Source organism: Caulobacter sp. GW821-FHT10A10, assembly GCF_059415745.1.
The window spans coordinates 108312-165982 of record NZ_JBWKNV010000010.1 but is presented as its reverse complement, the minus strand read 5'-3'; the positions used below and the strand labels follow the sequence as shown (position 1 = coordinate 165982).

Annotated in this window: 49 protein-coding genes (2 of these 49 cut by a window edge); 33 read left to right on the top strand and 16 right to left on the bottom strand. The window is 67.1% G+C overall.

What is annotated here, in order from left to right; genetic code table 11:
* A protein-coding gene (gene uvrA, locus AC07NS_RS23785) for an excinuclease ABC subunit UvrA (protein ID WP_494607302.1) crosses the window boundary here: on the bottom strand, positions 1 to 1329 show its beginning. 1581 nt of this gene lie to the left of the window's left edge; the window shows 1329 of its 2910 coding nt (coding positions 1-1329); its start codon is at positions 1327 to 1329; the stop codon falls past the left edge of the window.
* Between the two features lie 259 nt (positions 1330 to 1588).
* On the opposite strand from uvrA, the gene AC07NS_RS23780 reads away from it, so the two are divergent.
* Positions 1589 to 2260 (top strand): hypothetical protein, encoded by a 672-nt coding sequence (locus AC07NS_RS23780; protein WP_494607300.1) that lies wholly within the window; start codon positions 1589 to 1591, stop codon positions 2258 to 2260.
* 129 nt (positions 2261 to 2389) lie between these two features.
* The gene (locus AC07NS_RS23775; RefSeq protein WP_494607298.1) at positions 2390 to 3982 is read left to right on the top strand and encodes an ABC-F family ATP-binding cassette domain-containing protein; all 1593 of its coding nucleotides are present in this window, start codon (positions 2390 to 2392) and stop codon (positions 3980 to 3982) included.
* Positions 3983 to 4115: 133 nt separating this feature from the next.
* Here the strand turns inward: AC07NS_RS23775 and AC07NS_RS23770 are convergent, their stop codons facing one another.
* A complete protein-coding gene (locus tag AC07NS_RS23770) occupies positions 4116 to 4604 on the bottom strand; it encodes a nucleoside 2-deoxyribosyltransferase domain-containing protein (protein ID WP_494607296.1) in 489 nt (162 codons plus the stop codon).
* 89 nt (positions 4605 to 4693) lie between these two features.
* Positions 4694 to 5407, bottom strand: coding sequence for an esterase/lipase family protein (locus AC07NS_RS23765; protein WP_494607294.1), 714 nt, complete (start codon positions 5405 to 5407; stop codon positions 4694 to 4696).
* Between the two features lie 241 nt (positions 5408 to 5648).
* On the opposite strand from AC07NS_RS23765, the gene AC07NS_RS23760 reads away from it, so the two are divergent.
* Entirely contained in the window at positions 5649 to 6845 is a 1197-nt protein-coding gene (locus tag AC07NS_RS23760) for a tyrosine-type recombinase/integrase (protein ID WP_494607292.1), read from the top strand.
* A gap of 63 nt (positions 6846 to 6908) precedes the next feature.
* Here AC07NS_RS23760 and AC07NS_RS23755 read toward each other — a convergent pair whose 3' ends face one another.
* The 5 genes from AC07NS_RS23755 to AC07NS_RS23735 form a co-directional block, all read right to left on the bottom strand.
* Positions 6909 to 8393 carry a sensor histidine kinase gene (locus AC07NS_RS23755; protein ID WP_494607290.1) on the bottom strand — a complete coding sequence of 495 codons (1485 nt, stop codon included), beginning with the start codon at positions 8391 to 8393 and terminating at the stop codon, positions 6909 to 6911.
* Between the two features lie 478 nt (positions 8394 to 8871).
* Positions 8872 to 9645, bottom strand: coding sequence for a hypothetical protein (locus tag AC07NS_RS23750; RefSeq protein WP_494607289.1), 774 nt, complete (start codon positions 9643 to 9645; stop codon positions 8872 to 8874).
* The gene (locus AC07NS_RS23745) at positions 9642 to 10724 is read right to left on the bottom strand and encodes a hypothetical protein (protein ID WP_494607287.1); all 1083 of its coding nucleotides are present in this window, start codon (positions 10722 to 10724) and stop codon (positions 9642 to 9644) included. The genes AC07NS_RS23750 and AC07NS_RS23745 overlap by 4 nt, the downstream gene beginning before the upstream one ends.
* 217 nt (positions 10725 to 10941) lie before the next feature.
* A complete protein-coding gene (locus tag AC07NS_RS23740; RefSeq protein WP_494607285.1) occupies positions 10942 to 12051 on the bottom strand; it encodes an SAVED domain-containing protein in 1110 nt (369 codons plus the stop codon).
* 14 nt (positions 12052 to 12065) lie between these two features.
* Positions 12066 to 13607 carry a nucleotidyltransferase gene (locus tag AC07NS_RS23735; protein WP_494607283.1) on the bottom strand — a complete coding sequence of 514 codons (1542 nt, stop codon included), beginning with the start codon at positions 13605 to 13607 and terminating at the stop codon, positions 12066 to 12068.
* Positions 13608 to 13763: 156 nt separating this feature from the next.
* On the opposite strand from AC07NS_RS23735, the gene AC07NS_RS23730 reads away from it, so the two are divergent.
* Entirely contained in the window at positions 13764 to 14822 is a 1059-nt protein-coding gene (locus tag AC07NS_RS23730; RefSeq protein ID WP_494607281.1) for an ImmA/IrrE family metallo-endopeptidase, read from the top strand.
* The gene (locus AC07NS_RS23725; protein ID WP_494607279.1) at positions 14822 to 15313 is read left to right on the top strand and encodes a PIN domain-containing protein; all 492 of its coding nucleotides are present in this window, start codon (positions 14822 to 14824) and stop codon (positions 15311 to 15313) included. Before AC07NS_RS23730 ends, AC07NS_RS23725 begins: the two co-directional genes overlap by 1 nt.
* 47 nt (positions 15314 to 15360) lie before the next feature.
* Here AC07NS_RS23725 and AC07NS_RS23720 read toward each other — a convergent pair whose 3' ends face one another.
* Both AC07NS_RS23720 and AC07NS_RS23715 read right to left on the bottom strand, forming a co-directional pair.
* The gene (locus tag AC07NS_RS23720; protein WP_494607277.1) at positions 15361 to 15960 is read right to left on the bottom strand and encodes an ATPase; all 600 of its coding nucleotides are present in this window, start codon (positions 15958 to 15960) and stop codon (positions 15361 to 15363) included.
* Positions 15953 to 16459 (bottom strand): GcrA family cell cycle regulator, encoded by a 507-nt coding sequence (locus AC07NS_RS23715; RefSeq protein ID WP_494607421.1) that lies wholly within the window; start codon positions 16457 to 16459, stop codon positions 15953 to 15955. Before AC07NS_RS23715 ends, AC07NS_RS23720 begins: the two co-directional genes overlap by 8 nt.
* 101 nt (positions 16460 to 16560) lie before the next feature.
* Here AC07NS_RS23715 and AC07NS_RS23710 point away from each other — a divergent pair, with 101 nt between their 5' ends.
* The 7 genes from AC07NS_RS23710 (at position 16561) to AC07NS_RS23680 (ending at position 29417) form a co-directional block, all read left to right on the top strand.
* A complete protein-coding gene (locus AC07NS_RS23710) occupies positions 16561 to 17265 on the top strand; it encodes a hypothetical protein (RefSeq protein WP_494607275.1) in 705 nt (234 codons plus the stop codon).
* A 161-nt stretch (positions 17266 to 17426) separates the two neighbouring features.
* Complete coding sequence (locus tag AC07NS_RS23705; RefSeq protein WP_494607273.1) at positions 17427 to 18929, top strand: hypothetical protein; 1503 nt, start codon at positions 17427 to 17429, stop codon at positions 18927 to 18929.
* A gap of 136 nt (positions 18930 to 19065) precedes the next feature.
* Complete coding sequence (locus tag AC07NS_RS23700; protein WP_494607272.1) at positions 19066 to 19548, top strand: protein-tyrosine phosphatase family protein; 483 nt, start codon at positions 19066 to 19068, stop codon at positions 19546 to 19548.
* 45 nt (positions 19549 to 19593) lie between these two features.
* The gene (locus AC07NS_RS23695; protein ID WP_494607270.1) at positions 19594 to 22254 is read left to right on the top strand and encodes a PD-(D/E)XK nuclease family protein; all 2661 of its coding nucleotides are present in this window, start codon (positions 19594 to 19596) and stop codon (positions 22252 to 22254) included.
* Positions 22254 to 25655: a UvrD-helicase domain-containing protein gene (locus AC07NS_RS23690; RefSeq protein WP_494607269.1), complete on the top strand. Its 3402-nt coding sequence runs from the start codon at positions 22254 to 22256 to the stop codon at positions 25653 to 25655. Before AC07NS_RS23695 ends, AC07NS_RS23690 begins: the two co-directional genes overlap by 1 nt.
* Positions 25656 to 25815: 160 nt before the next feature.
* Entirely contained in the window at positions 25816 to 27750 is a 1935-nt protein-coding gene (locus AC07NS_RS23685) for an ATP-dependent nuclease (RefSeq protein ID WP_494607267.1), read from the top strand.
* On the top strand, positions 27747 to 29417 hold the full coding sequence (locus tag AC07NS_RS23680) for a UvrD-helicase domain-containing protein (protein ID WP_494607265.1): 1671 nt from the start codon (positions 27747 to 27749) through the stop codon (positions 29415 to 29417). The genes AC07NS_RS23685 and AC07NS_RS23680 overlap by 4 nt, the downstream gene beginning before the upstream one ends.
* A 27-nt stretch (positions 29418 to 29444) precedes the next feature.
* On the opposite strand, the gene AC07NS_RS23675 is transcribed toward AC07NS_RS23680, so the two are convergent.
* The 3 genes from AC07NS_RS23675 to AC07NS_RS23665 all read right to left on the bottom strand — a co-directional run bounded on the left by AC07NS_RS23675 (position 29445) and on the right by AC07NS_RS23665 (position 31348).
* On the bottom strand, positions 29445 to 30356 hold the full coding sequence (locus AC07NS_RS23675; protein WP_494607263.1) for a 3'-5' exonuclease: 912 nt from the start codon (positions 30354 to 30356) through the stop codon (positions 29445 to 29447).
* A 344-nt stretch (positions 30357 to 30700) separates the two neighbouring features.
* Positions 30701 to 30913 carry a helix-turn-helix transcriptional regulator gene (locus tag AC07NS_RS23670; protein ID WP_494607261.1) on the bottom strand — a complete coding sequence of 71 codons (213 nt, stop codon included), beginning with the start codon at positions 30911 to 30913 and terminating at the stop codon, positions 30701 to 30703.
* A 198-nt stretch (positions 30914 to 31111) separates the two neighbouring features.
* Positions 31112 to 31348, bottom strand: a complete 237-nt coding sequence (locus AC07NS_RS23665; protein ID WP_494607259.1) for a helix-turn-helix domain-containing protein — start codon at positions 31346 to 31348, stop codon at positions 31112 to 31114.
* A 97-nt stretch (positions 31349 to 31445) separates the two neighbouring features.
* Here AC07NS_RS23665 and AC07NS_RS23660 point away from each other — a divergent pair, with 97 nt between their 5' ends.
* The 4 genes from AC07NS_RS23660 (at position 31446) to AC07NS_RS23645 (ending at position 33142) form a co-directional block, all read left to right on the top strand.
* Positions 31446 to 31937: a hypothetical protein gene (locus AC07NS_RS23660; protein ID WP_494607257.1), complete on the top strand. Its 492-nt coding sequence runs from the start codon at positions 31446 to 31448 to the stop codon at positions 31935 to 31937.
* A gap of 80 nt (positions 31938 to 32017) precedes the next feature.
* Positions 32018 to 32320, top strand: coding sequence for a hypothetical protein (locus AC07NS_RS23655; RefSeq protein ID WP_494607256.1), 303 nt, complete (start codon positions 32018 to 32020; stop codon positions 32318 to 32320).
* Positions 32317 to 32661: a sigma factor-like helix-turn-helix DNA-binding protein gene (locus AC07NS_RS23650; RefSeq protein WP_494607254.1), complete on the top strand. Its 345-nt coding sequence runs from the start codon at positions 32317 to 32319 to the stop codon at positions 32659 to 32661. The genes AC07NS_RS23655 and AC07NS_RS23650 overlap by 4 nt, the downstream gene beginning before the upstream one ends.
* On the top strand, positions 32651 to 33142 hold the full coding sequence (locus tag AC07NS_RS23645) for a hypothetical protein (protein ID WP_494607252.1): 492 nt from the start codon (positions 32651 to 32653) through the stop codon (positions 33140 to 33142). Before AC07NS_RS23650 ends, AC07NS_RS23645 begins: the two co-directional genes overlap by 11 nt.
* Before the next feature lie 282 nt (positions 33143 to 33424).
* Here AC07NS_RS23645 and AC07NS_RS23640 read toward each other — a convergent pair whose 3' ends face one another.
* Entirely contained in the window at positions 33425 to 33778 is a 354-nt protein-coding gene (locus tag AC07NS_RS23640; RefSeq protein WP_494607250.1) for a conjugal transfer protein TraD, read from the bottom strand.
* Entirely contained in the window at positions 33729 to 34010 is a 282-nt protein-coding gene (locus AC07NS_RS23635; RefSeq protein ID WP_494607248.1) for a conjugal transfer protein TraD, read from the bottom strand. The genes AC07NS_RS23640 and AC07NS_RS23635 overlap by 50 nt, the downstream gene beginning before the upstream one ends.
* Before the next feature lie 172 nt (positions 34011 to 34182).
* Here AC07NS_RS23635 and traA point away from each other — a divergent pair, with 172 nt between their 5' ends.
* The 6 genes from traA to AC07NS_RS23605 all read left to right on the top strand — a co-directional run bounded on the left by traA (position 34183) and on the right by AC07NS_RS23605 (position 47479).
* Positions 34183 to 37056 (top strand): Ti-type conjugative transfer relaxase TraA, encoded by a 2874-nt coding sequence (traA, locus tag AC07NS_RS23630; RefSeq protein ID WP_494607246.1) that lies wholly within the window; start codon positions 34183 to 34185, stop codon positions 37054 to 37056.
* Positions 37057 to 37065: 9 nt separating this feature from the next.
* On the top strand, positions 37066 to 37749 hold the full coding sequence (locus AC07NS_RS23625) for a DUF6118 family protein (protein ID WP_494607244.1): 684 nt from the start codon (positions 37066 to 37068) through the stop codon (positions 37747 to 37749).
* Positions 37750 to 38041: 292 nt separating this feature from the next.
* A complete protein-coding gene (locus AC07NS_RS23620; protein ID WP_494607242.1) occupies positions 38042 to 40354 on the top strand; it encodes a beta strand repeat-containing protein in 2313 nt (770 codons plus the stop codon).
* A gap of 190 nt (positions 40355 to 40544) precedes the next feature.
* The gene (locus tag AC07NS_RS23615; RefSeq protein WP_494607240.1) at positions 40545 to 44489 is read left to right on the top strand and encodes a transglutaminase domain-containing protein; all 3945 of its coding nucleotides are present in this window, start codon (positions 40545 to 40547) and stop codon (positions 44487 to 44489) included.
* Positions 44490 to 44512: 23 nt separating this feature from the next.
* Positions 44513 to 47095 carry an RHS repeat-associated core domain-containing protein gene (locus tag AC07NS_RS23610; protein ID WP_494607238.1) on the top strand — a complete coding sequence of 861 codons (2583 nt, stop codon included), beginning with the start codon at positions 44513 to 44515 and terminating at the stop codon, positions 47093 to 47095.
* Positions 47096 to 47104: 9 nt separating this feature from the next.
* Positions 47105 to 47479, top strand: coding sequence for a hypothetical protein (locus tag AC07NS_RS23605; RefSeq protein WP_494607237.1), 375 nt, complete (start codon positions 47105 to 47107; stop codon positions 47477 to 47479).
* A 458-nt stretch (positions 47480 to 47937) separates the two neighbouring features.
* On the opposite strand, the gene AC07NS_RS23600 is transcribed toward AC07NS_RS23605, so the two are convergent.
* The gene (locus AC07NS_RS23600) at positions 47938 to 48657 is read right to left on the bottom strand and encodes a hypothetical protein (RefSeq protein WP_494607235.1); all 720 of its coding nucleotides are present in this window, start codon (positions 48655 to 48657) and stop codon (positions 47938 to 47940) included.
* Positions 48658 to 48797: 140 nt separating this feature from the next.
* On the opposite strand from AC07NS_RS23600, the gene AC07NS_RS23595 reads away from it, so the two are divergent.
* The 11 genes in view from AC07NS_RS23595 to AC07NS_RS23545 are tightly spaced (at most 26 nt apart) and all read left to right on the top strand, a layout consistent with a single transcriptional unit that may run on beyond the window.
* Positions 48798 to 49208, top strand: coding sequence for a hypothetical protein (locus tag AC07NS_RS23595; protein ID WP_494607233.1), 411 nt, complete (start codon positions 48798 to 48800; stop codon positions 49206 to 49208).
* Entirely contained in the window at positions 49208 to 49774 is a 567-nt protein-coding gene (locus AC07NS_RS23590; RefSeq protein ID WP_494607231.1) for a hypothetical protein, read from the top strand. The genes AC07NS_RS23595 and AC07NS_RS23590 overlap by 1 nt, the downstream gene beginning before the upstream one ends.
* Positions 49771 to 50580 carry a hypothetical protein gene (locus AC07NS_RS23585; RefSeq protein WP_494607230.1) on the top strand — a complete coding sequence of 270 codons (810 nt, stop codon included), beginning with the start codon at positions 49771 to 49773 and terminating at the stop codon, positions 50578 to 50580. Before AC07NS_RS23590 ends, AC07NS_RS23585 begins: the two co-directional genes overlap by 4 nt.
* On the top strand, positions 50577 to 51107 hold the full coding sequence (locus tag AC07NS_RS23580) for a hypothetical protein (protein ID WP_494607228.1): 531 nt from the start codon (positions 50577 to 50579) through the stop codon (positions 51105 to 51107). Before AC07NS_RS23585 ends, AC07NS_RS23580 begins: the two co-directional genes overlap by 4 nt.
* Positions 51083 to 51640, top strand: a complete 558-nt coding sequence (locus AC07NS_RS23575; protein ID WP_494607226.1) for a hypothetical protein — start codon at positions 51083 to 51085, stop codon at positions 51638 to 51640. Before AC07NS_RS23580 ends, AC07NS_RS23575 begins: the two co-directional genes overlap by 25 nt.
* Positions 51641 to 51666: 26 nt before the next feature.
* Positions 51667 to 53592: a type II secretion system secretin GspD gene (gene gspD, locus AC07NS_RS23570; RefSeq protein WP_494607225.1), complete on the top strand. Its 1926-nt coding sequence runs from the start codon at positions 51667 to 51669 to the stop codon at positions 53590 to 53592.
* Positions 53582 to 54289 (top strand): hypothetical protein, encoded by a 708-nt coding sequence (locus AC07NS_RS23565; protein WP_494607224.1) that lies wholly within the window; start codon positions 53582 to 53584, stop codon positions 54287 to 54289. Before gspD ends, AC07NS_RS23565 begins: the two co-directional genes overlap by 11 nt.
* A gap of 11 nt (positions 54290 to 54300) precedes the next feature.
* A complete protein-coding gene (gene gspG / locus AC07NS_RS23560; protein WP_494607222.1) occupies positions 54301 to 54744 on the top strand; it encodes a type II secretion system major pseudopilin GspG in 444 nt (147 codons plus the stop codon).
* On the top strand, positions 54741 to 55478 hold the full coding sequence (locus AC07NS_RS23555) for a prepilin peptidase (protein ID WP_494607220.1): 738 nt from the start codon (positions 54741 to 54743) through the stop codon (positions 55476 to 55478). Before gspG ends, AC07NS_RS23555 begins: the two co-directional genes overlap by 4 nt.
* On the top strand, positions 55466 to 57166 hold the full coding sequence (locus tag AC07NS_RS23550; protein WP_494607218.1) for a GspE/PulE family protein: 1701 nt from the start codon (positions 55466 to 55468) through the stop codon (positions 57164 to 57166). The genes AC07NS_RS23555 and AC07NS_RS23550 overlap by 13 nt, the downstream gene beginning before the upstream one ends.
* Positions 57159 to 57671: the start of a type II secretion system F family protein gene (locus AC07NS_RS23545; RefSeq protein WP_494607216.1), read on the top strand. It continues 708 nt past the right edge of the window; only the first 513 of its 1221 coding nucleotides appear in the window; it begins with the start codon at positions 57159 to 57161; its stop codon lies off the right edge, out of view. The genes AC07NS_RS23550 and AC07NS_RS23545 overlap by 8 nt, the downstream gene beginning before the upstream one ends.

The following is a 57671-nucleotide window of genomic DNA, read 5'->3' as shown; positions in this document are numbered from 1 at the left end:
GGCCAGGTTCGAGACGGCGGCGATGTCGAGGCCGTGCACCTTCACGGCCAGGGCCTCGGGCTTCAGGCGCTTGCCGCCGCAGGCCTCGCACGGGGTGTCGGACTGGTAGCGGCCCAGTTCCTCACGCACCCACGAGCTGTCCGTCTCGCGCCAGCGGCGCTCCAGGTTCGGCAGCACGCCCTCGAACGGCTTGTCGACCTCGTACTTGCGGGCGTTGTCGTCGTAGGTGAACTTGATCTTCTCGCCCTTGGAGCCGTTCAGCACCACGGTCCGGGCCTTTTCCGGCAGCTTGTACCAGGGCTCGTCCATCGAGAAGCCGTAGTGGCGCGCCAGGGCCTGAAGGGTCTGGGTGTAGAGCGGCGAAGGCCCCTTGGCCCAGGGCGCGACTGCGCCCTTGTGCAGGGTCTTGTCCTTGTCCGGGATGATCAGATCGGCGTCGAAGGCCAGCTTCGCGCCCAGGCCGTCGCAGGTGGGGCAGGCGCCGGCCGGATTGTTGAACGAGAACAGCCGCGGCTCGATCTCGGCGATGGTGAAGCCGCTGACCGGGCAGGCGAAGCGTTCGGAGAACAGGAGGCGCTTGGGCTCCTTCTCGCCCTCGTCGATCGTCGCCCATTCGGCCACCGCCAGACCGTCGGCCAGGCGCAGGGCCTGCTCGAGGGAGTCAGCGAGACGCTGCTCCATGCCGGCCTTGGTCACCACGCGGTCCACGACAACGTCGATGTCGTGCTTGAACTTCTTGTCGAGGGCCGGGGCGTCCTCGATCGGATAGTACTCGCCGTCGATCTTCAGCCGCTGGAAGCCGGCCTTCTGCCACTCGGCGATCTCCTTGCGGTACTCGCCCTTGCGGTCGCGAACGACCGGGGCCAGCAGATAGAGGCGCGTGCCTTCGGGCAGGGCGGTGATCTTGTCGACCATCTGGCTGATGGTCTGGCTCTCGATCGGCAGGCCGGTGGCGGGCGAGTAGGGAACCCCCACCCGCGCCCACAAAAGGCGCATGTAGTCGTGGATCTCGGTCACCGTGCCGACGGTCGAGCGCGGGTTGCGCGACGTGGTCTTCTGCTCGATCGAGATGGCCGGCGACAGGCCCTCGATCAGGTCCACGTCCGGCTTGCTCATCAGCTCCAGGAACTGGCGAGCGTAGGCCGACAGGCTCTCGACATAGCGGCGCTGACCCTCGGCATAGATGGTGTCGAAGGCCAGCGAGCTCTTGCCCGAGCCCGACAGGCCGGTCAGCACGACCAGCTCGCCGCGCGGAATGTCGACGCTGACGTCCTTGAGATTGTGCTCGCGGGCGCCGCGGACGCGGATGAAGTTCAGTTGCTCGGCCATGGTGTCCGGAACGCTCGAAGGTCGGATTGGGAGCCACGCGCGAGGCGCGGCGCAGCGGCTATATGTAGGGCTCTGGCGCGGCATTAACACAAGAACAACATGCGAACAAACGCCGCAGCCATCCTGCTGCCAGTCCTGCTGACATCAAATGTCAGCAGCGGGCGGTCCGGAGGGCGCAAAGCGGGCGCCGCGCGGTCGAATTTCGGACGCCATCGAAGCGTGAGCATGCGCCATCAGAGCAATCTGGGGTGGCGGGGCGATGCGGCGGGGGCGACGGGCGGTCGGACGGTGGGCGGTCGCGGCTCCGGCGGGGCTGGCGGCCAACCTGCTGCTGATCGGTCTGCTGTCGCTGGTCGAGCGCGGGGCGCCGCCGGTGGAGCCGCCGGCCATGCTGGTGGAGCTCGATCGCACGGAGGAGGAAGACCCGCCGCCCGCGCCGAAACGAGCGGCCAGGGCGTCGTCTTCGCCTTCGGCGACAAGCGCTTCCGAACCTCGGACCAGTCCCGACGGCGCCGCGCCCGCCACGCCGGGCGAAGGGGAGGGGGCGTCGCCCGCCGGACCGCCTGGACCCGCCGCACCGTCGATCGATCCCGCCTGGCGCGTCGATCCCAAGGCGGTTGATCGCTGGAAGCTGACGGAAGGCAATCCGGATTTCCGCTGGGGCCGCTACCACCGGGCCTGCAAGGGCCTCAGCAGCGAGCACCTGACCGACGAGGAGAAGGACAGGTGCTGGGGAAGTCTCGCCGCCAAGGCTCCGTCGCCGCGGATGGGACCCGTGGGCCGTCCCGCCCCGCCGCCGGCCAGGTTCGTACCCCGCGGCCTGCCGCCGCCCCCGCCGCCCTTCGCCGAGGACGCCCGCAAGCAGGCCCGCTGCGGCGCCTATCGCGCCGGCCGCGCGTCGCAGCCGCGCCTGCGCGACGGGATCTGCTGACCTCGCGGCCCAGCTTGCCGAACCCGGTTCGCGGGCGTAGAAGCCCGGCTCCACCCCTGATGGAGGCCGCCATGATCAGCCAGACGGAAGACCGCTTCGTCCTTCCCGTTTCCCTGTTCGTGGTTTCCCATGCCTGTCGCCCATTTGGCCTTCATCACGTTGGACTCCGTCTCCGCCGCCGCGCCTGACGGCCGCGTCCTCTTCGAAAACCTGAACCTGTCGGTCGGCGCCGAGCGCGTCGGCCTGGTCGGTCGCAACGGCGCGGGCAAGTCGACCCTGCTGGCGCTGATCGCCGGCGTGCGCGCCCCCCTGGCCGGGACGATCGCCCGCGCCGGCACGATCGGCGTGCTCGACCAGACGCCCGACCTGGCGCCGGACGCGATCCTCGCCGACCGCCTGGGCGTCGGCGCGGCCTGGCGGCGGCTGGCCCGCATCGAGGCGGGGCAAGGCGACGACACCGACTTCGCCGAGGCCGACTGGACCCTGTCCACGCGGCTGGACGAGGCCCTGGCGGAGGTCGGTCTGACCGGTCTCGACCCCGACCGGCCCGCCAGCGCGCTCAGCGGCGGCCAGCAGACCCGCGCGGGCCTGGCCGCCCTGCTGCTGGCAGCCCCCGACCTGATCCTGCTGGACGAGCCGACCAACCACCTCGACGCCCAGGCGCGGGATCTGGTGGGCGAGGTGCTCGACCGCTGGAAGGGCGGGGCGATCGTCGCCAGCCACGACCGCTCGCTGCTGCGTGGCATGGACCGCATCGTCGAGATCTCCAGCCTGGGCGCGGCCAGCTACGGCGGCGGCTACGACCTCTATGCCGAGCGCAAGGCGGCCGAGGTGGAGGCCGCCGGCCGGGCCCTGGACAGCGCCGAGCGCGACGAGCGCCGCGCCGCCCGCGAGGCCCAGGCCGCCGTTGAGCGCAAGGCTCGCCGCGACGCCGCCGGCAAGCGCTTCGCCGCCAAGGGATCAGAGCCCAAGATCCTGCTCGGCGCCCGAGCCGAGCGGGCCGAGAACACCGGCGGCAAGGAGCGCCGCCTGGCCGAGCGCCTGCAGTCGTCCGCCCGCGAGGCGGTCGAGAGCGCCGAGAAGCGGGTCGAGCGCGCACGGACCCTGGGCTTTGATCTGCCGCCGACCGGCCTGCCGGCGGGACGGCTGGTGCTGTCGCTGGAGGACGTCGCCTTCGCCTGGCCCGGCAGGCCGCCGGTGCTGGAGGGCGTCAGCCTGCGCCTCGCCGGCCCCGAGCGCGTGGCGGTGCGCGGTCCCAACGGCGCGGGCAAGTCGACCCTGCTGAACCTGGCGGCCGGCATGCTGGCGCCGACGGCCGGAACGGTCACGCGCGGCGTCCCGGCGGTGATGCTCGACCAGTCGTTGGCGATTCTGCGTCCGGACGAGACCCTGCGCGAAGCCTTCCAGCGCCTGCACCCCGCCGCCGACCGCAACGCCGCCCAGGCCGCCCTGGCCCGCTTCCTCTTCCGCAACAGCGCCGCCGACCGGCCGGCCGGTTCCTTGAGCGGCGGCGAACGCCTGCGCGCGGCCCTGGCCTGCGTGCTCGCGGGACCGACCCCGCCGCAACTGCTGATCCTCGACGAGCCCACCAACCATCTGGACCTGGACTCGGTGGCGGCCGTGGAGGCGGCGCTGGCGGGCTATGACGGGGCGTTGCTGGTCGTCAGCCACGACCCGGATTTCCTGGCCGGGATCGGGGTGGAACGGGAGGTGCTCCTCTGATCCCTCTCCCCTTGCGGGAGAGGGTGGCCTCCGAAGGAGGTCGGGTGAGGGGTCTCTCAGAACTATCGGACAGGCCTTTCGACCCCTCATCCGTCGGCTTCGCCGCCACCTTCTCCCGCAAGGGGAGAAGGGCCTACTTCCCCACCCGCGCCTTCACCTCGGCGATCAGGGCGTCCAGGCTCTCGACCTGCTTTACCCCATACTTCTCGCCGGTGATGTCGACATTGTCCTTGCGCCAGAAGCCCTCGGGGCACAGCACCACCAGCTTTCCGCTCCGCGCGTGCAGGCCCATCTCCAGCAGGCTGATCGGGGCCTGGGAGCCGGGCGTCAGGTAGAGCACGATGACGTCGGCGCTTTCGAGGGCGGCCAGTTCCCACTCGACCTGGCGGCGGAATTCGGGCTCTTCGGCCACCGGCTTCCAGGCCGGGTTCCAGTCGGGGCGGCGCGGATTGAGGATGACCACGTCCTGGTCGGCCAGGGCGGCGATCACCTGGGCCTGCCAGTCGACCGCCTTGCCCATGTCGATGCTGCCGCCCAGGAACACGCGCGGCCGGTCGTGCGCGGCGGGCAGGGTCTCGGGCGAGGTCACGACGGTCGGGGCGGCCAGGGCGTTGGTCGTCATGCAGACACTCAGGGCGGCGAGGAGGAGGGCGAAACGATGAAGGGACGGGCGGATCATGCCGTGTCCTTACGCCAGGCGCACCCGGGTGGTCACGCGGTCCGGCGGAGGGCGTCGTTTTCCACGTCCAGGAACCGCCCGGTTTCCAGATAGGCCTGCACCTGCTCGCCCACCCGGGGATTGAAGATCATCAGCGGGTGGGTGACCGGCAGGACGACGTGGTCGCTCATGCCGGCGATGCGCGTCGCCGCCACCGAGACCTTGCCGTCGTTGGGGCGCGGCAGGATCAGCCGAGGCAGGATCGGGTCCAGAGCGCGGTCGCCGGCGATGACGCCCAGCTCGAAATCGACGGCGCCCAGCATGGCCGCGTCGTCCGGCGACGGCGCGGTCAGCAGATGCGGCGCCATGGCGCCCAGCGTGATCCGGTCCAGCCGCAGGCGGGCGAGGACGTCGGTCCACTCGCTGCCGCCGTTGGGCGGGGCCAGCATGACGACCTTTCCCAGCCGGTCCGGCCGGCGCCGCGCCAGCAGCGCACGGGCGACCAGGCTGCCCAGCGAGTGGGCGACGATGTGCAGCGGTCCGTCGAAGGACCGCTCGAAGGCGGCGAACTCGGGCAGCAGGCGGTCCACGACCTTGGGCAGCGGGGCGCGGAAGGAATAGGTCGGCGCCCAGGTCCGGAAACCGGCGGCTCTCAGCCGCGCCGCCAGCTTGCCCATCGACCGCCCCGTACGGCTATGGCCATGCAGCAGCAGCACGCCTTGCCGCGCGCGGCCGTCATCCCGGGTCCTAGGATCGACTGAGGTCATGTGAGGCTTCCGCGCGAGGAAGAGCGGTGGCGGTGAGAGAGTCCGCCAAACCAGTAATCCCATACCGCGTCAGAATGTCCCGCGTCATGTCTGTATATTATTGAATAGAATGGATTAATTTCGATGTTCATGCCATCCTGTCCATCGTTAGCTCACTCGGTCTTGAGAACGAAATGGGACCGAAAGTGGGACCGAAAGTGGGGCCGAAAAGGTTCGGCGGAGATGTTAGGCGGAGACTCCAATGGCTGGACGTTCGCTGCATAAGCTGACTGCGCTCCAAGCGGCCAAGCTGAACAAGCCTGGCCGACATTCCGATGGTGGAGGCCTCTATCTCTCGATCGATGAGAGCGGACGTCGCCGCTGGGTCTTTATGTATACGCGAGCGGGTAAACGCGTCGAACTTGGGTTAGGTGGTCGGCGTGATTTAAGCTTGGCCGATGCTCGCGCAGAAGCTGCGGGCATCCGGGCGATGCTTGCGAACGGGATCGACCCCAAGGTCGAGCGCGCCAGAGACGATACAGTTCAGACATTCGGCGCCTGTGCCGATGCCTATGTCGACGCGATGCAGGCATCTTGGCGCAACGCCAAGCATGTCGCGCAATGGAAGATGACGCTTACCAAGTACGCAGCGCCGATCCGCGAGCGACCGGTTAACGAGATCACCACTCAAGACATTCTGGATGTTTTAAAGCCACTCTGGTCTCGCACGCCCGAAACGGCTGAGCGCTTGCGCGGGCGGATCGAGAATGTCCTGGACGCGGCGAAGGCCAAAGGGCTTCGAACAGGTGAGAATCCGGCGCGTTGGCGCGGTCACTTGAATCAGCTGCTGCCAAAGCGCCAACGATTGGCGCGCGGGCATCATGCCGCGCTCCCCTATGACGGCATGCCAGAGTTCATGGAGGACCTACGCGCCCGTAGCGCAGTGGCGGCCCGCGCTTTGGAGTTTTTGATCCTGACCGGCGCTCGGTCGGGCGAAGTGTTAGGCGCGAGTTGGGATGAGATCGACGTTCATAAGGAGATCTGGACCATTCCTGCCAACCGCATGAAAGCAGGGCGCGAACATCGCGTTCCCCTCTCTGGCCGAGCGATGAAAATAATCGCGGAGCGGCTGGAGGTTGGGTCAACCGGTCATGTGTTTCCGGGCGCAACGTCGGTTTCACCACTGTCCTCTATGGCGATGGCCATGCTGCTACGTCGTATGAAGAGCGAGGTCACTGTTCATGGCTTTCGCTCGACCTTCCGCGATTGGGCATCGGAAACGACAGGCTTCTCCCACGAGGTTTGCGAAATGGCCCTGGCTCATACGATTGCCAACAAAGCTGAGGCTGCCTACAGGCGAGGCGATCTGTTCGACAAGCGCCGTAAGCTCATGGAAGCTTGGGCCGGCTATTGTTCTGGTACGACGAAGCGGAAAGTTGTTGCCTTATTTCCAGCCTAGTTCGTTCCATTAACGGCGATGTCGCGCCAATTGCTGTCGTCGCCGCACCTTCGGAAGGACGACCTATGCGGGGTCTGGGTTAGCCTGCAGTGGGAGCGCGATCTGCGCGCTCAGCCCTACCTCTGCCCATTGTAATTCCACCTGACCGCCGAACGGCTGAAGGCTCCGTTTGAGCAAGGTCCCGCCAAATCCTGTATGTCTGGGCGCGACGACGGACGGCCCGCCACGCTCGATCCATGACAGGTGAAGCTGCCCATGGCTGCTACGCCAGTGAACGGTCAAGACGCCTTCATCGACAGACAATGCGCCATACTTGGCGGCGTTGGTCGCCAGTTCATGGAGGCAGAGCGCAAGCGCTTGAGCATGTCTGGCCGGCAAGGAGATCGGCGGCCCGTCGAGCTTGATGTGACCATTATCGCCCAAGCCGTAAGGGCCAAGTTCTTCCGACAGGAGCTGGCGCAGGTCGCCGCCCGACCATCGACTTTCAGCGAGCAACTGATGGGCGCGCGAGAGAGACTCGATCCGTCCCAGCAGGGCTTGTCGGTAGGTTTCGAGATCACCAGCCTTGGCGAGCGAGACCATGCTCTGCACGACAAACAACAGGTTCTTGGCGCGATGATCGACCTCGAGCATCAGAAGCCGCAGACGCTCTTCATTCTCCCGCTGCTCGGTAACGTCCAACTGTACGCCGACCAACTTCCGGGGCCGGCCAAGGTTATCGCGAACGATCTCCGATCGGACCTGCAGCCAGCGCAATTGGCCGTCAGCCGTTAGGCGCCTGAATTCGAAATCCAGAAAGGTCTCGTCGCCGTCGAGGGCGCGCTGTCGCGTCTGATCCAGAAGAGCGGCATCATCCGGGTGGTGGCGAGCGCGTCCCTCTTCGACGCGAGCGCGAGCGTCGCCAAAGTCTACACCCTGGCGCAGGTCGTCACTTACAGGAGGGAGTGTGTCGTCGAGCGACCATTCGAACGGGGCCATTCGGCCCGCTTCCAGCGCCAAGCGCAGCCGCGCCTCGGAGGCCGCCATTCGCTGGACCGAGAGCTTTTGCTCGGTGATGTCCTCAGCGACGCCGATCATGCGAACCGGGGCGCCATTTTCATCGTAGAAAAATCGACCGCGCGCCGCGCGCCAGTGGATTGAACCGTCTGGCCATAGGGCGCGGAATTCATGATGGAAAGTCGACCGGCCATCGCGAGCCGCTTCGATCAACGCCACCGTCTCGTCGCGATCGTCCGGATGCAACCGGTCGAGCCAGGCCTGGTAGCTGGGTAAAACCTCTCCGACCGCGTAGCCCTGCTGCAAGAAGTGGCGGTCGTTCCACACGACCTTGCCCGAGGCGATGTTCCAGTCCCAGCTGGCAAGGCCGCCAATCTCGACGGCCAATCGGAGACGTTCCTCGCTTCCACGCAGAGCGCCTTCGAAGTGATTACGGTCCGCCGTGTCGTCGGAAGGGCTCGACAGCCCATTATTGGCCTCGCGTAGCCCGGTGTTTTCAACCTTTGCCGCCGCTAGCCCAGCTTTCGGATCATCCAGCGACTCTTCAGCCATGCTCCGTCCAACTCCATGCCTCACAATGCGTCGGCAGCTCAAAGGTGAAGTTACAATCGACAGCCTACCGCGCCGCCTCGCCGGAGGGACGAAACCGGCTATGCGCAGCTACGGCTTAGGGAGGTAGGGAAAAGGATCGCGTCATCAACGCCCGCACCATAACAATGCTGGAGGTTCGCACTGTCGCATGACCGACATAGGCAGCTCGGCTTAGATCACCGACCAATCTCTGCGGCTTTTCGCGATCCTACCGGCCCTGCACGATCGGTAAGGCAGCGCCAGGAGCTGCCATTGGCTTCGCCTCCGAAAGTGGACATTCGGTAGCTATGGGCGACGGGAAAGACGGCTTTGGCGTCCGGCCGAATATCGTCGCTATACGGTGCCAGTTCACCGCGCGCCATAGCGCGCCAGCGGACCTTCAGCCAAATTTAGCGGTAGGGCATTGGCGCGTGGCGTAGTGAGACGTTTTCAAGGCCGCTTAGAGCGACACTCTTAGGCCACGTTTTGCCTCGACCTGCAGATACCGCATAGCGATCGGATTTTGCCGCCAGAGACGCCCGCCTGGGGACACCGCGAAGGCAAAAGCTTCATCTGCCTGGCCTGGTGTCACGTAGTCGGGCGGGTCCAGCGTCAACACCTCGGTGGCGTGCAGGTATACTGGCACGTGCCGATTGGCTGTGAGCGCGTCCCCAAGGCGCTGCTTGCGTTCAGGCAGAGGAGCCCGCGTCGCGATGGAATGGTAGGCCAAAAGGTAGAGCCAATCCGTCTCAACCACGTCGTCCATGGCCTCCCGGAAGCATTCGAACTGCGCAAATCGGCCCGCCATTAGCAGGGTTGCCCCTAAAACGGGGCGCACCCGCTGATGATCATCGGGGTCCAGCACCAAGAGCCGCGTGAATTGAGCGACGGCCTCGTCATATTCAGTCCGCTGCACGCAGCACAGGGCGTAGCCGAGGCAAGTACGCAAGTACTCCCGGCCAAAGGCGACATACCAAAGCTGTCCAATGTCGGCGTCCAGTCGCTCGCCAATATCGCGTCGAGCTAGCTCGCGGGCCGCAAGCCACGCGGCCGCCGCCTCCCGCGTGTCCTGGTGCAGGCTCCGCGCCACCGCCGCGTAGGCGTCGCTTAGCGCGGGGGCAACGCGAACGGCGCTCAACGCAAGTTCCAGGCGCGCTGACGACGGCGCGATCTCGATAGAGTCGAGTATTTCATGGGCGGCCTCGCGCGCGGCGTACTCGACCGCGTCTGTCACGCGATGCGTCCCTGAAGGGCCGCGTCCAGTCGATCGAGCATCGCCGGCCGCACGATCGGTTCAGGATCGGGAAGGCGCGCCGTGGTCTTGGCGCCCCAGTTTCGATCGACCGTCAACTGGCGATCCTTCTGGATGATCTTCTCGGCTTCAAGGTCTCGGTACTTGCGCTTGTTGTGCCAGGCGACGATCACGCCCAGAGCCTCGGGCGTCAGGCCAGCTTCAAAGCCTTTGTAAGCTTTTTCCAAGTCCTTCGCACCGGCCAGGACTCCGCGCAACTCGGTCAAGGCGTTCAGCAAGTCCTTGGTGCTTATGGCCCCGTGCGGCCCATCCGTTGGACGAGCCAATGTCGCGCGCGCTTGCGCCAAGCGCTCCAGGAGGAGGCGGATTCGCGCGCTCGGCGATGGACCGCTGTAGAGGGCCGAACCGACGACTTGACCGTAAGACACGTGGACCGTTTTGTAGATCGGATCGATCTTCGCCGAGCCTCCTCGTCGCGCGGCGATGCGCTGCTCGGCGGCGTGGTCGCGCACGTCCTCCTCGAGCAATAGCGTCGGCGGAGAAGCCTTGGCCGCTTCCATAACTGCGTCATGAAAGTGCCCCGACAAGTGGCGCATCTGCGAACGCCAGTCGAGCACCGCCGCGACCCCGGGACTCGCGCCCCACTCTTCCAGGGCCTTTCGGGTCAACTCCAGCAACGGCAATGCAGCCTGCCGGCCTTTGAGCGCGTCGGCGCGGCGCTGACGGGCTTCGAAATCGCGAGCAGCCAAGCGAATGACTTCACCGCCGTTGCGCTTAGCGCAATCCTGTCCAATGACGCAGCGCTGGCCACCGCCGTATTCGGCGATCCAACCCTTCCAGTGCGTTTCTTCCTGACAGAGAGCGCACCAAACGTAAGGCTGGACCTTCCGACGGTCTCGCAGATTGCTTGGCGGCGTGATGTCGTAGGATCGAAGGAACCGTATGGGCGCGCCGGGCGGCGGCTTGGCGGGGTTCAGATCTGGCTCAGCCAGCTCCGGTCGATCCAAGACTTTGAAATCGTGATGAAGAAGTTCAGCGTCCGTCCAAGTCGGGTTTTTCAACCGTAGCTCCACAGCATGAGGGAGGGGAACAAATCGGCACAAAGCAAGAACATAAACCTACCGCGACGCTCGAAGGCGAGCATCCGACGTATCTATCCACGAGACCGGCGGCTATCGGGTTAGGTCCAGCTGCTGACACAGCTTCTCTAGGAACCCGAAGGTCTGGATCTTCTTCAGGACCAGTTCGTCATCGACGGCCAGACCGCCAAAACCACCGTCAGGCATCTCGATACTCCTGTGCTGTCTCAACGACACTCGCCTCCACGCCGTGGTCGAGGCGCACGCCCCAGGGGTAGCGGGCTGGCAAAGCCTTTTCATACTGGTGGATCGTCACCGGCGGCAGGTTGCGGCGGTCGTAGAGGCGGCCGAACCGAAAGGCGACGCTGTTCTGAGCCGCCAGAAAGAGGTCGATATGCCCGACGCCGCGATTGGCCAGGGCGATGAGCGTCTCCAGGAACTGCTGGCCTAGGGCGCGCTGCTTGTCTTCGGACCAATGACAGTCCGGCGCCCCTCCGGGGAGGACCAAGGTCACCAGCTGCGCATCGGGACGCAAGCGACGAACGGCCTGCAGATCGACGCCATAGGAGACCGAAACCGCTAGCGAGACCTTGGCCGCACCCTGTTCGACAGTGGCCAGACCGGCCGTTTCGAACCGGGCCTCATCGTCAGGTTCGTCCAGAGGGCGCCAGTTTTCCCGATGCCGGTCCCAGTCGAGTATTCGCACGGGGCCTTCGTCGTCGACGAGCGCGCCGGTCAGGAAGGTCAGCGGCACGGGCGCGAGACCGCCGTAGACGACCGTCACATCGGACCGGTCCAGTCCATCTGTTCGGCGTTCAAGGTCGCCGGGCAGGGCCAAGAGCTTTCGCAAGGCGACGGCTGGCTCGGCGATCTTGCCGTCGGTCAGTTGTCTGAGATTCAGCAGCAGGGCTTCGCGGTTGCCCTCAATGTCGGCCGGTACGGCGTCCGCCACCGGCGTTCCGGCGGTGTCGCGCAGGCCGCGGACCTCGATGGCGATGACCTTCTTGCGCTGCAGCCGCCGGCGCTCCTCGGCGAAGCGGCGCCATTCCATGATCAGCCCGGCAAGGATCAGCACTGCGCCCAGACTGAAGCCGGCGATCTGCAGGGCCGCCAGCGTCCCGCCGCCGCTGTCGACCACCAGATCCAGGCCCCAGTCGGGACCAAAGGCCTTGGCCCGTACAACCCAACTGACGGTAAACACCAGCGCCAGTATCGCCACGCCGGAGCGGATCAGCGCTAGGCCGACCGACCGCCGGCGAAAGAGCCAGTCGATCGCCTGGTTGATGAAACGGTGCAGATGCGCCTTCATCGGCCTTCTCCTCTTTAGCCGATGTTGACGATGAACTGACCGCTACGCGCCGCCAGCAGACCGTTTTTGACGATGAAGCATTCGATGCTGTGGACGCCGGCGTAGAGGGTGTCTTCGCGGCGAGTGAGCTTGCCGACGCTGACGACGCCCTCGTTGAAACCGCCGCGCAGGCCGCCGGCTACGGCTGCGGCCTCCGAACCGGTGTTCACGACCTGCCAGTAGACCTTGTACGGCGCGGGCACGTTGGTCTCAGCCTCGAAGGTGAGGCTGCAGCGCTTGGGCAGGTTGGAGCCGCCGTTGTAGTAGCGGTCCGGCCGAAAGCCGCTACGTTCGACCAGCGCCGACCCAATTTGAACATGACCTTGATCCACGGCCGCCCAAGGGGCGGGCTGGCGGTGCGGCGGATTAAGGATCTGACGAATCGCCGAGGCCGCGGCGCCGGCCGCACGCGCCGCGCTTCCCTTCAGGCGGTCGAACACCTGGGCGGTGATCCGGCTGCGCAGTCGCGGTTCCAGCGACAGGGCCGCGCCCGCGCGGCTGCTGGCCGCCCCAGCCGCATAAAAGTCGGCCCGGGCCTGGCCGAGCCATTCGTAAAAGGCTGCTTTGCGTTTGGGATGGGAGACCCAGCGGTCGGCGAAGTTCTCCGCGCCATCGGTGGGGTTGGCGATCCAGCGCACGCCATTCCTGGTTTCGATAAACGTGTCCATCTTGCTCAGGACAGCCAGGAGCGTCGCGCCAATCGTCGTTTGCTGCCCGTAGGCCATCGCCGCCAAGGTGGTGATGATGATTGAGATCGGCTTGTCTTCGCAGCGATCGGCGAACATCAGGTCGCGATGGTGCTTGAGGATCTGGATGGCGCTCTGCAGCGGCGTGCGGACGGCGTATTCGGGGATGTCCTCGACCGACGCTCGGGCTTCCATGGCCAGGACCCGCCGACGGGCTTCGAACACCGCCGCCATCCGGGCTTGGAACCAGCGCGCATAGCCTCTGGGATTGCTGTGCGGCCAGTCGGGAGAATAGCTGCGGTAGTTGCGGTGATCCTTGTCGGTGATCGCGATCGCCGTGTCGGTCCAGGTGGTCGACAGGCCAGCGCTCTCGAGCAACAGGCGCTGGCGCGCTCCGTCCGGAAGGGCCGGCAGGGCGTCGAGGTGGAATTGGGCTCCGTCGTGGTACTGCAATGTCCAGCAGCGGCGGCCTTCGTCAGGGGGCGCCATGCCCTTGCTCTTGGCGTAGCTGGCCATCTCCGCGCCGAGCAACGCCTTAACCTGAGCCTGGGTCAGGTTCGACTTCGACAGGTTCATCTCGCAGACGAGATCCAGGTCGTAGTCCCCGTCCGCCGAGGCGGGCCGAACGGCCGTGCCGAGTTGGAACGAGCCCTGGATGTAGACGTCCGGGTCCGTGCTCAGCAGGGTCGATTCCGGGCGATGAAGCCAGGCGGCGAGCGATTTGTAACTGCGGTCGGCCGCCTGGTAGCGGGCGTCGGAAACCTGCAGGGCGTCGGCGAGCGCCTCCAGGACCTCCTCGGCATTGCGGCTGTTATTGAGCAGGGCGTTCATGGTGCTGATCTCCTTTCTCGCCCGCTCTTCGGTTTACACCACATGCCGAAACAGGCTTCACTGTTGTCAGAATGGTGGCTAAAGCCCGATATTCAAGAGGGATCGGTTTACAAAAATGTGCGTTTTATTATTTTTTGTAAACTCGCGGAGTCGACCATGATCGGACATCGCCTGAAAATCGCCCGCGCCGCCGCGGGATTATCGCTCCGGGAATTGTCCGCGCGCATGGACGGGCTGGTCACGGCCCAGGCGGTTGGCAAGTACGAGCGCGACGAGTCCATGCCCAGCTCGCGCGTGCTGATCGGCCTGGCCCAGGCCCTCGGTGTCAGCGAAGGCCATCTGCTGAGCGATGAGGAACTGGTCCTGGAGGGGGTGGATTTTCGCAAGAAGGCTTCGGCGCGCGAAGAGGCGACCATCGAGGCAAAGACTCTGCAGATGCTGGAGCGCTATCTGGCGGTCGAGGACCTGCTGGGCTTGCGCAGCATCGACTGGGAAAAGCCCCGCAGCGCGCCCTACCCTATCGCCGATCTTCGCGACGCCGAGGACGCCGCGCGGTCTGTTCGGGACGAATGGGGTCTGGGCCACGACCCGATCCCACGCTTGGCCGAACTTCTCGAAGAGCGTGGCGTCAAGGTGTTGTCCCTCGATCTCGACGACATCGACGGTCTCGCCGCGCGGGTGCGACGGCGCGGACGCGACGCTGCGCGGGTCGTGGTGATCCGAGGCAATATCTGGAGCGAGCGCAAGCGTTTCACCCTGGCCCACGAGCTGGGTCATATGGTGATGAGGTTGGTGGGCGACCTGGACGAGGAAAAGGCGGCCCATCGCTTCGCTGGGGCCTTCCTGATGCCCGCCGATGTCCTGCGCGCTGAGGTCGGCGCGAATCGCTCCAGCATCGGCATCGCGGAGTTGGCGGCGCTGAAGCGTCGCTTCGGCGTCAGCATTCAGGCCCTGACCTATCGCTGCAAGGAGCTTGGAATTATCGACCAGAAAACGTTCTCGGCGCTGTTCAAGGTGTTTACCGACCACGGCTGGCGCACCGCGCCGTTCGAAGAGCCCGAACGCCTGGATCCCGCCTACGAAGTGCCCAAGCGCTTCGAGCGGCTTTGCTATCGGGCCCTGGCCGAGAATATTGTCAGTGAAAGCCGCGCGGCCGAGCTTCTCGGACTGAGCCGTCAAGAGCTCGAGGCGCGCCTGGGGGGCTGGGAGGCCTAATGACGATCCTCGTCTCGGACACCGCGGTTATCAATGACCTGCAACGAGGCGATTTCCTGGAGGCCGCGTTTGGCCTGGACGAAACCTTTGTCGCCACCGACGTCTTCGTGCGCCACGATCTTGGTACGGAGCTCCGCGATCGATTGGTCGGCCTTGGCCTCCAGGTCGAGACCCTAGGCGAAACCGAGGTGAGAACCGCCACGACCTTATCGCGCCAGGAAAGGGCTCTTTCCACGTCCGAGGCGTTTGCCTGCACGCTCGCGGGTGCGCGCAGCTGGGCGTTGTTGAGCGGCGAGGGGCCCCTGCGTCGCATCGCCGAAGGGCGCAAGATCAAAGTCCGGACGCTGTTGTGCATCGTCGATCTTCTTGAGCAGAAAGGTCATTCGTCATCCGCATTGCGGGCGGGTCTTGCATCGATCGCCGGTAAGTCCCGTTGCAAGATACTCCGGGCCCAGGTCGGTCAAAGGTTGCGACGCTACGATCGAAACTGACAGCCGCTCGAACGGCGTTGAGGCGAAGCGGTCACCAACTCCGAGCGCTAACGTTCGGTCGGTAACCAAGCCTTGATCGCGGGCCTGGCCCATTCCGGCGCCGGCGGCTGAATGACGACCCTTGGTCCGGATCGCCTGAAAAACGGCCTGATGATCGCGGGCGCGCCGAACGAGTTGTCGAACAGGACGACTTCGTCGGCCAGCGCCATCGCGGCGGGCAACAACCCCAGCGTCCGTGGGTAGCGAGCTCGGATTTTCTGATCGGGCACATCATGACCGCCCAAGGCCACCCGTTGACGCACACGGCCCACATTCAGTTCGACCGACTCCGTCGCGACGAAATAGACCGCCACGCGAAACCCCGCAGCCTTGGCGGCCGATAGCACGTCGATCTTGGACGCATGGGACATGACCGTCTCGAACGAAAAGCTCGCACCCGCCTTCAGGCGCTCCCCGCGCTGCTCGTCGGCGATCGCCTGAGCCCGCGCCACTCGCTCACGGTAACTGCCTGTCAGTGTCTTGGCGATCTCGTCAGGATTGATGTAGTGGCCAAGATCAACGCCATCGCGCCGCAGCTGTTGGGTCAGCGTGGTTTTTCCCGAACCGTTCGGACCGGCGATCATCAAGACAAACGGCTGGTCAGGCACTCGGCCTGCGCCGCGGTTCGATCAGAACCAGGTTCGCCGCTATGGAGCGCCTTTTAGTCTGGCTGGGCTGGTAGGCTATGCGAGCATGTTCCGCGCAGTAGGGGCTCTCATCGACCGCGCGTCGGCCGCAGAACGTAAAGCCGTCCGTGCTCGGATCGCCGATCGGCCATTTGCACATGTGGACGCCGAGCGTCAGGATCTGGGCGGCGCGGTCGGGCGCGCGTTCCGTTGCGCGCGCCCGCAGCGCTACCGGTGGCTTGTCCTGCCCCGACAAGCCAAGACGCTGAATCTTGTGCTGGACCGCGTTCCCGGTGACTCCACCCAGACGCTCGGCGATTTGCCGAGCCGAGAGGCCTTCGAGCCAAAGCGTCTTCAAGGTCGCCAACCGCTCGAGCGACCAGGTTGTCGCCGAAGCTGGCGTATCCAACGCCGCGATGGGCACGCCGGCGCGCTCAGCCTCCTCGATCGCAGCTGCCGTGGCGCGCTCGCCCGTTGCGATCAACGCGTCGAATGTCAGGTCGAAAAGGGACCGGCTCATAGACTGAATATAGCGCGTGAGCATCCATCGCGGTAGAGGCGGTCATTCACGGGGAACCAGCCTTGGCGGACTATGAAATCAGGTTCCTCAAGCCTGATGGTTCGCATGGCGCCGTCGCGCGGGTGTCGTGTGAAGACGACCAGGCCTGCAGGGCTCATGTGATCAGCCAGTGGTCCCAGAAACCCTGCGAAATCTGGCAGGGAGACAGGCTCGTTTCTAGCCGGACCTCGCCTCGGTTTGAAGCGCGCCTGCGGGGCGTTGTTCGTCCCGGTTCACCAAAGCCGGCGATGGACCGATCCCTCATCAGCGTCTGGTCGCTCGCCAACATCGCTCGCGCGGGACAGCCGGTCTCCGAGCGGGAACAGGAAGTCCTCGATGGCGCGGCGCGGGCTTTATTCGCTCATGTGCGTCAAGCCTTGTCGCCGCACGCCGTCTGGATCCGGTCCGAGAACGACCCCGAAGCGCCTACCCAGGCCGATCAAAAGGTTCACTTCGGCTTCTATCCTATGCGCCTGGGCGGTGCTGAGGTGGCGAGTGGCTATGCGACCTTGGCGATATTCTCGCGCGAGCGGGATGGCGTTGACGTGTTTGAAGACATCGTCTCGGCAACGGAGACGGCGATGAACGCCGCAGGCACGCTGCCGGCCGGCGGCGTTGGGATCGTGATCGACCGGTGCGAGCGCCGGGCGCCGGCTCGCACCGGGGTCTTCCTGTTTGCGCCGCTGGTCTTCAGGTGGCGTCTGGCCAAGATCGATGACTTGAACTGAATTTACGTCTGCGCTGCTAGCGGCAAGGGTACTGGGGATTCAGTCGAGTTTGCCGAGGTGTCGGCGATCTGGTGTTGTCCCATACCCTCGGCCCGACCTCCGCGAGGAAGGGTCGGCGCTGACACGCGCGATGCGCCGCGCAAGCCAGGAACGACCGATCAATGTTCAAAGGCGTGTTCTCCGGCCCGGCCCTGACCGCCGCCCTCACCGCGGAGATCGACCGGACCGAGCGTGGCGTCGCCGCGCAGCTGGGGCCCTATGATCCGGTCGTGACGCCGCAGAGCTGGCACCGAATCCTGCAGGGGGCCGAGGAGCTAATAAACTTCCTCACCGAGCCCCTCGACGATGAGACCCTGCACGACGCCATTGCCGACATGCCCTTGGCCGCGGCGGTCGGGCCTCGGCGCGCCTGGCTGGAGCAAACCATCCGCGGCCTCTACGACGGCGATATCGAGACCCGGATGCTCGAGGTGCTGCAGTTGGTGCGCGCCTTTGATTTGGGGTGCGCCGCGAGCGGCATGGCCCTCGGCCTGACGACCGTGGCCCACGCGGTCGGCTATCTGCATACGCGCCGCCGCAGAATGGTTTCTCTACTCTATGTGATGCCCCAGCTCTGCCAGGGGACATCGAAGGCGCGCACGGCCTTCGACCTGGTCCCGTTCATGACGCTTATCGAGCTGTCGGCGGGACCACTGATCGATCTGGCGCAGATGCGGATGCTGAACCACGTCTTCGCCGACTTCACCGTCCACTCGGACGGGGTCCGATACGCCGCCAATCGCTCCGCCGATCTGCTGGATCAGGGCGGTCTGGATCCCCAGCGAGTTTCGGTGCTCGACATGATCGAGCACGGTATCGTGGGGAACGCTCCGGATGGCTCGCACCTCGATGCGCGTCGACTGTTGTCCAAGGCCGAGGTCGTTCATCAGATCGCCCTGATCGAGATGGCCTACGCCGAATTCGACCTGGCCGGCACCAGCTTTAAACCGGTTTGCGATCTCATCTTGCCCCTGTTGCGCGGCCCAGAGAGCCATGTCGTCAACGCGCCCGCCGAGCCGTTCCTGGCCGCGGTGGATCTGCTGGCGGCGCGTTGGCCTGGCGTCAGCCGATCGGCGTTCGTACATCAGGGCGTGATGCTCGGCGCGGCGCTGGACGGGCATCAGCCGTTCGTTCGCATCGATGATCAGCTGGTCACCAACGTGACCTTGCTGACCCGCTTCATCAACGACTGGGCGAGCAGGGTCTTGAGCCGCAAGAAGCGGTTCCAGATCCGTTCGGGCTTCCTGTTTGAGAAGAAGGTGCGCGAGGTCCTGGAGGCCGCGGGGTTCACGGTGGCCCCGGTGCGGCGTATCCAGCGGCGCGAATTTGACGTGGTCGCGACCCGCAACGGCGTGATCCATAATTTGCAATGCAAGAACAACGTCATCGACGGGCGCCTAATCGAGGGCGAGCCGGCGCGCTATGCGCGCTACAACAACGCCGTCGTCGCCAGTCATCGCCGAGCCCTGGTCAAGGAGCGGGGACGAGAACAGCTGCTGCAGGACGAACTGGCGCTGGCCGAGATCCGCCACTACGTGGTCACCCGTTTCCCGGTCCTGTGTGACGACGTCGACATCATTCCGTTCGCGCGTTTGGGAGCCTGGGCGGGTCATCATCGCGGGTAGATTGAGGCCCACCACAATCTCACGTCTTATGGAGGCATTCAGCTAGCGCTCGCGCCGTGCTGGAGCTAACCTTGGCTAAAGGCCAAGCTTCGGCAGAGTTTTCCGCTCGACGGACACCGATGGAGCGGAGGAAACGATGATTGAGGTTCACCCCAAGCTGTATGTCGGTTCAGAAGCTGACGAGCAGGCCATTCGAGGCCAGCAGGGCTGGTTCGTGGTTCACGCCTGCAAGGAGCCCTACCATCGGCAGGCGCTGGGCTACACGGGTCGAGCCGCGGCCAAGGACCATCCCGAATACCTGATGGCGCGACGGCCAGGTCGGCTGATCCTGAACCTGGTTGACGTGCCTGACGTCAACTACGTGGCTTCCGAAATCGTCGACACCGCCATTGAAGCGATCCACGAAAACCTCGGCGACGGCCAGGTGCTCGTCCACTGCAACCAGGGCGCCTCGCGTTCGCCGACCCTGGCTCTGCTCTACCTCGCAAAGCACACCGATCGTTTCAAGGGCATGGCTTGGGGCGAAGCGGAGGAGGCTTTTAGGGCAATCTATCCACCGTGGGCGCCGGCCTTGGGCATGGCGGACTACGCGCGTCTCAACTGGGCCAGGTACGCTTAGACCCATTGCGCCGGAAGTATTGGAGCGAGTTGAGGGACACTGGCCATGACCATTCAGTCGATCAGGCGGACCGTTGTCGTCCAGAGCCGCTTGGCGATGCGCGAGCAACGTCTTGCGGCCGCGCGCGAACGCCACCAGGGCCTGCAGGTCATGACGATCGAGCAGTTGGCCGCGCGACTGGCGGGCGGGTTCGTTCGACCGATCGACGAGGAGGCTTTGCGAGCGGCGATCCAGTCGGTCTTGCCGGCGACGCCCTTGGCCGAACTGGAGGCCATCAAGCAGTTGCCCGGTATGGTGGATGCGGCGACCGAAACCCTGAAGAAGGCTTGGCGTGCTGGTGTCGATATTGCCGGTCGCGCCGCTCAGCACCCACGGTTGGATGCGATGGCGCGTCTGGAGGCGGCTGTCCTGGCGACGCTCCCGGCCGGCATGATGCGCCCCGCTGACCTGGCCGCCGCCGCTCAACAGCGCCAGCAACATGCTCCAGCCGTGTTGGGCCCTGTGGACATCGTTGGAGTGGCCGAGCTCGCGCCCTGCTGGCGGCCGCTTGTGCTGGCGCTGGCCAAGAATACGTCGGTCACTTGGTCGGCCGGACCCCGCCCCGCGCCAAAGTGGTTGGACGCATCAAGCGTGACGGTCAGGACCGAGCCGCCCCAGACGCCGGCGCTCACGGCGGTGAGCGCGGCCACGGCCTACCACGAGGCGATCGAGGCGGTCCGGTGGGCGCGCGACCTGCTGGCGTCGGGCCAGGCTCAGCCTGCCCAGATCGCGATCGCGGCGGCCGGCACCGCCGACTATGATGATCATTTCCTGGCGCTTCGCGCCGACGCCAATCTCGACCTGCACTTCGTCCATGGCGTCAAGGCGACCACGGTGCGCGACGGCCAGGCCGCCGCGGCCCTCGCCGATATCGTCGTTCGTGGTCTGTCTCAAACGCGGATGCGACGCTTGGCGGCGTTGTGCGGCGAGGCCGCGCCTTTTCAGACCCTGCCGGCCGGCTGGATGCGCGTCCTTCCCGCTGATGCGCCCCTCGCTTCACCCGAAGCCTGGCGACGCATGCTTGACCGTCTGACGCCAGCCAGCTGGCCGGATGGGGAGGATCACACGGCATCCCTGCGCGAGCTCGTCGAGCTTCTGACCCGAGGAGCCGACGCGGCGGACGAGATCGGGGAGGCGCTGCTGGTCGGCCGCGCGCGCGCCATCTGGCGCAAGGCGTTGCTGGCGGGGCCGGCCGGATCGCTCGAGGCGTCGATCGAAACCATCAAACTGGACGATGGTCTTGAGGCGTGCATTTCAGTCGCCTGGATGCCCGCCAGCGCGCTGGCCGGTTCGCCGCGCCGGTTTGTCAGGCTGTTGGGACTGAACGCTGCGCGATGGCCACGCGGTCTTTCCGAAGACCGTCTCATCCCCGATCATGTCATCGCCGCCACCGAGCTCGATCCGCTGCCGATGGGCGCGACCGATCGTCGGGATTTTGCGACCATTCTCGCTACGAGCGGCGCACAGGTCGTGATGTCGCGCGCCCGCCGCGACGGCGAGGGACGACTTTTGGGGCGCAGCGCCTTGCTCGCGGGCTCCGGCCCGGAGACCTATCTTCGCCGCAACGCCATTCCCCTTCATGCCTTTAGCGAGACCGACCGACTGACGGCGCGGCCGACGGAATTCGCCGGCGCGCCGATCGCCGTGAGCGCGCTCGCGACTTGGCGCGATTGGCGGCGTGACGCGATCACAGCGCATGACGGCCAAATTCGCGTCGACCACCCTGCGATCTTGGCGATCCTGGGCCGGACCCAGTCGGCCAGCTCGCTGAGCTTGCTCCTGCGCAACCCCCTCGGCTTTGTATGGCGCTATGGGCTTGGACTTGGTCTGCCGGAGAGTGGGACCGATCCGTTGGTTCTCGACGCGCTGGCCACCGGCGACTTGATCCATCGGACGCTCGATGTCGCGCTCCAAACACTCGAGGCCGGCGCAGGGCTGGCCAGAACGGACGCCGCCGGCGTCGCAGCGGCGGTTGAGGCGGCGGCCGGCGCTGTCGCGGCCGACTGGGCCAGCGAGCGCGCCGTGCCCCCAGCCGTCATTTGGCGGCGTACCTTGCAGGACGCACGGGTGTTGGCCGAGCGCGCCTTGGTCCACGACGATGCGCCCTTGCCCGATTGCCGCTCCTACAGTGAAGTGGCCTTCGGCGGCGCTTCGCCCAAGTCGGCCGCCGTCGCCCCATGGGACACCCAGACGCCCGTGCGTATCCCGGGGGCGGGATTTCAGATCTCCGGCTATATTGATCGTCTCGATCTGGCCGGAAACGGGCGGCAGGCCTTGGTGCGCGACTACAAGACCGGCCGGCCGCCGAAGACCGAGATCCACCTCAACGGTGGGCGCGAGCTGCAGCGGTGCCTTTACGCGTTCGCGGTTCGAGCGCTCCTGGGGCAGGACGTGGCGATCAGCGCCTCTCTGCTCTATCTGCGGGACATGAGCGATCTGCAGCTCGCCGATCCCGAAGCGACCTTGGCGCAGGCCATCGGCTATCTGAGCGCTTCACGCGAAGCCCTGCGCGGCGGAGGCGGCCTTATCGGGCCCGACGCGGGTGGCGACTACGACGACTTGGCCTTCGCGCTCCCGGCCAATGCCAGCGCTGACTATTGCCGACGCAAGACGCCCGCCGCGACCTTGTCGCTTGGCGATGCGGCGCAAGTTTGGGACGTCCCCTGATGACGACGATCGCCTCACCTGCCTTGTCGGACGACGCCGAACGGCGGATGGCCATCGGCGCCCTGGATCGCTCGCTTCTGGTGGAGGCGGGAGCCGGCTCGGGAAAGACCGCGGTCATGGCGGGCCGCATCGCCGCCCTGCTAGCGCAGGGCGTCGCGCCCGGATCGATCGCGGCGGTGACCTTCACTGAGTTGGCCGCCGGCGAGCTCCTGGCTCGGGTTCGTGAGTTCGTCGCCGCCTTGGCGGCTGGCCAGACGCCGGCAGAGTTGCGCGTGGCGTTCCCTGACGGCTTGTCAGAGGAGCAGGCGCGCCACCTGGCCGTCGGCGCGGCGGCGATCGATGAGATCACCTGCTCGACGATCCATGGATTTTGCCAGCGACTGATCAAGCCCTATCCGGTCGAAGCCGATATTGATCCGGGAGCGAGTGTCATGGACCGGGGCCAGGCCGATCTGGCCTTCCTCGAGATCGTCGAGACCTGGTTGCGCGGTCAACTATCGGGCGGGCAAGGCGGGATCATCGCCGAGATGGTGCTGCACAATCCCTCCGACACCGTCACGCTGATCCACGCCATCACCGGCAAGCTGCGCCAGCGGCCGAGCCTGTCGGCGCCGGCCGTTCTTCCGCTCGCGCCTTCCCTGACGGCGTTCCGACAAGCGGTCTTGGCGCTCGCCGATTTTCTCGGCGCGGCCGCCGTTGTCGAGCCGGAGACGGCGGTGATCGCTGACCTGTTCAGCCAGATGGCTGACGGCCTGGAGGTCGATGCGGTTATCGAGACGCCCGCCGGCCTCGTTCGGCTCTTGGTGACCCGCCCGGCCGAAGCCCTCTGCACCAAGACCGGATTCCGCGCCTATCAGAAGAAAGGCAAGTGGGGCGAGGAGGCCAAGCGCGCAGGTCTGTCAAAGGCTGACGGCGACCAACTCAATGCGGCCGCACACGATCTCTATCGGGCCTGCTGCGAGACTTGGACCCGTTTGTCGCAAGCGGTCGTTGGCCGTGTGCTCAGCGATCTGATCACCCAGGTCCGGCCGGTGCTGCAGCGCTATCGTGATCACAAGCGCGCGGCGGCGCTGCTCGACTTCGACGACCTGATATTCGCGGCGCGCGATCTCTTGCGCGACCATGATGCAGTGCGGCGAGCCCTGGCCACTCGCTTCTCCCAGGTTCTGGTCGACGAATTTCAGGACACCGACCCGCTCCAGGCTGAAATCTTCTGGCGGCTTTGCGGTGATCCACCGGCGGTCGCCCCGACCGATGATCCTTTCGACTTTCAGATCCGGCCCGGCGCCCTCTTCCTGGTCGGCGACCCCAAGCAGGCGGTTTACCGGTTTCGCGGCGCCGACGTGGGCGCCTATGTGCGTGCGCGCACGACCTTGGAGGCGCAAGGCGCTGACAGCGTCCTTTCGATCGCGACCAATTTCCGCTCCTGCAAGTCGATCCTGACCTACGTCAATGAACGCTTCGAAGGCTGCTTGTCCGCCGCGGGGCAGCCTGGTTTCACCGCGCTTCAGGTGTTTCACGATGATCGTCCGGAAGGCCTCTGCCTGGCGGCGCTGGACGTGGCCGTGGCCGACGCCGACGGCAAGGCCTCGGCCGACCGCCGCCGAGACGGTGAAGCCGAGGCGGTGGCTGAGGCGTGCGCCCGTCTGATCGGCGGTGAAATGATCCTCGACCGCCGTTCGGGCGCTATCCGTCCGTGCCAGCCGGGAGACATCGCGCTGCTGGCACCGACCGGCAGCGATCTTTGGCGCTACGAGGAGGCGCTTGAGCGGCGTGGTATCCCCGTGGCCACCCAGGCCGGGAAGGGCTTTTTCCGGCGTCAGGAAGTCCAGGACCTGATCGCCCTCACTCGGGTGCTGGCCGACTCGCGCGACACCCTGGCGCTCGGCGCGCTTCTGCGCGGCCCCTTGGTGGGATTGACTGAGGAGGAGTTGCTCGATCTGGTCTGGGCCTTGCCGAGGCCGGACGACGCACCCGACCGCCTGCCGAAGTTGTCGGTGACTATTGACGTGGCCGCTATCGCTCATCCCACTGCGCGCCTGGTGTTCGAACAGCTCCAGGCGCTGAGGCGGCGGATCAACAGCGCCACGCCCCATCAACTGCTCTGCGAAGCGGTGGACGTGTTGCGAGTGCGTCCGATCCTGATCGCGCGCCATCGCGGCCAGGCAGAACGCGCGTTGGCCAATGTCGATCTCTACCTCGACCTCGCCCGACCGTTCGCAGTACGGGGCTTGCGCGCCTTCGCCGAAACGGTCACCGCCGCCTGGACGGACGAGGCCCGAGCGGTTGAAGGCCGACCCGACGCCCAGGAAGAGGCGGTCTCGCTCTACACCATCCACGCCGCCAAGGGCCTGGAGTGGCCGATCGTCATCCCGATCAACACGATGACCCAGACCATCGCCGCGGATTCCATTTTCGTCGATCGCGCCAACGACACCTTGTATGCGCCTGTCTTCGGCGCGACGCCGTCCGGTTACGATGATGCGCGAGAAATTGAAAAGACCGAGCTGAACCTGGAACGGGTTCGCCTTTGGTATGTCGCCGCGACCAGGGCGCGCGAGTTGCTCGTGCTTCCGCGACTGGACGTGGCGCCGGCCGGATCGGCTTGGATCGCGTTGCTCGATCTTTCGCTTTCCGATCTCGTCGCGTTGGATTTGGCGCACCTGCCTGCCGATATCGAACCTGCGGCAGGCGTCGAGCTGAACCGGCAGACGCGGGAGATTTTTGCTGCTGAAGCCGCAGCGATCGCTGATCGCCAGGAACATTTGAGCTGGTTGACTCCGAGTCGTGACGAGCGGGCCGAGGGCCTTGTGCTTCAGCCGGAGGCGGCCCAGATCTGGGTCGACGAAGGCGACGTCCAGACGGCCGGAGGCATCGACGTGCTGGACGTTCAGGGCGGACGCGACCGGGGTTTGATCCTCCACAAGCTGATGGAGGAGGTGCTGACCGGCGAGGTGGCTGACGATGATGCGACGCTGATCGCTCGCGCTCGAGACCTGATCGGCCAGCTTGGCAAGGTGGTAGTCAACAATCCCGCCGATGGCCTCGCGCCGGGCGAACTGGCGGCATGCGTTCGACGGACCCTGGCCTTGCCTGAAATCCAAGGTCTTCGACCCTCGCTGATCCCGGAGCTTGGGGTCTTCGCGTCCTCTTTTCTCGACGGGGTTGAGCAGGCGACGGTAGGCGTCGCGGACGCCACCAGCTTCAACGCCGACGGCGCGGCCGAGGTGGTGGTCGATTGGAAAAGTGATGTTCAGCCTACACCGCAAGCGCTTGACCACTACCGCGCCCAGGTCGGCGCCTATCTGGACATGACGGGCGCTGAGCGAGGCCTGATCGTCCTCATGACAAGCGGGACCATTCTGGCGGTTCCTCGCGGCGGACTTGTGCCCCACGCTTGACCCGTCAGAATACGCGGCCGCCGAGAACATAGGTTAGGCGCGGCTTGGACTGTGCCTCTCCGCATCTCGTCCGGTGCCTGCGGTTGTCTGAAGGCGCTTAGCTCACTAAAGTCGCTCAACCAAGACTTGTGGCTCGGGCGTCGGGCATGTGGGGCTATAGATGAAGCTTGTTAGACTGCGACTAAGCAATTTTCGATGCTTTGGACCTGGTCCTACCGAGATCGCGCTCGACAATACGAACTTTGTCATTGGCCCGAATGGATCCGGCAAGACGGCTGTCCTGCAGGCGCTCGCGAGAATGTTCAGTATCGACCCCGCGCAGAGAAAGATCCGTGCGTCGGACTTCTACATCGCCGCAGATGAGGCTCCAGAAGACGCACCTGCGCAGCGTCAGCTCTGGCTCGAAGCGGACTTCGAATTTCCCGAGCTGCTACCCGCCAATATATTGGGAATTTTGCCGGCCGTACCCGGCAGTTTCGCTCATATGCAGATGGAGACCGACGACGAATCCGTGAGGATGCGCTTTCGCTTGCTGGCGACGTTGGACCAGGACGGCGACATCGAGGAGACCTTCACCAGCGTCACCAAGCTGGACGCCGCCGGCGCGGTTGAGACCGAGAACCGAGTCTCCAAACTCGAGCGCAGCGCGATTCAAGTGCACTATCTTCCTGCCCGTCGAAACCCCGCCGACCACGTCTCATACTCAGCCAATGCACTTCTCGGCCGCATCCTGCGCGCCGCGAACTGGACGACCGAGCGTGGTGCTGTGGCTGATCTCACCGCCAAGATCACGGATGCCCTGACCGGTAATGCTGCCGTCGCCGAGATCGGGCGCGAGCTTACCAAGGCATGGGAGGGACTGCACAAGGGAAAATTCTACACCAGCCCGTCGGTGTCGTTCGCCCGTAGCGAAATCGAAGCACTGCTGCGACATCTCAGCCTGAGCTTCACGCCTGGCCCAGAGGCGCCGCTCGTTGATTTTTCTCGGCTGAGCGACGGACAGCAGTCGCTCCTTTACATCAGCCTGGTCCTTGCCACGCGGGAGATTGGCGACAAGGCGCTCGCCGGTGGCGACGCATTTGATCTCGACAAGTTACGCCCCCCGGTTTTCACGCTGCTTGCCGTCGAAGAGCCGGAGAACAGTCTGTCTCCCCACTACCTCGGACGTGTCATCCATGCCTTGAGGGCCTTCGGCGATGGACGCGACAGCCAAGCGATCGTCGCTACCCACGCTCCCGCCTTGCTCCGTCGTGTTGATCCCGAAGCCATCCGATACCTGCGCCTCGATGGCGAGCGCCGGACCGTGATTTCGCGGATCACCATGCCGGCCGAGGATGAGGCGGAGAAGTACGTCCGCCAAGCGGTGAAAGCCTTTCCCGAACTCTACTTCGCGCGGCTGGTCATCCTCGGCGAAGGCGACAGCGAGGAGATCGTCCTGCCTCGCCTCCTTGGCGCCAAGGGCATGTTGGCCGACGACGCGTCGGTGTCGATCGTGCCCCTCGGTGGGCGCCACGTGAACCACTTTTGGCGGCTGCTGACAGGCCTAGGAATTCCGCACGTCACCCTGCTCGACTTGGACCTTGCTCGCTGGCAGGGCGGTTGGGGGCGCGTGCGATATGCGGCGCAGCAACTGATCAACTACGGAATTGACCCGGCACTGACGCAGGGAGCTGTCGATGCCATTCCAGCCTGGAAGGCCGCCGCGCGTCTGAAGTCAGATCCGCAAAATTGGGTCGCCTATCTCGAAGGGAAAGGCGTGTTTTTCTCGTCCCCGCTCGATCTCGATTTCTTGATGATCGAGGCTTTCCCTGACGCCTACGACATCGATCCTGATCTGGATCTCGAAAATCCTGATGCTGGCACAGCGAAGGCCGTGCTCGGAAAGAGTCACGATGCGTTCGCAGACCAATACTCGGTCGAGCAACAGCAGCTTTTCGACAGCTATCACCGTCGGTTCAAGCTCGGCAGCAAACCGACTCATCACGTCAAGGCGCTGTCGGCGCTCGACGATGACGCTCTAGTCGCGGACATGCCGGCGGTTCTCGACCGCATGATCAAGCTCGTTGAGGCTAAGCTCGCGGCGCTGCCAGAATGATTTCGATCGACCGTTGGTCGCCGTCTGCTGGACTCGTGCTCGAGCGCAACGCGCTTCAGGCGGCGACAGAAACCGAGCGCCACCTCGCTCTCACGGCGGGACCCGGCGCCGGGAAAAGCGAGATGCTGGCGCAACGCGCCGACTTCTTGCTGCGGACTGGCGTGTGCAGATATCCGCGCCGTATTCTTGCGATCTCATTCAAGATCGATGCGGCGCAGAATCTCCGGGCGCGGGTAAGACGTCGGTGCGGCGTCGACCTGGCCGCTCGTTTGGACAGCTACACCTTCCATGCATTCGCCAAGCGGCTGATCGACCGCTTTCGCCCAGCCTTGAAGGGAAGCGATGCTCTGAACCCCGACTACTCGATCGGCCAACGGCGCGTGCAGCACCAGTCCATCACCTTTGCGGATATGGTCCCTTTGGCGCAGAGCATCATCGTGGGCAATGCGATCGCTCGAAACGCCGTGCGCCAAACCTATAGCCACGTGTTCCTGGACGAGTTTCAGGACTGCGCGGCGGACCAGTACGAGCTGATCAAGGCTTGCTTCCTCGGCTCGACCGCCATTCTCACCGCCGTTGGGGACACCAAGCAGAGCATCATGGGCTGGGCGGGCGCTCTGGAAGGCATCTTCGGAACATTCGCGCGGGACTTCGCCGCCGCACCACTGAACCTATACCAGAACTTCCGATCCGCGCCGCGGCTACGTCGAATGCAGAACGCGATGGTTCGGATCATGGACCCGCCGGCAGCGATTGCTGACGACGAAATCATCGGCGACAAGGGCGTGGTCAAGACCCTGCATTATCGGACCGAGACGGACGAGGCGAACGGTCTGGCGCAGTGCATCCGCGAGCTGAACCACGACGCGGATGTGCCTCTGTCGGAGATCGCGGTCCTGGTCAGTCGCGAACAGAAATACGTCTGTCAGAGCTTGGTGGCCGCGTTGAATGCTGCGGGTATTCCATACCGAGAAGAGGATTCGAGCCAGGACCTGACATCGGAACCTGTAGCCCGACTGATCATCGACTTCCTTCTGATCGTATGCGGTCAGCGGGAGGCAGCCGCGCACCGGCGCCTGCTTGACCAGGTCGCATTCAACTACGGTTTTGATGAGGAGCACGAGTACCAACAGCGTTCACGATGGACCCGGCTAATCAACGAAACCCGCAGCAAGATTTCTTCCGCCGCCCTTAATCTCAAGGACGAAGGCGAGCTCGTCGCACTGATTGAGGTGATCATCGAGGCCGTAGGGCGAGATAAGATCGTAGCGATGTCGTCCGACTACGCGCACGGCGGCCGACTAAATCAGTTGATCGCGGAGACGACGGCGCGCGCGCATGAGCTGCTGAACACGGCGGGCGACCCGGCCATCGCTCTAAGATCTTTCTCCGGCGATGATGCCGTTCGCATCATGTCGATTCATAAGAGCAAGGGGTTGGAGTTCGAAGCTGTCTTCATCCTCGGCGTCGAGAACCAGACCTTTTGGGGAAACCTCGTCAGCGAACGGTCCGTGTTTTTCGTCGGCATTTCTCGCGCAAAGTTCCAGCTTTTCCTCACCCATTGTGATCAGCGCGCCAGGCCGCAAGGATGGCCTCGTCCCCGCTGGGACATCATGCGAACGCCCCACGCTGAGTTTCTCCGCTACGCGGCAGCTGCGCGGATTTGACGGCAATTCTGCAGCGCCGCCGCACCATTAGGCCCGATCCGAGAACCGCTCGAACGCAGTGATCCTGCGCGTGGCGAGGTGGACCTCACCGCCGTAGATTTCCTTTTGCAGGTAGTCGAGTTCCGCGTCCCGGGCGGTGTCGTCGACGTCGATGTACCAGGCCTTGGGGGCGGGGCCCTCCTCGCCGTTCCAGCGATAGCCGCGGGCTTTTAGCTTGTCCTTGAATTCGAAGGGCGAGCGTTCGGCCCAGATGCGCCAAGTCGGCTTGCGAGCGGTCTCCAGCATGTGGGCGAGAGCCGTGCGGCCGCTGGTCAGGGGCCGGGCCAGAATCTCCAGGCCCGCCAGGCAGTCGTTCTCGGCGCGGTGGCCATCGAAGAAGAAGCCGCACTGGCTAGCCAGGTAGGAGAGCTTGGTCCCTTCGAACCCCTCCCCCGCCCAGTCGACCTGGATCATCGAGCACGCCCAGCCCTTGTGCTTGAACGCCTCGCAGAACCGCTCGACGAACCGGCGGTCAAACTGGGCGTTGTGGGCGATGACGACCGCCGCTGGTTCGATGAAGGCGGCGACCTTCTCCACGTCGATGGTCTTGCCGGCCACCATGGCGTTGGTGATGCCGGTGATGCGGGTGATCTCTTCCGAGATCGGTATGGAAGGTTCGCGCAGTTCGACAAAGGGGGCTCCGACGCCGACCAACCTCCCATCCCCGTCGTACTGGAACGGCACCAGGGCCAGCTCTATGATCTCGTCGCGGTCGGCATCCTTGCCGGTCGTCTCGACGTCGAGATAGACGCCCTGGCGGATGGTAGCGGGATCGTCGGCGACGGCCAGGGTGTTGCCGTCGAACCGGCGTAGCAGGCGGTAGCGGCCGCTCGCTTCGAGCTGACGGGCCATGGCTTCGAGAGCGGCGGGGTCTGAAAAAGGCGGTTCGGAGTCGGTCATGCGGCGTCCGGGAATCGTCTGGAGCCATCTTGCCACATCGACGGGATGGGCGTCCCGCTTGGCGGCCGAGTTCTAGGCGGGCAGGCCATCCCGAGGCCCCGGGGGAGCCAGGTCTCGGTCCGCAGAGGGTCTGCCTCGCCGCACTATCGATGCGGCTATTCTCGTCGATCTGAATTCCGCTCCATCGAAAGAGGCGAGCGGAATGACCGATATCGTCGGCCCAGCCCCGCCCCACCTGGGGTGGAACTCGCGTCATGTGGGGGCGATGGTCAATGTCATGAAATCCGCTTCCCCCGTACCTTGCCTGCTGCCCGAAAGCGGCCCCTCCCAAGGTCAGGGAGGAGTCACGTCTGCGCCTTGGGCGCCGGCTGATGATAGCCCGCTGGATCGGCGATCCAGCTGTTGATCGCCGACTCCCGCCAACCGGCTCCGTGAACGCTGATCGCCACCTGCTTGGGAAACGAGCCCTCGTTGATCTTCCGATAGAGGGTGGATCGGCTAAGGCCCGTCCGGGCCAGCACGGTGCGAATACGCAGGATACGGTCGGGCTCGGCCATGGCTTAGACTCCACACAATGAGATCTGAAGGCATTCGACGAGCCAGAATTGGATCGACTTACAGCAGCCGCAAGGCCCCTGAACCGCTCGATCGTGCTGCGGGAAAGAAAAAGAAGCTCCCGGCGGTAAAATAGTAGGTTGGGAGTACTGGGCGCGGCCTCGGAGTATCTGTGTGCGGTGTGGGGCGGTCGGCTGCGACTAATTTTTCAGACGAACGCCAGGGCCGGCCGTGTCATCGGCCATCTGGAAAATCACGCCGGCCGCCTCAAGCGCCCTACGTACTGCTTCCACGTTATCGACCGAGCTGCGGCCAGGACCAACGGCGCTTTCCATCCGCCGGATCGTCGGCAACGACAGGCCAGCAGCCTCCGCCAGCCGTGGTCCGCTCCAATCGACCAGAGCGCGCGCGGCACGGATTTGAGCCGCCGTCAGCATGTAATTTTACTATTAGTAAAGTGCACGATATTTTTCGCTTGTTCATTAGCGTCGTCAGTGATACTAAAGGAGTAATACACACACAGGATCGCGAGTCATGGGCTCACGTCGCAAGGCGGGGCATGCTGGCATGTGCGCGGCGCAGCTCTCAAGGCGCGCTGTACTGGCCGGCAGCGCCGCATCACCAGTGCTCACGGTCGCATCTGCTGATGCCGGCCCAGACAAATCAGTCGCGCTCTGCCAGCGCTGGCTCGCCGTCGACGCCGAGCAGCGGCGCCTGATGACCGAGTGGGGGCAGCTCGAAGGCTGGCTGATCAAGAAAATGCAATGGCACCGCCTGTCGCCAGACGAGCGCGCCGCCATACCGGAAGGCCAGAAGCTTGCGCAGATCGACGCGCGGCTCGACGTGCTGCAGGTCGAGAGGGTCGCATTGCTGAAAAGCATGCGGCCCAAGCCCGCCGCCAGCATCGAGGCGGTGATCGCCAACCTGATGGTGGCCTCCCGCCTGATCTTCGAGGAAGACGAGCCCGAAGCCCACGGCCTGATCACCCGCGCGGCCCGCGATCTGACCGCCTTCTGTGGCAAATGACCCGCCGCGCGCCCCGCCGACGAGACGGCGCCGACCGCCCACTGGCGGCGACGTTCCGACGTAACGCGGCGAGCTTCCAGTTGTCGGCCAAGCACGCGCTGGAACGCCATCCCGAGGCGACACGGTATCATCTGGCCATCGCCATCGAACTGGCGCTGAAGTCGGCGAGGCGCGCGGGCTTTCGGGCTGAGCCCGCCGGGCTCGCCGATTTGGCCGCGCTGCAGAGCCCTTTCTACCAGAACCACACCATCATGCGGATGCCTGAGGAGAGCGTCCTGACGTTGGACTGGGCTCGGGCCTACCAGACCGTGCGCGCGCTGATCGACGCCGTTGCCGCGGCCGCGACCTACGTCGAGACCAACGACGAGGGAGACCGCTTATGACCCTCTTGCGAACCCTATGGCCGCTCAGCCCGAGCCAGTGGTGGCGCTGGCGATATCCGGAGCTCTGGCGCGGCCGGTCCTTCGATCCGCACAACACCCAGCAGGTGATGTCCTACGCGGTGATGCGGCTGCCGGTAGAGAGGCGGGACGTCTTCCTGCTCAATGCCGTCCAGGCGCTCGATTACCGCTTTATCGCTCGCCACATGGGCCTGTCGGTCGATGAGGTTCAGGCGTTGTTCGCCGCGGCGCTAACCGAGGTTTCGCACACGGTCGACCTGATTGAGCGTCGCCGGCCCGCCTCACGCCCTTTGCCCAACCCGGAGCGCTCCGATGTCCAATGACAAGGGACCGCTGCCCATCTCGCGCCGCGTCGTCATCGGCGCCGCGCCGGTGGTCGGGAGTGCAAGTGTCGGGGCTGCACGCCTGGCGGGTCCGGTTGTGACGCGCTGCGCTGAATGGCTGGCGCTGGACGCACAGATCAACCGTCTTCTGAGCCGATGGTCGGACCTCGAGGCCATCCTCGTCCAGCAGCGGCGGTGGGAGCGCATGGCGCCCGAGGAGCGGGTTGCGATGACGCCCACCGAGGAAATGAACGCCATCGACGAGGAGCTGAAGCCGCTGTTCGACCGCCAGCGCGATTGGCTCGACGCCTTGCCCAAGTTGCGCGCCCATGAGCTGAAGGGCGCGGTCGCCAAGCTGGAGGTGGCGCTGCAGGTGATGATCCACCAGCAGGGCGACGGCTACGACCTCTTCAAGTCGGCGATGGAAGACCTGCGCACCACCCGGTGTCCCAACTGTGGGACGCCGACCTGCGGCAGCTAGCCCTTTCTTCTTAGGTGCGCCGGCCGTCCTCCGCGCCCGCCGGCTTCTCCTCCTGTGGCGGGAGCCAGGACCGGAACGGTCGGTGCTCGCCCTGGAGCGCTTGGTGAGCGTCTGCCGGGCGGGATGGTGCGGGTCAAGGGCGGCTTCGCCGTCGCTCCGCGATGCGCGCCCAAGGGCGCGCACCCTTGACGCGCGCCAGCCCGTCCGGCCCTTGTTCCACCATGCGATCCAGGGCGTATGGTCTCCGAGGGGAGGGCGGTCGGCGCCCGTGATGGGCCGGCCTCAGCCCTGGCCGTTCTTGTCCTCGGCTTCCGCCTCAAACGCCCGCTTCCCGCCGCGCCGCCAGAGCGCCAGGGTGTGCTCGCCGTCTTCGCCCTTGAGCATGACCGCCAAGGTGAGAAGGGCGCCGTAGAGCGCGGCGCGATCATCGCGGGTGAGATCGACAAGGCCGGCCTTTTGCACGAGGCCGCCGAGCTCGATCAGGTGACGGGTCCGCTCGCGTCGCTTCACCACCCAGGCTCGCGTATCGAGCCGGGCGCGCTGGGCTTCCAGGCGATAGAGCGCGGCTGTCGTTCGGCGCTCGGCGTCACTGGTCGCCGGTAGCGCTTGGCGCAGCGTTCGCAGGCGTGGGCTCATCCTTGCCGCCGCGAAAGAACTCAGCGCCGCGCTTCTTCCAGGCTTGCTTGCGCGCGGCGTCTCCAGCGTTGGTGAGGCCGAGCAGCGCGCCGGCCAGGGTCTCGACGTCCAGAGCGTCGGCGCCGGTGGCGATCACAAGCTCGCCAAGCTGGCGGACCTTCCGATCCTTCAGCGTCTTGGCCTTGTCTTCGAGGCTCTTAAGCTCAGCATCGAAGTCACGGGGTTTGCGCATCGCAGTTTCCATCGATTGCGGGATGCGCTCAGGATAAAACAGCAGGCGGCGGAATGCTGTAAGGTCGCCGGAGCAGACTGGGACGGCCCGGTCCCTCCCGAGAATCTTTCTTAGGAGGGCGCGCTTATACGTCGTGCCGACGTGCCCTCAGAGTAGTAGGTGGTCTGTCGCCATGGCGATCTACCACTTCTCCGTAAAGGTCATCAGCCGCGCCACCGGGGCCAGCGCCGTGGCCTCGGCCGCCTATCGCTCCGCCAGCCGGCTGCACGATGAGCGGCTGGATCGCGACCACGACTTCACCGGCAAGACCGGCGTCGTCCATTCGGAGATCATGCTGCCGGACGGCGCGCCCGAGCAACTCGCCGATCGCGCCACGCTGTGGAACACCGTCGAGGCTGGCGAAAAGCGCAAGGACGCCCAGCTCTCGCGCGAGGTCGAGTTCGCCATCCCGCGCGAGATGGATCAGGCTCAGGGCATCGCTCTCGCCCGCGACTTCGTCCAGCGCGAGATGGTCGATCGCGGCATGGTCGCCGACCTCAATGTGCATTGGGACATTTCCGTCCGTGATGGGGGCCCCGACGGCCTGGGCAAACCCCACGCCCACGTCATGCTTTCGATGCGGGAAATCTCGGAGGAGGGCTTCGGCGCCAAGGTGCGCGACTGGAACCGCACCGAGCTGGTTGAGCATTGGCGCGAGACCTGGGCCGACCACGTCAACGAGCGGTTGGCAGCCCTCGATATCGACGCGCGGATCGATCATCGCAGCCTCGAAGACCAGGGCATCGACCTTGAGCCGCAGAACAAGATCGGCCCGGCCGCCGGACGCATGGCCGGCGAGGGGCTAGAGGCCGAGCGGCTCGAAGATCACCGGCGGATTGCGCGCGAGAATGGCGAGAAGATCATCGCCGATCCGCGCATCGCCCTGGACGCCATCACCCACCAGCAGGCGACGTTCACCCGCCAGGATCTGGCCAAGTTCATTCACCGCCATTCGGACGGCAAGGATCAGTTCGACCGCGCCATGAGCGCCGTGCAGACCTCGCCTGAACTCGTGACGCTGGGCCAGGACGGCCGCGGCCAGGATCGCTTCACCAGCCGCGAGATGTTGGCCGTCGAGGACCGGCTGCATCGCGCCAGCGAGGAAATGGCGCAGCGCCGGGCGCACGAGGTCAGTCAGCTGCAGCAGCGGCGCGCCTTGGCGCGGGCAAGCGAGCGCGGGCTCGTCCTGTCCGGCGAACAGAAAGCGGCGTTCGAGCACGTCACCGAGGGCCGGGATCTGGGCGTCATCGTCGGCTACGCCGGCACAGGCAAGTCGGCGCTGCTTGGCGTTGCGCGCGAGGCCTGGGAGGACGCCGGCTATCGCGTCCAGGGCCTGGCCCTATCCGGTATAGCCGCCGAGAACCTGGAGGGCGGATCGGGCATCGCCTCGCGCACCATCGCCAGTCTTGAGCACCAGTGGAAGCAGGAGCGGGAGCTCCTCGACGCCCGCGATGTGCTGGTGATCGACGAGGCCGGCATGATCGGCTCGCGGCAGATGGAGCGGCTGCTGTCGGCAGCGCAAAAGGCCGGGGCCAAGGTGGTGTTGGTCGGCGATCCCGAGCAACTGCAGGCCATCGAGGCGGGCGCGGCCTTCCGCTCGATCGCCGAGCGTCATTCCCACGTTGAGATCACCCAGGTTCGCCGGCAGCACGAGGACTGGCAGCGCGACGCTACCCGGCATCTGGCCACGGGCCGCACGGGCGAGGCGCTGGCGGCCTATGGAGCGCGCGGGATGGTGCATGCGGCGGGGACCCGCGACCAGGCGCGCGAGGATCTGGTTGAGCGCTGGGACCGTGACCGCGTGGCTGAGCCGGGCAAGAGCCGGATCATCCTCACCCACACCAATGACGAGGTGCGTGACCTCAACCTGACCGCCCGCGAGCGGCTACGCCAAGCCGGCGCCTTGGGCGAGGATGTGACGGTCAAAACCGAGCGTGGCGAGCGGTCGTTCGCGACTGGTGACCGGCTGATGTTCCTGAAGAACGATCGCGGGCTGGGGGTGAAGAATGGCATGCTCGGGCAGATCGAGCAGGTGTCGCCCATGCAGATGACGGTGCGGCTTGATGCTGGTCGGTCGGTCGTCTTCGACCTGAAGGACTACGCCCAGGTCGATCACGGCTATGCGGCCACCATCCACAAGAGCCAGGGCGTCACGGTTCATCGCGCCCATGTCCTGGCGACGCCCGGTCTGGATCGCCACGGCGCCTATGTCGCCCTCTCGCGTCACCGCGACAGCGTGCAGATCCACTACGGCCGAGACGAGTTCGAGGATCTCGGCAAGCTGACCCGTGTCCTCTCGCGCGAGCGGGCCAGGGACATGGCCAGCGATTTTGCGGAGCGGCGCGACATCCATGTGCCGGCGTCGATGCGGCCGAAGGAACCGCCACAGCGCGAGCGCGGGATGTTCGACGGGTTCAAACCGATCAGTCCAGCGCGACAGCCGGCGGCGCCGATGCGCGACGCGGGCCAGCTCGACCAGCATCGCGCAATCGAGCGTCATGCGCGCGCCGCGGCCGGCGTCATGCGGATGGACGAGCGCGGTCTGCCGGCCCTTGCCCATCAGCGTCGTGCGCTGGACGAGGCGCGCCAGGCGCTGGGCAAGATCGGTCCGCATGCCGTGAAGGATCTGGAGCGGGCCTATGTCCGCGATCCGGCTCTGGCCGGCGAGACGGTGGCGGGGCGAACGCAGCGGGCGATCCGAGTTCTGCAGCTGGAGGCCGAGGTCCGCGCCGATCCACGTTTGCGCGCCGATCGGTTCGTGGAGCGCTGGCAGGGCTTGGAGCGGCAGCGCTCGACCCTGCATCGCGCCGGCGACATGACCGGCGCCGGCCAGGTCAAGGAGCGCTTGGGCGCCATGGCCAAGAGCCTGCAACGCGATCCGCAGATGGAGTCGCTGCTGCGCGGCCGGCGGGCCGAGCTTGGTCTGCCGCCGGAAATGGGGCGCAGCGTCGGCCAGGGGCTGATCGAATACCTCGGCATTGGCCGAGGGCGCGGGCTTGGCATCTAGGAGACGATGATGGAGCAGGAAATCGGATTAGAGGCGCCGGTCGATCCGGCGGTGGCGGCGTTCGAGGCGCTGCGGCGGGAGGTGGCGTTGCTGAATGTCGCCGTGGCCGGGCTGGCGGCCGAGCGGGCGGCGGCGCCCGACTACAGTGAGACGCTGGGCGAGATTTCCAAGGGCGTCTCGGTGGCGGTCGGGCGGCTGGGGAAGGTGCTGACCAGTCCGGCCTTGGCGCTCAGTCCAGCGGAGGTGGCGCGGCAGATCGCGGCGGCGGGCGATGAGGCGCGGCGGCAGGAGCGGGCCGTGCTCCAGCAGGCGCAGGACGGGCTGGGTCGAGCGACGGTTGAGCTCGACACGTGGATCGATCGAGCGCGATTGGCGAGCGTCCAGAACTGGCGACTGGTGCAGGCAGCGTTGGCTGGGCTGCTGGTCGGGGCCGTTCTCGGCGTCTTGCTGCCTGGTGTCGTGGCGCGGGCGGCGCCGCAGCGGTGGGCCTGGCCGGAGAAGATGGCGGCTCATGTGTTGCGGCGGGATCTGTGGTCGGCGGGCGAGCGGTTGCTACAGATCGCCGACGCTGGGCGATGGAGGGACGGTCGCGATGGGGCGGCGATCATTGCTAAGAACCGAGAGGCGGTTGCCAAGTGCGCGCGAGAGGAAAAGTCAGTGAGGCGCCCGCGCACGTGCCTGATCCAAATGTAGACTTTAAGGGTGCCATTCTCGACTGTGCGAGTTCAATTGCGTCAACGGCATGGATAGCAGTCTCATGGCTTGGCGCGCATAGGCATGCGCTTAGTAGCCCATGATAATTGAGAGGCTCAGGATAATATTGAGGCTCGTCGAGCGCGCTCAAAGCGGCTCCAATTTATATCTATTCGTTTCTATATAGCTACAAAAAACTACTTAATCTCGCGTTGTTCTCGCGTGGCGACTGATAGTATCCCTGCCCTAAAGTTGCATGCGTGCTTTGGGACGCGTCTGGGGCATTGAGAATATGGCCTTTCGGGGGAAGGGCTGGCGCCTGTTGTGCGCTGGTTTGATCTTAGGCGCGCCGGCCGTTGGTTGGTCGCAGCAAAGCGTCTCGTACAATTACGACGCCCTGGGGCGGGTCGTCGGGGTCACCTATTCGACGGGCGACACGGTGACCTACGCCTATGACGCGGCGGGCAACCGGACGCAGCAATCGTCGGTGCGGGCCAACCGGACGCCGACGGCGGCCGCCGACAGCGTCAGCGTCGCCTACAACGGCTCCCTGACCTTCGACCCGCGCAGCAACGACGCCGACACCGACGGCGACGGCCTGACCATCACCGCGGTCGGTTCGGCCGGCCACGGCTCGGTGGTGATCAACAGCGGCGCGTCGCTGACCTACACGCCGACCAGCGGCTATTACGGCTCCGACAGCTTCACCTACACGATCTCGGACGGCAAAGGCGGGACGGCGAGCGCCACCGTGAGCGTCACCGTGGCGACGCCGGCGGCGCCGACCGTGGCGGCCGTCTCGACCTCGACCGCCTACAACACGGCCAAGGCCATCACCCTGTCGCCCAGCGGCGTCTACACCAGCCTGGCGGCGGCCACGAGCCCGGGCCATGGCGCGGTGTCGATCTCGGGAACGACGGCGACCTATAGCCCGACCAGCGGATACTACGGGTCCGACAGCTTCACCTACACGGCCACCGGTCCGGGCGGCACGAGCGCGGCGGCGACCGTCAGCATCACCGTCGCCACCCCGGCCGCGCCGACCGTCTCGGCGGTCTCGGCCTCGACGGCCTACAACACCGCCGCTGCGATCACCCTGGCGCCGAGCGGCGTCTACACCAGCCTGTCGGCGGCCTCGTCGCCGGCTCACGGCTCAGTTTCGATCAGCGGCACGACGGCGACCTACACGCCGACCAGCGGCTACTACGGCTCCGACAGCTTCACCTACACGGCCACCGGTCCCGGCGGCACGAGCTCGGCCGCGACCGTCAGCATCGCCGTGGCCACGCCAGCCGCGCCGACCGTCTCGGCCGTCTCGGCCTCGACCGCCTACAATACCGCCAAGGCCATCACCCTGGCCCCGAGCGGCGTCTACACCAGCCTGGCGGCCTCGACCCCGGCCCACGGTACGGTGTCGATCAGCGGGACGACGGCGACCTACACGCCGACCAGCGGCTACTACGGGTCCGACAGCTTCACCTATACGGCCACCGGTCCGGGCGGTACGAGCTCGGCCGCGACCGTCAGCCTGACCGTCACCACCCCGGCCGCGCCGACCGTCTCGGCGGTCTCGGTCTCGACGGCCTACAACACCGCGACCTCGTTCGGCCTGTCGCCAAGCGGCGTCTACACCAGCCTGGCGACGGCCTCGTCGCCGGCTCACGGCTCGGTGTCGATCAGCGGGACGACGGCGACCTATACGCCGACCAGCGGCTACTACGGCTCCGACAGCTTCACCTACACCGCCACCGGCCCCGGCGGCACGAGCTCGGCGGCGACCGTCAGCCTGACCGTCGCCACCCCGGCCGCGCCGACCGTGTCGGCCGTCTCGGCCACGACCGCCTACAACACCGCCATCTCGTTCAGCCTGTCGCCGAGCGGCGTCTATACGAGCCTGGCGGCGGCTTCGTCGCCGGCTTACGGCGCTGTGTCGATCAGCGGGACGACGGCGACCTACACGCCGACCAGCGGCTACTACGGGTCCGACAGCTTCACCTATACGGCCACCGGCCCGGGCGGCACGAGCTCGGCGGCGACGGCGAGCCTGACGGTGAATGTCCCGGCCGCGCCCACCGTGGCCGCCGTCTCGGCCACGACGGCCTATAACAAGGCCAAGGCCATCACCCTGTCGCCCAGCGGCGTCTACACCAGCCTGGCGGCCTCGACCCCGAGCCACGGCACGGTCTCGATCAGCGGCACGACGGCGACCTACACGCCGACCACCGGCTATGTCGGCGCCGACAGCTTCACCTACACCGCCACCGGGCCTGGGGGCACGAGCGCGGCGGCGACCGTCAGTGTCACAGTGAACGCCAACGCTGCACCGGTGGCCAACAGCGATTATTACGAGATCGAGAAGACCTCGACCGCCAAGACGCTGGCCGTACTGGCCAACGACACCGACGCGGACGGCGACACATTGACCATTACTGCCGTCACTCAACCGTCTACGGGCGCGAAGGTCACCTTCACCTCGACGACGGTCACCCTGAGCAAGGTCGTCGCTGGCTCGAACGAGTTCAGCTACACGATCTCCGACGGCAACGGCCACACCGCCACCGCCTGGGTGGACGTCGAAGGCACCGTCAACGGCATCGTTCAGTGATCGCTGCGCCGCTAACCGGCGACCGCCATTGGCGGGACGAGATCATGGCTCGTCCCGCCGCTCTTCCCAATTTGTCTCACCCAATCTGTGATCGGGGGATTGTCGCTTGAAGAAATCTGCACGACTGGCGTCGGCGGGCGCGTTCGCGCTGCTGTGGGCCACCGGCGCCTGTGGTGAAACGCTTCCCGCGATGAGCTTCCTTCAGGCCCAGGCGATTTCGCCCAGCCAGGCCCAGGCCTATTACGGGACGGCTACGACCCACTCTTCGTCCTATGTTGGCGTCAGCGGCTTCGAAGGCAGGCCGCCCGAGATCGTCGAGGGGGCGCGGGCGCTGCGCGGCAGCCCCGACAACATCTACGAATATGTCCACAACCAGATCACCACCGAGTTCGCCTTCGGGGTCCGCAAGGGCGCGCTGGGGGCGATGATCGACCGTTCGGGCACGCCCTTCGACCAGAACCTGCTGTTCGTCGAGCTGGTGCGCCAGGCCGGCTACACCGCCCGCTACCGTATCGGTCCCGTGACCATGACGGGCGAGGCCTTCGCGTCCTGGGCTGGGATCAGCGATGCCAAGGCGGCCTGCAAGCTGCTCGCGGGCGGCGGCGTTCCCGCCAGCGTCAACGGAACCACCGACGCCAGCTGCACGACCAGCGGCGCGATCTCGTCGGTCACGCTGCTGCACGTCTGGTCCGAGGTCCAGATCGGCGGCGCCTGGTACGCCTTCGATCCCAGCTTCAAGGCCCGCGCCGCCACCAATCTTCGCGACGTGAAGACCGACATGGGCTTCACCACCGGGGCGGCGGCCAGCACGGCCGGCTCGACGGTGTCGTCCGGCTCGGACACCTCTTCCGGCGCGGCCTACATCAAGAGCATCAACTCCAGCGGCCTGGAGACCTATCTCCAGGCGCGCAGCACCCAGCTGCAGGCCGTCCTGACGGCCCAGGCGGCGGGGCGCGACCTAGACGACGTCGTCGGCCTGCCGCAGATCGTCCAAGAGTACGCGCCGACCGGCGGCTGGCGCAACGCGACCCCGGCCGGCTATGCCACCGGCTCGGCCGAGACGATCACGGGCGACATCCCCGACCAGTACCGCACGACCCTGCAGGTCACTGTGACCCAGGCGGCCACCGTGCCGGTGACGCTGCTCGACCGGGTGCTTTACACCGACGAATTCTATGGTCGCCGTTTCGGGCTCAACACCAACTTCGACTCCACCAGCGTCAAGATCCCGACGGACTATTGTCATCAGACGGTGTCGCTGGTCGTCGACGACGTCGCGCTGCAGACCTACACCGAGGACAAGGACACCACGAAGCAGGGCGCCTGCGGTTCGCGGCCGTCAGGCTACGTGACCCTGGCCATCAACCACCCCTACGCCGCCTCGAGCGGGACGTTCGGGGACCAGAGCGTCACCAAGAACGCCCAGTTCACGGTGCCGCTGACCATCGTCGCCGGTTTTGGCAACGTCTCTTCCGCCCTGGCGACCAAGTGGAGCGGGGAGGCTGAGGACAAACGCACGCTTCCGAGTTGGGTGGCTCCTCCTCCAAACGAGTGCGAACCGTCCTACGTATGCTATCAGGGCGACCAGCCGCTGCAGGTGGAGCAGAGGCACGCCGTCGCAGCGTCCTGGCTGGCGCAGGCCACTCGCATGTTCGCCTTGCAGGGCGCGGTTGGCGATGCGCGCATCGACCACCAGCATAGCCTGGGTCTCGTGGCTTGGCGTCATGGTCTGGCGGTCATCCAGAACCATCCGGAAAATTCCAGTCTCCCTTACGACTTCCAGGTCGCCGACCAGTTCACCTCGATCAACATCGACACGACCCTTGCGGTGAGCGGCGCGGGCTCGGACCAGAGCCGCGTTCCCGCGCTCTCGCGTTCGGTGGCGGCCAGCGCGGCGGCGCTCGAAGGCAGCATGCTGGAGCAGGTCGAAGGCATGCCCGACACCTCGTCGACGGCGACCCGCTTCGCCTGGGCCAACACGCCCGACGACGAGGATCCGTGCGCCGCTGGACAGCGACGCTTCTACGATTTCTCCGGCTCGACCCAGGCCGGCCGCATCAGCTCGGCGATCGTTTACGAAGGAGCCGCCGACGGTTGCTCGTCGAGCCCGCCGTTCAATTTCTCACTGAGCACCAACCTGAAGACCGAGCTTAACTACGACCTTCAGCTTTTCGTCGACGCCGGCTTCTCGATCACCGCGCCCGGCGAGGCGATGCTCGGTCCGGGCGCCCGGTTCGGTCCGATCTCGGGAGAGCAGAATTGTGTGATCCTGTGGCTCTTCAATTCGAAGTGGTGCACTTCGAACTATGATCCGACCCGCCAGCGCGGCGGCGCCTTCGTGGCGACCAGGCGCGACGCCGACGGTCAGGTCCTGCAGGTAGCGCACGTCATCACCGGCTACGACGGCATGTCGAAGGGCGGCGGCGGCAACGAGCCCGAGCTTGCCGGCGTCTTCGATCCCGGTCGCGCCGCCGATCGCCTGAAGGACAGGCTCGTAGATCGAAGCTCTGCCCTGGGCGTCGACCTGAAGACGGGCGTCATGACCTATTCCACGCCGGTCCTGGCCTCGACAGGCAATGGCGAGGCGCCTTTCGCGGTCCAGAATCGCAAGACCTACAAGGCCGGGCCGACGGCCTGCTTCTTCGGCTATTGCGGCGGGCCGCCGCAGAACAGCTGGACCAACGATGAGACGCCGTGGTTCACGGTCTCCGCGTCCGGTCTCGAGGCCATGGGCCAGACTCGGCCGGAAGCCGCCGCCCAATCGCTGGTGGTCTTCGCCGTCCAGCAGGACATCTTCGCCCAGAGCGGGCTGAGCGATCTTTCGCGCGACGTCTATGCGACCCTCGCCGCCGACTGGTGGCGCCGGCAGTTCATCGGCAACGTCGCGACACTCACCTACGGGTTCAAGGGCGCGCAGTACGTGAAGCTCGCCGATGGAACCTGGCGCGCGCCGGTGGGATCGCCGGGCGTGCTGACCCAGGCGGGCGCGCGGGCCAAGGTGCGGGACGTCTGCCATTCCGAATGGCCAGGGACCATCCGCAAGACGATCTCGACCTCGCGGCGCTGGGACGAGATGAGCATGAGCTTCTCCCTGCGGCACGCGGACGGGGAGACGGTGACGATGTCGCCCTGGAAGGTCAATTACGACGCCGAGATGGAGTGCGCCAACGCCTACGGCTTCTCGGTCGTTCGCCGCACCTGGCCGTCGGGCGTCTATATCGACTACAGCACGCGCAAGACGAGCCTGGGCCGATCGCTGATCGCCACGACCGACTATACGTTCGACTCGACCGGCGACGCCTGGAAGGACGCGAACGGCGGCTGGTGGCGAGTGGAATATGCGCCGGTCGTCGCCCGTTCGGCCACGACGCGGCCCATCCCGTACAAGCAGATCGTCCGCACCTACGAGCCGGGAAGCGCGGTTCCCAGTACGTCCTACACCTATGACAGCCTGGGCCGGGTCATGACGGCGCAGGACGGCGTCGGCTACCAGACCGGCCAGAGTCATACCTTCTACATCGGCGAGGGCGGGCGAGGCGAGCGCGTGAACCCGCTCGGCGGCGGCTACGTGGTCTATTACGATCAGCACGGCAGGTCCGTCCGTAACGTCGACGAGCTCGGGCGGACGGTGAAGAGCACCTACGACGGCCTTGGCCGCGTCGCGTCGCGAACCTATCCGGAAGGCGACGCCGACCAGTTCAAGTACGACGGCAGCGACAACGTCATCCAGCTCGACAAGACGGCCAAGTCCGGCTCGAGCCTCGCCGCCATCAGCGTCACCGCCGCCTACGACGCTACCTGGAACAAGCTGCTGTGGGTGAAGGATGCTCGCGGCAATCAGACAGACTTCACCTATGTCGCATCGGGCAATGGCGTCGGCGAAATCGCGACGGCGACCCAGCCGGCGGTGAACGGCGTCCGCCCGGCGTGGGCCTTCGAATATAACGCCTACGGGTTGCAGACCAAGGCCACCGACCCGACCGGCGTGGTGACGACGACCGCCTATGACGCCCTGGGCAATCCGACCAGTTCGACGCTCGACCCGACCGGCGTCGCAGCGACTAGCTGCAAGAGCTTCGATGCGACCGGCAACGTGGTCGGCGAAACCGATCCGCGTGCGGGGGTGTGTCCGTGAGCTGGCTGACGGGAAACGCTAAGATGAGCATGAAGTCCTGGGCGACGGGAATGGTCGCCGCGGTCGCTCTGGTCGGCTTGTTCGGCGCTGGTTCCACGCGAGCGCAGAGCTACACGGCGGCCGACTATACGACCTACACCCAGTACGACGCCATGCGGCGGCCGACGATGAAGATCGGGCCGGATCCGGACGGGTCTTCGGGGGCGCTCAAGCGGCGAGCCGAGCTGACGACCTACGACGCCACGGGGCGCGTGGTGCGCCTTGATGTCGGCACGGTGGACTCGGTTGCGCTCAGCGCCGGCGTGGTCAGCTACACAAACTTCGTGATCAGCCAGTCGACGCTGACGCGCTATGACGCAAACGGCAACAAGACCCAGGTCTATGCCTATCCGGGCACCAGCGCGGCGACCCTGACCCAGACCAGCTACGACGGCGTCAATCAGGCCGTCTGCACGGCCGTGCGGATGAACAGCGGGATCTTCACCGATCTCTACAACGCCAGCGATCGCCCCGACGCCTGCGCTTTGCAGGCCGAAGGCGCGCAGGGGCCCGACCGTGTGACCAAAACGGTCTACGATCTTGCAGGCCAGACCCTGCAGACCTTGCAGGCCGGGGGAACGAGCGCTCAGCGCACCTACGCGACCTACACCTATACGACCAATGGCAAGCAACAGACGATCACCGACGCCAACGGCAACAAGACGACTCTGACCTATGACGGGTTCGACCGCCTGGCGCGGCAATACTTCCCGTCGAGCACCCGGTGCGCGGTGTCGGCCAATCCCTGCATCGGCGCGACCAGCACCACCGACTACGAGGAGTACGGTTACGACGCCAACGGCAACCGCGTGGGATGGCGGCGGCGCGACGGCACGGTAACGGGCTACGGCTACGACGCGCTGAACCGGCTGGTGGCCAAGGAGGGGCCCGGCTTTTCGACGGTCAACTATGTCTTTGACCTGGCCGGGCGACCGACCTCGGCCCACTTCTACGCCACTGGCCAGGGGGTGGCCTACAGCTACGACACGGCAGGACGGCAAAGGACCGAGTCCACCTTCGGCCGGACCCTGATCTACGGCTACGACAAGGCGAACAACCAGACGCAGCTGACCTGGCCGGACGGCTACTACATCGTCAACACGGTCGATGCGGCCAGTCGGCTGAAATCGGTGGCGCTGACGACCAACAGCCCGTTCCTGACCTACGGCTTCGATGATCTGGGACGGCGCACCTCGGCGGCGTTCTGGAACGGGGGGGCGACAAGTTGGGGTTTCGATGCGGGCAATCGCCTGACCAGCCTGGCCCACGACCTGCCGGGGACCGGCCAGGACGTAAGCTTCGGCTTCGGCTACAATCCTGCTGGCCAGACCGTGAGCCAGACGGTCTCCAACAGCGCCTATGTCTGGGGAGCGACCAGCGCCAGTCTCGCCGCCACGGCCGATGGCCTCAATCGCGACGCGGCCATCGTCGCGGCCGGCGGCTACGACGCCAAGCAGAACCTGACCAAGGACAGCGGCCGCACCTTCTTCTACGACGGCGAGAACCGTCTGACGTCGATGAGCGGGACGGCCAGCGCGACGCTGGAATATGACCCTCTGGGTCGTCTTGCCAGAACCATAGTCAACGGGACGGCCACCCGGTTCCTCTACGCCGGCGACAAGCTGGTGGCCGAGTATGACGATCTTGGAACCCTGCTGCGCCGCTATGTGCCCAGCTACGGTGTCGATGAGGCGGTTCTGTGGTGGGAGGGCGCGGGCTTCTCCGATCCGCGCAGCCTGCACGCCGACCGCCAGGGCTCGGTGATCGCGTCTTCGACCGGTGGTTTGGCCACGGTCTACACCTACGGACCTTACGGCGAGCCGGGCGACAACTGGGGGGCGGGTAGCCGCTTCCGCTACACCGGCCAGATCGCCCTGCCGGACTTGAAGCTCTATCACTACAAGGCTCGGGCCTATGATCCGGCGCGGGGCTGGTTTCTCCAAACCGACCCCATCGGGGACAAGGATGACCTTAACCTCTACGCCTATGTCGGCGGAGATCCTCTCAATAGCACCGATCCGACCGGTCTGTTGAGCGACACGGACGAAGTCGATCAGGCAACCCAGGCGGCAACGGCAGGAGCAGCGGTCGGCGCAACAGTCGGCGTGGCGATCTCCGTGGCTTGCGATGCGGGGACTATGGGCGCTTGTGCTGTCGCCAATCCGGCGATCGTGCCCGCCGCCGCTGGCTTGGGGGCGGCGACGGGCGTGGCGATCAGCAATGCTCAGCCAGCCATCAATGATGCCGGCGCTGCGGCGGAAAACGTCGTCGAGGAAATTATCGTTAAGGCCAAGGCGCACGCCAACGCCCTGTCTTCACCGCGCCCCACCTGGCTCTATCAGCTGGAAAGCATCAAGACTGGAAGGTTACTGAAATATGGTATCACTTCGGCGGTAGATCCTGTGCGACGATACCCTCGCTGGCTCTACTTCTACGCTGGTATTCGGATGGTGCCGCTTGATCAATTTCCCTCACGGATGGAAGCGCGTGCCGCAGAATTGGGATCCTGCATGGGTTATGCGGCCGCGCACGGGGGAGCCCTGCCGCCATTGAGCGTCGTTTGTTAGGGAAGAAATATGCTGTGCTTTGTGACCGGCTTTGGGCCCGAAATACCACGAGAAGCTCTGACCGCCGTAGAGGAACTGGAAAGTGTCGTCCAAGATTTCGACGCTTTCATCAAGCGCCGAAAGGGAGCCGCCAACATTGTTATCAGCTTCATCGCGATCAATCCTGCGAGGGGCGCTATACCCAACTCCACTACTTTGAAACGGCTGAGCCGAGAATTATGGTCGACCTGGAACATTAGCCATGACGATTTCCTGCAAAGCGACAACCGTCGCCGGAGAGAAATCCTCAAGGCCGGGGCAGCGGATGCGATCCGTGCTTTATCTGGAAAATACCTGCTAGAGGACGATGCCAACCGGCTCGCAGAGGCGGTGGCCTCGGTTTAGCGACATCGCACCCTGGCAAAATCACAAGGGACGAAGGACCACCGCCGACTATCCGGTGGTCCAGGCCACGATCCAGGGCTTGATCGACATTCAAGGGCGGTCAGATCTCTGAGAGCGACAGCCGCTGAGTTGGGTAGGTGATCTGCCGCGAGAAGCTGATGGGCCGATTACGGCGACCCAGGCACGTTGCTGCGGCGCTATTCCCCCAGCTATGGCTTTGACGAATGGTAGTGTGTTGAGAGGGCGTCTGTGTCGGCGATCCTAGAACTGCACGCCGACTATCAGGGCTCAGTGATCGCCGCGGGAGCGCGCCAATCGGTGATTAGAGCGGTTAACCCTGATACGGATGTTGCGTCGTTCAGATCGTTGAAGACGGATTTTTTGTTCCTGACGGCGAGGCCATCCAAATTTGAAGGATGGGGCTTCAGGTGCCTCGGGAGCCTGAAATTTCCGCCTCCTCACCTCGCCGGGAAATCGACCGCCTGCGGGTGGCCGGCGAAGCCGCCGCCGCCGGTGTAGGGCAGGCAGCCGCTGAGGGCGGCAATGGCGCGGGCCTCGGCGATCAGGCGGGCGTCGCTCGGCGGGGCGTTGTCGGGGCGCAGAATCCTCGGCGGGCTGGCGATCAGGCCGCGGCCGTCGAGGGTGACCTCCAGCTTCACCGCCACGCCCGAGCGTCCGGGCAGCTTCTTCCAGCAGGGCTCGACGAAGCCGAAGAGGCCGCCCGCGCCGGCGCCCTTGCCGTTGGTCGGGGCCGACGACCGCGGTCCGGCCGAGGGCTTGGCCGTCTGGCCCTCACGGTCCCGTCCTGCGCCCTGTCCGCCGTCGTCGCGCTGTCCCTTGCCCTGGCCGACGCCGTCGGCGTCACCGCGGCTGCGTTCGGTGCGCGCGGCCTCCACCGCCTCGAGCAGGCTGCGGGCGCTGGCGCGCGGCTGGTCCTGGGGCACGGGGATGGCGATTGCGGGATCGGCCTGGCGCAGCTTGGCCAGCAACTGGGCGATCTGGGTGGACTGGGTCTGCGACGGGTCCGGCTGCTGCGCGCCTGCGCGGCCGGAAAGCTCCACCGCCACGTAGGGCTCGACCGGGCCTTCTGCCTCGCCGCCACCGGGCGTGGCCGGCTCGCCGCCTGGTAGACCGAAGATCGCTAACAGCAGGAACGCGTGCAGACCGACCGACGTCATGAGCGCCAAGGTGTCGCGTCGGGTAAGATTTCGCGCGGAGCGAGCGGTGCGGTTGAAGATCAAGGCGAGTAACCACTGGTTGCGCACCGGGCTTATATGATAGATTCGACGTTCGAAAGTTCTTGTACGAGGGGCGGGGCGTGTCTGGGGCGACGCGCACCGATTTTGTCATCATCATCGGCGCTTTTCATCGCGACCCGCGCGGCGTTGACGGGTTCGCCGCGGTCGACGCGTTGGTCGCGCTGGTCGTGCTGTCCATGTGTCTGGCGCTCGTGCTGACCGCGGCCCAGGCAGCCCGCCGCGCCGCCGAGACGGCCGCCGAGATCGCCGCCGCCCAGGCCCTGCTGCGCTATCTGGCCGAGACCGCGCCGGCCCGTATCGACCAGGCCTCCGGCCGCAGCGACCGCCTGGCGTGGTCGCGCGAGGTGTCTGCGATTACCGGCCAGACCCTGCGCCCGCGGCTGTGCCGCGTCGTCGTCCGGCTGCGCGGCGAAAAGAGCCGTCGCCGCTATGAGCTTTCCACCGAGCGCCCCTGTCCGGAGGCGGCCTGATGCGCGAGGACGGCTACACCCTGGCCGAGGCGCTGGCGGCGATCGTCATGATCGGGCTGGCGATCGGCGGCCTTTCCCAGGCGGTGCACGTCATCGGGCGGCTGCAGGCCGGCGCGGCCGCCGGCGTCCAGGCGCAGGCCCGCCAGGGGCGCCTGCAGCAGGCGCTCGACCGGCAGATGGCCCAGGTCGGCCCGGCCTGGTCGGACGCCGGGCCCGCCGAAGGCTCGGCCGGCGCCGCCAGCCTGCCCTGCGGCGGCGACGCCGTCTGCGGCCTGGCGCTGACGAGCGACGCGGACGGCGGGGTCCTGTCGATGGTCGATGCGCGCGGCGTGCGCCGCAGCGTCGTGTTCGGCGCCGTCCGGCCGGTGCTGCGCTTCGTCGACGCGGCCGGCGTCCACGACGCCTGGCCGCCGGCCGCGCCCACCCCGCGCCGGCCGTTGCTGGCCGTGGCGGTGGTCGACGCGGGGCGGGGAGGGCGTCCCCTGGCCGTGGGGCGAATCTGGTCGCGTCAGCCGGGCGCGTGCCAGTTCGACGGGGTGTCCGGCCATTGCAGGAACGCGTCTTGATCACCCCCGCCAATCTCCAGCTCATCGAGGCCGAGGCTGTCGACGCGGCTCCCGAGCCCGAGGTCGCCGAGGCCCGGGTCTTCGCGCGCTCGATCACGGCGCCGCCCGGCTGGCCCTGGGAGCAGGTCCGCGCCGCGGGCCTGGAGGCGCGCCACGCCGCGCCGCTGCCGTTCGGCGAGGTCGCCCACCAGGTGCGGCGACTGGAAGCCTGGCGCGCCGGCCGTCCCACCCGCTTCGCCGCCTTCTACGTCCGCCGCGCCGAGGTCGGCGAACGACTGGAGGCCGAGGTCCTGCTGAGCGGCGAGCGTCACAAGGTGGTGTTCGTCTCCGCCGAGCAGCAGCGTCGCCGCCTGCGCCTGCTGGTCGGGGTCGGCCTGGGCGCGGGGCTTCTGGTGTTCGGTGCGATCCTCGCCGCCGCCGCCGCCCGGCACGCCGGCGAAGAAGCCGAGCAGCGCCTTTCGGCCTTGGAGACGCGCGCCGCCGCCGACCTGAGGCGCGCCCAGGTTTTGCGCCGTCAGCGCCAGCTGTCGGCTGCGATCGAGGATCGCGACCGCGGGCCGGGCTTCGAGGCGCCGCTGTCCGAACTGGCCTGGAGCGCCCGCGGCAAGCGACCCGAGGCCCGCATCCTGGCCTGGCATTGGGAGCCGGGCCTGACCGCCGTGGAAAGCCGCGGCAAGGATTCGCCCTTCGTCGTCTCCGACCGGCCGGTGGAGCGCTCCGGCGCGCCCGTGCGGCGCGGGGTCTGGCTCTGGGGCGTGGGCGCCAGCTCGTCCGCCGCCCCCACCGCCGCGGAGGTCCGGCCATGAGCCCGCGCCTCGCCGTCCCCGGACCGGTGCTGATGTTCGGCGGCTTCGTCGTCGCCGCCAGCCTGGCGCTGGTCGCCGCCTGGGGCCTGGCCAGCCTGGCCCAGCCGGCCGATCTCGACGCGCGGCTGGCCGCCGTCGACGCCGTGCAGCAGCGCACCCAGGGCCTGCTGGCCGGGCGAAGCGGAAGCGTGGTCTACGCGGCCGAGGCGGTTTGCCCCTCGACGGGCGCCGCCGACCTGGCCGCATTGCGCGCCCGTCTGAACGGCCTGGCCGCCGCCGCCGGGCTGAGCGAGGTCCGCGTCGAGGTCGCGGCCAGCCAGCCCGCGTTCGGCGATCCGCTGTCGCCCGCCGGTTTTGAGATCGCCGCGCGCGGCCCCTACGCCGCCGCGGTGGGGCTGGTGGACGCCCTTCAGCGCGGCCCGGCCCTGGCCTACGCCGACGCCGTCGATCTGCACGCGGAGGACGCCGCCGCCGTCCGCATCGCTCTCAAGGGACGCTTCTATTGCTGGACCGCCGCCTCACGCTGATCCTCGCCGCCGCACCGGTCGGGCTGGCGCTCGGCGTCGCCGCCTGGGCGGCCGCCGGCGGTCCCCAGATGGCCGACGAGCGCATCGCCGCCGTCGAGGCGGCCCAGCCGCGCATCGGCCGCGGGCGCAAGCCCGCCTTAGTCGTCGCCGGCGACTGGGCCGGCGCGCCGTCGCTGTTCGACTCCGTCGTGCCGGCGGAGCCGCAGGTGCGGCTGCTGGGCGTCTCGCGCAGCGCCCGCCGCACCGCCGCTCTGGTGTCGATCGGCGGCGGGGTCGCGGTCTGGATGACCCCGGGCGAAACGCGCGATGGCGTCACCCTGGAGTCGGTGCTTGGCGGCGCGATCACCATCGACACGGTGAACGGCCCGCGCGACGTGCGGCTGGGCGAGGCCACCAGCGGCGCGACCGGAACCGCCGGCGGCGCGGCGACGACGATCAGTATGGCGGGCAGCATGGCGGGGCAGGAGCCCGCGCCGCCGGCCGGGCGCGGTCCGCCGCCGCCGGCCAGCGCGCCGGCCGGCAGTGGACTATGACGGGGTATCTGGGCGTGGGGCGTGGTTTGAATCGTTTGAAGTATGGCGCCGCGGCGATCTGGCTGGCGCTGGCGCCGGCGGGCGTCGGCATGGTCGCGCCGGGCCAGGCCTGGGCGCAGGGGCGGGCGGAAACCTACGCCTTCGCCTTCCGTGACGCCGACATCGCCCAGGTCGTCGAGGAGATCCTCGGCTCGACCCTGAAGGTGACCTACACCGTCGATCCCGGCGTCACCGGCAAGATGTCGTTCCGCATCGACCAGCGCCTGACCCGCGCCCAGCTTTACGAGGCGCTCGAGGCGGCCCTGGCCGCCAGCGACGTGGTCATGGTGCGCGAGGGCGACAGCGTCCGCGTCACCCCGCGGTCGAAGGCAAAGGGCGGGGCGGGGCTCCGGACAGTGGGCGACGGTTCGCGTGGGCGGGCCGGCTACGACGTGCTGGCCGTGCCGATCTCCTTCGTCGCGCCGAGCGAGGTGGCCAAGGCGCTGGCGGCGATGAGCGGCGCCGACACCGTGCTCTACGTCAACGACAAGCAGGGCCTGATCATCCTCGGCGGCGTCGGCTCAGAGCTCGACGCGGCGCTGGAGACGATCAAGGTCTTCGACCGTAGCGCCTTCGAGGGATCGCGCATCCGCTGGTTCGACCTGCGCCAGGTCTCGGCCTCGACCGCGGCCGGCGAATTGGAGCGCCTGCTCCAGGCCGGCGGCATGACCGCCGTTACCGTGGTGCCGCTGAAGCGGCTCAACGGCCTGGTGGTGCTGGCCCGCACGTCCCAGGCCCTCGACGAGGTCGGCGCCTGGGTGCGGCGTCTCGACGTCGTGGCCCCCGACGCCGGCTCCAGCCTGTGGGTCTACCGGCCGCGCGCGGCCTCGGCCGAGACCCTGGGCGCGACCCTGGCCAGCGCCATGGGCGCCGAAGCCGGCGTCGCCGGCGGCCAGCAGCAGGCGACGTCGAGCGCCTCGTCCTCGAACGGCTCCTCGAGCGGGAGCGGCGCGTCGGGAGCGGTCGCCCCGTCCTCGACCTCGTCGATCAGGAGCTCGGGCTCCGACGGCGAGGACGGCGTGCGCATCAGCGTCAACAAGGACGCCAACGCCCTGCTGATCTTCGCCTCGCAGTCGCGTTGGCTGCAGATCCAGAAGATCCTGGCCGAGATCGACCGTCCGGCCAACCAGGTGATGATCGAGGCCTCGATCCTGGAGGTGACGCTCAGCAACGACTTCCAGTTCGGCGTCGACTGGCAGTCGCTGGGGGCGTCCGGCAAGCTGACGGCCAGCTCGATCTACAACGACTCCGGCGCGGTGGCGCCGACCTATCCGGGCTTCTCGATCACCTACCTGAGCGGCGACATCAAGGCCGCGATCAACGCGCTCGGCTCCAAGACCGACGTCGAGGTGGTGTCGGCCCCCAAGATCGTCACGCTCGACAACAAGGCCGCCAAGCTCGAGGTCGGCGACCAGGTGCCGATCGTCACCCAGTCGTCCCAGAGCACCACGACCGGCGACGCAGCCCTCGTCAACACTGTCGACTACCGCAACACCGGCGTTATCCTGAACGTCACGCCGCGGATCACCGGCGATAACCGCGTGGTGCTGGAGGTGGCCCAGGAGGTCAGCTCGGTGGCCAAGACCGTCACCTCGGGCATCGACTCGCCGACCATCCAACAGCGCAAGCTGGAAAGCACCCTGGCCCTGGCCGACGGCGCTGTCGTCGCGCTGGGCGGCCTGATCAGCCGCTCGCGCACGCGCAGCGATTCCGGCCTGCCATGGCTGCGCGACCTGCCGGGGGTCGGCGGGCTGTTCAAGTCGCAGAGCCGCGACGACACGCGCACCGAACTGATCGTCCTGCTCAGCGCCCGCATCATCACCGATCCAGCCGGCGCCAACCGGGCGATGGACGACCTCTATGCCGACCTGCGCGAACTGAAGGCGCGAGGCATGCTGCCCGATGGCCGATAGCGCGATCGCCGACAGGACGGGGGGGTATGTCAGCGCCGCCGCGGTCGCCGTGGTGCTCGCGCTGGCGACCATCGCCGGCGGGGTGACGTTCCGCGGCGTCTCGGCCCTGCGCCAGGCCCAGCACGACCTGCAGGCGCTGCGGGCAGACTACGCCCTGGCCGGGGCTCAGGAGCGGGCCATGGCCCTGCTGGTCGCCGACACGGCCGACGGCCGGCTGGGCTTCACGGTCGACACCGACCTGGGCGCGGCGACCATTCTGGCCGAGCCGGAGCGCGACAAGCTGCGCCTGTCGGACGGGGTCCGCGAAAGCGACCTGGCCGCTCTCGACGTGGCCGAACCGGCGGCCCTGCGCGCGCGTCTGGCGGCCCTGGGCGCAGTGTATCCCACGCCCGAGGCGCTGGGCCAGTTGGCCGCCGCGCCGGCCTGGCGCGCCTGCGGCCCGTCCCTGGTATCGGCTTGGGGCGAGGCGCACGAGGTCGCGCTGGCGCCGCCGGCGGGCCTGGGCCAGCGCGGCGCGGGATCGCGCCTGGGCCAGGTCTGGCGCCTGCGGGCTCGTCTGGCCTCGGGCTGGACCGACGAGCGCCTGGTACGCTTCGTGGGCGCCGACGATCAGGCGGCGGCCGTGATATGGCGAAGCTTCAAGCGACAGGCGGACGACGCTGGTCGATGCGTTGGCAAGAAGGCGCAAAGCACATGAGGACTGGGCGCATGAACAAAGCGCGGGTGAATGCGGAGCGCCCCGGCGGCGAGGACGGCTACACCCTGACCGAAATGCTGGTGGTGATCGCCGTCATCGGCCTGATCGCCGCGGTGTTGACCCCCAGCCTGATGGGCCAGCTGGGCCGCTCGCGCGTGAAGGCCGCCGAGCTGCAGCTCGATTCCGTGGCCGCCGCGGTCGAGACCTTCCACAGCGATCTTGGCCGCTATCCCACCGAGGCTGAGGGCCTGGACGCCCTGGTCACCGCGCCGTCGGGCGAGGACGCCTGGACCGGGCCCTATGTCAGGAACGCCAAGACCCTGAAGGACCCGTGGGGCCAAGCCCTGATCTATAAGCTTGAGGACGAGGGCCAGGCCTTCGCGATCGTCAGCTACGGCGCCGACCGCAAGGAAGGCGGCTCCGGCGTTAAGCGCGACGTGCGCCGGCCGGAATGATCGCCGACTGGCCTCTCCTGGCCGTCGGCGCGGCCCTGGGCCTGGTGGCGGGCAGCTTCTGCGCCACGGTGGCCGTAAGGGCGCGCGCCGGCGCCGGCTCGGCGCTGGGTGGCCGTTCGCGCTGCGACCAATGCGGCCGGGCGCTGAGCCTGTTCGAGACCCTGCCCCTGGCGGCCTATGTCGCGCGGCGCGGCGCCTGCGGGGGCTGCGGTGGAGCGATCTCGCGCCTGCATCCGGCTGGAGAGGCCCTCGGCGCTCTGGTCGTGGTCTCCGCACTGGCGGTCGCCCCCTGGCCGCAGGCGGTTCCGCTGGCCCTGCTGGGCCTGACCCTGCTGGCGGCGGCCCTGATCGACGCGGCGGTGCTGCGGCTGCCTGATCCCCTGAGCGCGGCGATCGCCGGCTTCGGCGCTGTTCTGGCCTGGCAGGCCGAGCGGCTGGCGGAGGGGGCGGTCTGTGCGGCGCTGGCTGGCGGCGTGCTGCTGGGGCTGCGCTGGATCCTGGCTCGCCGGAAGGGGCGACAGGCCCTGGGCCTCGGCGATGTCAAGCTGGCGGCGGCCTTGGCCCTGTGGCTGGGGGCGTCCACGCCCTGGGCTTTGGCCCTGGCCGCCGGCGCCGGCCTGATCGTCCTGCTCGTCGTGAAACCGGCGGCCCGCCGCCTGGCCTTCGGTCCCTGCCTGGCGGCCGGCGCCTGGACCGTCGGCCTTTTGATGGAGGCCGGCGCATGGTCGATGTGACCCGCCTGGAAAGCGACCCAAGCGTGCGCCAGCGCGCCGCCCTGCTGGAGGGCCTGCTCGAGGCCGGCCTGGTCGACGCCTCGGCCGTGGCCCGCGCCGAACTGGTCGCCGGCCGCACTGGTCAGCCGGTGGAGCAGGTGCTCAACCAACTGGGCGCCCTGTCCGACGACGATCTGGCCCAGGCCTACGCCCAGGTGTCCGGCTGCGAGATCTGGCGGCCGGAGCGCCTAGCCCCCGTCGTCGATCTCGCCGCGCTCGGGGTGTCCGAGGAATTCCTGCGCCGGTCGCGGATCCTGCCCCTGCGCAAGGCGCGCGGCGGACTGGTCTGCGCCGCCTGCGACCCGCTCGACAACGAGGCGCTGTCGGGCCTGGTCTTCGCCACTGGCGAGGCGGTCAGCCTGTTCGTCGCCCGCCCGGCGGACTGGCGGCGGGCGATGGACGACCTGTTCGGCCAGGCCGGCCGCGCGGTGTCGGACGCGCCGGACGAGCGGCGCCTGGAGCGCGAGATCGACCAGGTGGCCGACGGCGCGCTCGAAGGCGGCGGGGCCCGCCTGGTGGCCGCCGTCTTCGAGGCCGCCCTGGCCGCCGGCGCCTCGGACATCCATTTCGAGCCGCGCCGCCACGACCTCTCCGTCCGCCTACGGATCGACGGGCGGATGATCGAGCACCGGGTCGTCTCGGCGGATCTCGCCGCGCCGGCCGTCTCGCGGATCAAGGTCATCGCCAACCTGAACCTTGGCGAACGGCGCCTGCCGCAGGACGGCCGCACCAGCTTCGTGGTCGGCGGCAAGGCGATCGACGTGCGGGTGGCGACCTCGCCGACGGTGTTCGGAGAAGCGGCCGTGCTGCGCATCCTCGACCGCTCGGCCATACCGCTCGACCTGTCCGCCCTGGGCCTGACTGGCCAGGTCACCCAGGCGCTGGGCAAGGCCGCCCGCACGCCCCACGGCCTATTCCTGATCACCGGCCCGACCGGCAGCGGCAAGACCACGACCCTCTACGCCATGCTGCAGAGCTTCGCCGGCTCGGCCAAGAAGGTGCTGAGCATCGAGGACCCGGTCGAATACCACTTCGAGCACGTTTCCCAGACCCAGGTCGCCGCCCATCTGGGCCTGACCTTCGCCGCGGCCCTGCGCTCGTTCCTGCGCCAGGACCCCGACGTCATCCTGGTCGGCGAAATCCGCGATCCGGAGACGGCGGCGGTGGCGGTGCAGGCGGCCATGACCGGCCACCTGGTTCTGGCCTCGGTCCACGCCAACGACGCCCTGGCGGTGCTGCCCCGCCTGCGCGACATGGGCGTGGAGCCCTATCAGCTGGCCGCCGCCTTCCGCGGCGCGGCGGCCCAGCGGCTGGTCCGGCGGCTCTGTCCGCATTGCCGTGAAGAGGTTCCGATCGACGCGGCGGGGCGGGCGATGCTGGCGGCCGCCGGGGCGGCGCCGGCCGAGCGCATGTTTCGGGCCGTCGGCTGCGGCGCTTGCAGCGGTGGCTATCGCGGCCGCCTGCCGATCGCCGAGGCCTTCATCGCCGACGAGCCGATGCTGCGGACGGTGGCCGAGGGCGGCGAGGTCGGGGCGTTGGCCGAGCACGCCCGCCGGCGCGGCCTGGCCTCGATGCTGGCCGACGGGCTCGCCAAGGCGACCGAGGGGCTGACCACCTTCGAGGAAGTGACGGCGGCGGTGCATGGCTGAGGCGGCGCGACGTTTCGACTATCTGGCGATCGACGGTCAGGGGCGCCGGGTCAAGGGCTCGGTCGAGGCCAGCGGGGAGGGGGCGGCGTTCGAGCGCCTGCGGCGCGACGGCCTGTCGCCCCTGCGCCTGAGGCCAGCGAGCAATTCTGTCGGCGGCGGCAAGGCCGGCCCGGGCCGCGGCGTCGACGACCGGCGGCTGGGCGCCCTGCTGGGCAGTCTGGCCGACCTGCTGCGCGCCGGGGCCGACATCCGCTCGGCCCTGGGCATCCTCGGCGGCCCCGGCGCGCCCGCGGCCGTTTGCGACCTATGTCGCAAGCTCGCCGCCCAGATCGGCGGGGGAGAGGCGCTGGAAGCGGCCTTCGCGCGCAACCTGCCGTCCCGCGACGCCTTCGTCGCCGCCTTCATCGCCGCCGGCGAGGCCTCCGGCGATCTGCCGGGCGGCCTGCAGCGGGCCAGCGACCTGATGGCCTCGCGCGACAAGCTGCGCGAGCAGCTGATCTCCACG

Excerpts from the sequence above, each read along its gene's own strand:
- AC07NS_RS23680 (WP_494607265.1), top strand. The coding sequence starts at position 27,747 with ATGATTTCGATCGACCGTTGGTCGCCGTCTGCTGGACTCGTGCTCGAG.
- AC07NS_RS23590 (WP_494607231.1), top strand. The coding sequence starts at position 49,208 with ATGCGCGAGGACGGCTACACCCTGGCCGAGGCGCTGGCGGCGATCGTC.
- AC07NS_RS23695 (WP_494607270.1), top strand. The coding sequence starts at position 19,594 with ATGACCATTCAGTCGATCAGGCGGACCGTTGTCGTCCAGAGCCGCTTG.
- AC07NS_RS23650 (WP_494607254.1), top strand. The coding sequence starts at position 32,317 with ATGACCCTCTTGCGAACCCTATGGCCGCTCAGCCCGAGCCAGTGGTGG.
- traA (WP_494607246.1), top strand. The coding sequence starts at position 34,183 with ATGGCGATCTACCACTTCTCCGTAAAGGTCATCAGCCGCGCCACCGGG.
- AC07NS_RS23565 (WP_494607224.1), top strand. The coding sequence starts at position 53,582 with ATGGCCGATAGCGCGATCGCCGACAGGACGGGGGGGTATGTCAGCGCC.
- AC07NS_RS23625 (WP_494607244.1), top strand. The coding sequence starts at position 37,066 with ATGGAGCAGGAAATCGGATTAGAGGCGCCGGTCGATCCGGCGGTGGCG.
- AC07NS_RS23775 (WP_494607298.1), top strand. The coding sequence starts at position 2,390 with ATGCCTGTCGCCCATTTGGCCTTCATCACGTTGGACTCCGTCTCCGCC.
- AC07NS_RS23700 (WP_494607272.1), top strand. The coding sequence starts at position 19,066 with ATGATTGAGGTTCACCCCAAGCTGTATGTCGGTTCAGAAGCTGACGAG.
- AC07NS_RS23615 (WP_494607240.1), top strand. The coding sequence starts at position 40,545 with ATGAGCTTCCTTCAGGCCCAGGCGATTTCGCCCAGCCAGGCCCAGGCC.
- AC07NS_RS23670 (WP_494607261.1), bottom strand. The coding sequence starts at position 30,913 with ATGGCCGAGCCCGACCGTATCCTGCGTATTCGCACCGTGCTGGCCCGG.
- AC07NS_RS23635 (WP_494607248.1), bottom strand. The coding sequence starts at position 34,010 with ATGCGCAAACCCCGTGACTTCGATGCTGAGCTTAAGAGCCTCGAAGAC.
- AC07NS_RS23690 (WP_494607269.1), top strand. The coding sequence starts at position 22,254 with ATGACGACGATCGCCTCACCTGCCTTGTCGGACGACGCCGAACGGCGG.
- AC07NS_RS23685 (WP_494607267.1), top strand. The coding sequence starts at position 25,816 with ATGAAGCTTGTTAGACTGCGACTAAGCAATTTTCGATGCTTTGGACCT.
- AC07NS_RS23705 (WP_494607273.1), top strand. The coding sequence starts at position 17,427 with ATGTTCAAAGGCGTGTTCTCCGGCCCGGCCCTGACCGCCGCCCTCACC.
- AC07NS_RS23740 (WP_494607285.1), bottom strand. The coding sequence starts at position 12,051 with ATGAAGGCGCATCTGCACCGTTTCATCAACCAGGCGATCGACTGGCTC.
- AC07NS_RS23580 (WP_494607228.1), top strand. The coding sequence starts at position 50,577 with ATGAGCCCGCGCCTCGCCGTCCCCGGACCGGTGCTGATGTTCGGCGGC.
- AC07NS_RS23780 (WP_494607300.1), top strand. The coding sequence starts at position 1,589 with ATGCGGCGGGGGCGACGGGCGGTCGGACGGTGGGCGGTCGCGGCTCCG.
- AC07NS_RS23725 (WP_494607279.1), top strand. The coding sequence starts at position 14,822 with ATGACGATCCTCGTCTCGGACACCGCGGTTATCAATGACCTGCAACGA.
- AC07NS_RS23755 (WP_494607290.1), bottom strand. The coding sequence starts at position 8,393 with ATGGCTGAAGAGTCGCTGGATGATCCGAAAGCTGGGCTAGCGGCGGCA.
- AC07NS_RS23735 (WP_494607283.1), bottom strand. The coding sequence starts at position 13,607 with ATGAACGCCCTGCTCAATAACAGCCGCAATGCCGAGGAGGTCCTGGAG.
- AC07NS_RS23760 (WP_494607292.1), top strand. The coding sequence starts at position 5,649 with ATGGCTGGACGTTCGCTGCATAAGCTGACTGCGCTCCAAGCGGCCAAG.
- AC07NS_RS23555 (WP_494607220.1), top strand. The coding sequence starts at position 54,741 with ATGATCGCCGACTGGCCTCTCCTGGCCGTCGGCGCGGCCCTGGGCCTG.
- AC07NS_RS23640 (WP_494607250.1), bottom strand. The coding sequence starts at position 33,778 with ATGAGCCCACGCCTGCGAACGCTGCGCCAAGCGCTACCGGCGACCAGT.
- AC07NS_RS23765 (WP_494607294.1), bottom strand. The coding sequence starts at position 5,407 with ATGACCTCAGTCGATCCTAGGACCCGGGATGACGGCCGCGCGCGGCAA.
- AC07NS_RS23645 (WP_494607252.1), top strand. The coding sequence starts at position 32,651 with ATGTCCAATGACAAGGGACCGCTGCCCATCTCGCGCCGCGTCGTCATC.
- AC07NS_RS23620 (WP_494607242.1), top strand. The coding sequence starts at position 38,042 with ATGGCCTTTCGGGGGAAGGGCTGGCGCCTGTTGTGCGCTGGTTTGATC.
- gspG (WP_494607222.1), top strand. The coding sequence starts at position 54,301 with ATGAACAAAGCGCGGGTGAATGCGGAGCGCCCCGGCGGCGAGGACGGC.
- AC07NS_RS23610 (WP_494607238.1), top strand. The coding sequence starts at position 44,513 with ATGAGCATGAAGTCCTGGGCGACGGGAATGGTCGCCGCGGTCGCTCTG.
- AC07NS_RS23770 (WP_494607296.1), bottom strand. The coding sequence starts at position 4,604 with ATGACGACCAACGCCCTGGCCGCCCCGACCGTCGTGACCTCGCCCGAG.
- AC07NS_RS23600 (WP_494607235.1), bottom strand. The coding sequence starts at position 48,657 with ATGACGTCGGTCGGTCTGCACGCGTTCCTGCTGTTAGCGATCTTCGGT.
- AC07NS_RS23605 (WP_494607237.1), top strand. The coding sequence starts at position 47,105 with ATGCTGTGCTTTGTGACCGGCTTTGGGCCCGAAATACCACGAGAAGCT.
- AC07NS_RS23675 (WP_494607263.1), bottom strand. The coding sequence starts at position 30,356 with ATGACCGACTCCGAACCGCCTTTTTCAGACCCCGCCGCTCTCGAAGCC.
- AC07NS_RS23730 (WP_494607281.1), top strand. The coding sequence starts at position 13,764 with ATGATCGGACATCGCCTGAAAATCGCCCGCGCCGCCGCGGGATTATCG.
- AC07NS_RS23665 (WP_494607259.1), bottom strand. The coding sequence starts at position 31,348 with ATGCTGACGGCGGCTCAAATCCGTGCCGCGCGCGCTCTGGTCGATTGG.
- AC07NS_RS23550 (WP_494607218.1), top strand. The coding sequence starts at position 55,466 with ATGGTCGATGTGACCCGCCTGGAAAGCGACCCAAGCGTGCGCCAGCGC.
- AC07NS_RS23660 (WP_494607257.1), top strand. The coding sequence starts at position 31,446 with ATGGGCTCACGTCGCAAGGCGGGGCATGCTGGCATGTGCGCGGCGCAG.